This window comes from Salipaludibacillus neizhouensis (assembly GCF_002886185.1).
In the GTDB taxonomy this organism is placed as follows: Bacteria; Bacillota; Bacilli; order Bacillales; family Salisediminibacteriaceae; genus Salipaludibacillus; species Salipaludibacillus neizhouensis.
The window spans coordinates 17426-75096 of sequence record NZ_KZ614147.1 but is presented as its reverse complement, the minus strand read 5'-3'; the positions used below and the strand labels follow the sequence as shown (position 1 = coordinate 75096).

Annotated in this window: 49 protein-coding genes, 6 pseudogenes and 2 riboswitches (1 of these 57 cut by a window edge); of the genes and pseudogenes, 37 read left to right on the top strand and 18 right to left on the bottom strand. The window is 36.2% G+C overall.

From position 1 onward, the window contains the following. Nucleotides 1-451, bottom strand: partial view of a LysE/ArgO family amino acid transporter gene (locus CEF18_RS17175; protein ID WP_110937787.1) — the 5' portion only. Its footprint begins 158 nt before the window's first position; the window shows 451 of its 609 coding nt (coding positions 1-451); its start codon is at nucleotides 449-451; its stop codon lies beyond the left edge, outside the window. Between the two features lie 249 nt (nucleotides 452-700). On the opposite strand from CEF18_RS17175, the gene CEF18_RS17170 reads away from it, so the two are divergent. The 3 genes from CEF18_RS17170 (at nucleotide 701) to CEF18_RS17160 (ending at nucleotide 4450) form a co-directional block, all read left to right on the top strand. After that, the gene (locus tag CEF18_RS17170; RefSeq protein WP_110937786.1) at nucleotides 701-2149 is read left to right on the top strand and encodes an aminotransferase-like domain-containing protein; all 1449 of its coding nucleotides are present in this window, start codon (nucleotides 701-703) and stop codon (nucleotides 2147-2149) included. Nucleotides 2150-2310: 161 nt separating this feature from the next. Next, on the top strand, nucleotides 2311-2985 hold the full coding sequence (locus CEF18_RS17165) for a cyclase family protein (RefSeq protein WP_223292392.1): 675 nt from the start codon (nucleotides 2311-2313) through the stop codon (nucleotides 2983-2985). 340 nt (nucleotides 2986-3325) lie between these two features. Further along, nucleotides 3326-4450, top strand: coding sequence for an RNA-guided endonuclease InsQ/TnpB family protein (locus CEF18_RS17160; protein ID WP_110937784.1), 1125 nt, complete (start codon nucleotides 3326-3328; stop codon nucleotides 4448-4450). A gap of 95 nt (nucleotides 4451-4545) precedes the next feature. Here CEF18_RS17160 and CEF18_RS17155 read toward each other — a convergent pair whose 3' ends face one another. Continuing rightward, entirely contained in the window at nucleotides 4546-4887 is a 342-nt protein-coding gene (locus tag CEF18_RS17155) for a hypothetical protein (RefSeq protein ID WP_110937783.1), read from the bottom strand. 283 nt (nucleotides 4888-5170) lie between these two features. On the opposite strand from CEF18_RS17155, the gene CEF18_RS17150 reads away from it, so the two are divergent. Both CEF18_RS17150 and CEF18_RS17145 read left to right on the top strand, forming a co-directional pair. Next, nucleotides 5171-6364, top strand: coding sequence for a DUF418 domain-containing protein (locus CEF18_RS17150; RefSeq protein ID WP_223292391.1), 1194 nt, complete (start codon nucleotides 5171-5173; stop codon nucleotides 6362-6364). A 33-nt stretch (nucleotides 6365-6397) separates the two neighbouring features. After that, entirely contained in the window at nucleotides 6398-7165 is a 768-nt protein-coding gene (locus CEF18_RS17145) for a class I SAM-dependent methyltransferase (RefSeq protein WP_110937782.1), read from the top strand. Nucleotides 7166-7293: 128 nt separating this feature from the next. On the opposite strand, the gene CEF18_RS17140 is transcribed toward CEF18_RS17145, so the two are convergent. The 8 genes from CEF18_RS17140 to CEF18_RS17105 all read right to left on the bottom strand — a co-directional run bounded on the left by CEF18_RS17140 (nucleotide 7294) and on the right by CEF18_RS17105 (nucleotide 16570). Further along, the gene (locus CEF18_RS17140; protein WP_223292390.1) at nucleotides 7294-8478 is read right to left on the bottom strand and encodes a Gfo/Idh/MocA family protein; all 1185 of its coding nucleotides are present in this window, start codon (nucleotides 8476-8478) and stop codon (nucleotides 7294-7296) included. Further along, nucleotides 8466-9434, bottom strand: a complete 969-nt coding sequence (locus CEF18_RS17135; protein WP_110937781.1) for a sugar phosphate isomerase/epimerase family protein — start codon at nucleotides 9432-9434, stop codon at nucleotides 8466-8468. Before CEF18_RS17135 ends, CEF18_RS17140 begins: the two co-directional genes overlap by 13 nt. 41 nt (nucleotides 9435-9475) lie before the next feature. Then, nucleotides 9476-10306, bottom strand: a complete 831-nt coding sequence (locus CEF18_RS17130) for a carbohydrate ABC transporter permease (protein WP_223292389.1) — start codon at nucleotides 10304-10306, stop codon at nucleotides 9476-9478. Continuing rightward, nucleotides 10303-11244, bottom strand: coding sequence for a carbohydrate ABC transporter permease (locus CEF18_RS17125; RefSeq protein WP_223292388.1), 942 nt, complete (start codon nucleotides 11242-11244; stop codon nucleotides 10303-10305). The genes CEF18_RS17130 and CEF18_RS17125 overlap by 4 nt, the downstream gene beginning before the upstream one ends. A 53-nt stretch (nucleotides 11245-11297) precedes the next feature. Continuing rightward, nucleotides 11298-12593: an ABC transporter substrate-binding protein gene (locus CEF18_RS17120; protein WP_110937780.1), complete on the bottom strand. Its 1296-nt coding sequence runs from the start codon at nucleotides 12591-12593 to the stop codon at nucleotides 11298-11300. A 15-nt stretch (nucleotides 12594-12608) separates the two neighbouring features. Further along, nucleotides 12609-13619, bottom strand: a complete 1011-nt coding sequence (locus CEF18_RS17115; RefSeq protein WP_183041176.1) for a Gfo/Idh/MocA family protein — start codon at nucleotides 13617-13619, stop codon at nucleotides 12609-12611. 273 nt (nucleotides 13620-13892) lie between these two features. After that, nucleotides 13893-15005, bottom strand: coding sequence for a LacI family DNA-binding transcriptional regulator (locus tag CEF18_RS17110; protein WP_110937778.1), 1113 nt, complete (start codon nucleotides 15003-15005; stop codon nucleotides 13893-13895). Between the two features lie 359 nt (nucleotides 15006-15364). Further along, on the bottom strand, nucleotides 15365-16570 hold the full coding sequence (locus tag CEF18_RS17105; protein WP_110937777.1) for a Bcr/CflA family efflux MFS transporter: 1206 nt from the start codon (nucleotides 16568-16570) through the stop codon (nucleotides 15365-15367). Nucleotides 16571-16727: 157 nt separating this feature from the next. Here CEF18_RS17105 and CEF18_RS17100 point away from each other — a divergent pair, with 157 nt between their 5' ends. Next, nucleotides 16728-17633, top strand: a complete 906-nt coding sequence (locus CEF18_RS17100) for a PhzF family phenazine biosynthesis isomerase (protein WP_110938785.1) — start codon at nucleotides 16728-16730, stop codon at nucleotides 17631-17633. On the opposite strand, the pseudogene CEF18_RS17095 reads toward CEF18_RS17100, so the two are convergent. Further along, nucleotides 17609-17896, bottom strand: a pseudogene (locus CEF18_RS17095) (Tn3 family transposase); the annotation flags it as partial. The gene CEF18_RS17100 and the pseudogene CEF18_RS17095 overlap by 25 nt on opposite strands. Nucleotides 17897-18502: 606 nt before the next feature. Between CEF18_RS17095 and CEF18_RS27260 the strand changes: the two are divergent. The 16 genes and pseudogenes from CEF18_RS27260 to CEF18_RS17025 all read left to right on the top strand — a co-directional run bounded on the left by CEF18_RS27260 (nucleotide 18503) and on the right by CEF18_RS17025 (nucleotide 32028). Further along, nucleotides 18503-18712 (top strand): FCD domain-containing protein, encoded by a 210-nt coding sequence (locus tag CEF18_RS27260; protein ID WP_407690432.1) that lies wholly within the window; start codon nucleotides 18503-18505, stop codon nucleotides 18710-18712. 88 nt (nucleotides 18713-18800) lie between these two features. Beyond that, nucleotides 18801-18938 (top strand): hypothetical protein, encoded by a 138-nt coding sequence (locus CEF18_RS26050; protein WP_183041175.1) that lies wholly within the window; start codon nucleotides 18801-18803, stop codon nucleotides 18936-18938. A 155-nt stretch (nucleotides 18939-19093) separates the two neighbouring features. Beyond that, the gene (locus tag CEF18_RS17085) at nucleotides 19094-19312 is read left to right on the top strand and encodes an aspartyl-phosphate phosphatase Spo0E family protein (protein WP_110937775.1); all 219 of its coding nucleotides are present in this window, start codon (nucleotides 19094-19096) and stop codon (nucleotides 19310-19312) included. A 406-nt stretch (nucleotides 19313-19718) separates the two neighbouring features. Further along, complete coding sequence (locus CEF18_RS17080; protein ID WP_110937774.1) at nucleotides 19719-20657, top strand: AraC family transcriptional regulator; 939 nt, start codon at nucleotides 19719-19721, stop codon at nucleotides 20655-20657. A gap of 249 nt (nucleotides 20658-20906) precedes the next feature. Then, a complete protein-coding gene (locus CEF18_RS17075) occupies nucleotides 20907-22061 on the top strand; it encodes a Gfo/Idh/MocA family protein (RefSeq protein WP_110937773.1) in 1155 nt (384 codons plus the stop codon). A 305-nt stretch (nucleotides 22062-22366) separates the two neighbouring features. Further along, nucleotides 22367-23342 (top strand): annotated as a pseudogene (locus CEF18_RS17070) (glucuronate isomerase). Between the two features lie 50 nt (nucleotides 23343-23392). Further along, nucleotides 23393-23560 (top strand): hypothetical protein, encoded by a 168-nt coding sequence (locus CEF18_RS26045; RefSeq protein WP_183041174.1) that lies wholly within the window; start codon nucleotides 23393-23395, stop codon nucleotides 23558-23560. 189 nt (nucleotides 23561-23749) lie between these two features. After that, on the top strand, nucleotides 23750-24634 hold the full coding sequence (locus tag CEF18_RS17065) for an ABC transporter permease (RefSeq protein WP_110938784.1): 885 nt from the start codon (nucleotides 23750-23752) through the stop codon (nucleotides 24632-24634). Nucleotides 24635-24655: 21 nt separating this feature from the next. Next, on the top strand, nucleotides 24656-25513 hold the full coding sequence (locus tag CEF18_RS17060) for a carbohydrate ABC transporter permease (protein WP_110937772.1): 858 nt from the start codon (nucleotides 24656-24658) through the stop codon (nucleotides 25511-25513). A gap of 70 nt (nucleotides 25514-25583) precedes the next feature. Next, on the top strand, nucleotides 25584-27080 hold the full coding sequence (locus CEF18_RS17055; RefSeq protein WP_110937771.1) for an extracellular solute-binding protein: 1497 nt from the start codon (nucleotides 25584-25586) through the stop codon (nucleotides 27078-27080). A gap of 120 nt (nucleotides 27081-27200) precedes the next feature. Next, nucleotides 27201-27443: pseudogene (locus tag CEF18_RS17050) on the top strand (Gfo/Idh/MocA family protein); the annotation flags it as partial. Between the two features lie 116 nt (nucleotides 27444-27559). Further along, nucleotides 27560-28357, top strand: a complete 798-nt coding sequence (locus CEF18_RS17045; protein ID WP_190238703.1) for a hypothetical protein — start codon at nucleotides 27560-27562, stop codon at nucleotides 28355-28357. Nucleotides 28358-28390: 33 nt separating this feature from the next. Further along, nucleotides 28391-28597 carry a hypothetical protein gene (locus CEF18_RS17040; RefSeq protein ID WP_110937769.1) on the top strand — a complete coding sequence of 69 codons (207 nt, stop codon included), beginning with the start codon at nucleotides 28391-28393 and terminating at the stop codon, nucleotides 28595-28597. Between the two features lie 375 nt (nucleotides 28598-28972). Then, a complete protein-coding gene (locus CEF18_RS17035; protein ID WP_110937768.1) occupies nucleotides 28973-30028 on the top strand; it encodes an NAD(P)/FAD-dependent oxidoreductase in 1056 nt (351 codons plus the stop codon). Nucleotides 30029-30060: 32 nt separating this feature from the next. After that, nucleotides 30061-31071 (top strand): ABC transporter substrate-binding protein, encoded by a 1011-nt coding sequence (locus CEF18_RS17030; protein WP_110937767.1) that lies wholly within the window; start codon nucleotides 30061-30063, stop codon nucleotides 31069-31071. Nucleotides 31072-31368: 297 nt separating this feature from the next. Next, entirely contained in the window at nucleotides 31369-32028 is a 660-nt protein-coding gene (locus tag CEF18_RS17025) for an SIMPL domain-containing protein (RefSeq protein ID WP_183041171.1), read from the top strand. Nucleotides 32029-32065: 37 nt separating this feature from the next. Here CEF18_RS17025 and CEF18_RS17020 read toward each other — a convergent pair whose 3' ends face one another. The 7 genes from CEF18_RS17020 to CEF18_RS16990 form a co-directional block, all read right to left on the bottom strand. After that, a complete protein-coding gene (locus tag CEF18_RS17020) occupies nucleotides 32066-32257 on the bottom strand; it encodes a hypothetical protein (protein ID WP_110937765.1) in 192 nt (63 codons plus the stop codon). A gap of 12 nt (nucleotides 32258-32269) precedes the next feature. Beyond that, a complete protein-coding gene (locus CEF18_RS17015; RefSeq protein ID WP_110937764.1) occupies nucleotides 32270-33655 on the bottom strand; it encodes an SLC13 family permease in 1386 nt (461 codons plus the stop codon). A 16-nt stretch (nucleotides 33656-33671) separates the two neighbouring features. Then, nucleotides 33672-35171: a tripartite tricarboxylate transporter permease gene (locus tag CEF18_RS17010; RefSeq protein WP_110937763.1), complete on the bottom strand. Its 1500-nt coding sequence runs from the start codon at nucleotides 35169-35171 to the stop codon at nucleotides 33672-33674. Nucleotides 35172-35187: 16 nt separating this feature from the next. Then, complete coding sequence (locus tag CEF18_RS17005; RefSeq protein ID WP_110937762.1) at nucleotides 35188-35646, bottom strand: tripartite tricarboxylate transporter TctB family protein; 459 nt, start codon at nucleotides 35644-35646, stop codon at nucleotides 35188-35190. Between the two features lie 69 nt (nucleotides 35647-35715). Beyond that, nucleotides 35716-36765, bottom strand: coding sequence for a Bug family tripartite tricarboxylate transporter substrate binding protein (locus CEF18_RS17000; RefSeq protein ID WP_110937761.1), 1050 nt, complete (start codon nucleotides 36763-36765; stop codon nucleotides 35716-35718). Nucleotides 36766-36933: 168 nt separating this feature from the next. Next, nucleotides 36934-37605 (bottom strand): response regulator, encoded by a 672-nt coding sequence (locus CEF18_RS16995; protein ID WP_110937760.1) that lies wholly within the window; start codon nucleotides 37603-37605, stop codon nucleotides 36934-36936. 21 nt (nucleotides 37606-37626) lie between these two features. Continuing rightward, nucleotides 37627-39213 carry an ATP-binding protein gene (locus CEF18_RS16990; RefSeq protein ID WP_110937759.1) on the bottom strand — a complete coding sequence of 529 codons (1587 nt, stop codon included), beginning with the start codon at nucleotides 39211-39213 and terminating at the stop codon, nucleotides 37627-37629. Between the two features lie 483 nt (nucleotides 39214-39696). On the opposite strand from CEF18_RS16990, the gene CEF18_RS16985 reads away from it, so the two are divergent. The 15 genes and pseudogenes from CEF18_RS16985 to CEF18_RS26575 all read left to right on the top strand — a co-directional run. After that, nucleotides 39697-41472, top strand: a complete 1776-nt coding sequence (locus tag CEF18_RS16985; RefSeq protein WP_110937758.1) for an SLC13 family permease — start codon at nucleotides 39697-39699, stop codon at nucleotides 41470-41472. 259 nt (nucleotides 41473-41731) lie between these two features. Further along, nucleotides 41732-43411: a methyl-accepting chemotaxis protein gene (locus tag CEF18_RS16980; protein ID WP_110937757.1), complete on the top strand. Its 1680-nt coding sequence runs from the start codon at nucleotides 41732-41734 to the stop codon at nucleotides 43409-43411. Nucleotides 43412-43536: 125 nt separating this feature from the next. Beyond that, nucleotides 43537-43656: a YfhE family protein gene (locus CEF18_RS16975; protein ID WP_110937756.1), complete on the top strand. Its 120-nt coding sequence runs from the start codon at nucleotides 43537-43539 to the stop codon at nucleotides 43654-43656. A gap of 275 nt (nucleotides 43657-43931) precedes the next feature. Then, nucleotides 43932-44046, top strand: a riboswitch (TPP riboswitch). Between the two features lie 142 nt (nucleotides 44047-44188). Next, nucleotides 44189-45973: a phosphomethylpyrimidine synthase ThiC gene (thiC, locus tag CEF18_RS16970; protein WP_110937755.1), complete on the top strand. Its 1785-nt coding sequence runs from the start codon at nucleotides 44189-44191 to the stop codon at nucleotides 45971-45973. Between the two features lie 17 nt (nucleotides 45974-45990). After that, the gene (locus CEF18_RS16965; RefSeq protein ID WP_110937754.1) at nucleotides 45991-46164 is read left to right on the top strand and encodes a serine protease; all 174 of its coding nucleotides are present in this window, start codon (nucleotides 45991-45993) and stop codon (nucleotides 46162-46164) included. Between the two features lie 888 nt (nucleotides 46165-47052). Beyond that, nucleotides 47053-48862, top strand: a pseudogene (gene ltrA / locus CEF18_RS16960) (group II intron reverse transcriptase/maturase). A gap of 697 nt (nucleotides 48863-49559) precedes the next feature. Then, nucleotides 49560-50213, top strand: a complete 654-nt coding sequence (locus tag CEF18_RS16955; protein WP_110937753.1) for an adenine nucleotide alpha hydrolase family protein — start codon at nucleotides 49560-49562, stop codon at nucleotides 50211-50213. A 231-nt stretch (nucleotides 50214-50444) separates the two neighbouring features. Then, nucleotides 50445-50599: riboswitch (cyclic di-AMP (ydaO/yuaA leader) on the top strand. A gap of 63 nt (nucleotides 50600-50662) precedes the next feature. Next, a complete protein-coding gene (locus CEF18_RS16950) occupies nucleotides 50663-51328 on the top strand; it encodes a potassium channel family protein (protein ID WP_110938783.1) in 666 nt (221 codons plus the stop codon). Nucleotides 51329-51377: 49 nt separating this feature from the next. After that, the gene (locus tag CEF18_RS16945) at nucleotides 51378-52733 is read left to right on the top strand and encodes a TrkH family potassium uptake protein (RefSeq protein WP_110937752.1); all 1356 of its coding nucleotides are present in this window, start codon (nucleotides 51378-51380) and stop codon (nucleotides 52731-52733) included. Nucleotides 52734-53177: 444 nt separating this feature from the next. Continuing rightward, a pseudogene (locus CEF18_RS16940) lies at nucleotides 53178-53381 on the top strand (CueP family metal-binding protein); the annotation flags it as partial. A 124-nt stretch (nucleotides 53382-53505) separates the two neighbouring features. Further along, nucleotides 53506-54144 (top strand): YdhK family protein, encoded by a 639-nt coding sequence (locus tag CEF18_RS16935; RefSeq protein WP_110938782.1) that lies wholly within the window; start codon nucleotides 53506-53508, stop codon nucleotides 54142-54144. Between the two features lie 710 nt (nucleotides 54145-54854). Beyond that, nucleotides 54855-55307 carry a DinB family protein gene (locus CEF18_RS16925; RefSeq protein ID WP_110937750.1) on the top strand — a complete coding sequence of 151 codons (453 nt, stop codon included), beginning with the start codon at nucleotides 54855-54857 and terminating at the stop codon, nucleotides 55305-55307. A gap of 392 nt (nucleotides 55308-55699) precedes the next feature. Next, on the top strand, nucleotides 55700-56473 hold the full coding sequence (locus CEF18_RS16920) for a TerC family protein (RefSeq protein WP_110937749.1): 774 nt from the start codon (nucleotides 55700-55702) through the stop codon (nucleotides 56471-56473). A gap of 143 nt (nucleotides 56474-56616) precedes the next feature. Continuing rightward, nucleotides 56617-57048 carry a hypothetical protein gene (locus tag CEF18_RS16915; RefSeq protein WP_110937748.1) on the top strand — a complete coding sequence of 144 codons (432 nt, stop codon included), beginning with the start codon at nucleotides 56617-56619 and terminating at the stop codon, nucleotides 57046-57048. A gap of 272 nt (nucleotides 57049-57320) precedes the next feature. Further along, a pseudogene (locus CEF18_RS26575) lies at nucleotides 57321-57671 on the top strand (IS110 family transposase); the annotation flags it as partial.

Below are 57671 nucleotides of genomic sequence, written 5' to 3'. Positions count from 1 at the left end.
TTGCCACCATAAACAACCACTTATCTATGCTATCATTAGCATAAAGTAGCGAATTCGTTCCAATCACACCGATAGTATCAAGCAGTGCGTGGGGATTCAGTAAAGAAACAGATATTGCAAAAATAATTTGTTTCCTTGCTGTCGCAGGGGAGGAATTCTCAGTATTCTTCACTGGTGTTTTCCAAATCGACCAACCTATAAAAAGCAAAAAGAAGAACCCACCAAAAATAAAGATGCTTTTAACCGTCTCAAAAAGTTCCGCTACTGCACTTAATGATAGAACGGCTATTAAAATTAGCAGAGTATCACACAATGATGCAGTGATGACTGCTGGCAGAGCTTTATAAAAACTAGGTTGATTGATTCCTTGATTGAAGATAAATAAGTTCTGGACTCCCATAGGTAATATGAGACCTAGAGCAAGTGTAAAACCATGAATAAATGCTTCCATATCATTACTCCTTTTAGTTGTTGTTTCTAATTAGAAAAGGGCGTTGCTTGAATCCGCTCTTGGCAAACACTTTCCGCTTTTTCGAGATGCTTTTCCAAATAGAATAAAGTTACGAAAATAGCCTACTAAAATTCAATTAGCAGTTTTGCAACATTAGTACAAAGTATAAGGGATATCGTTGTATTGTCACCATCCAACTGGTTGGTTACTATCCCAACCAGTTGACGTAATTATGGGGAGGAGATAATCATGAGGAAACAGGATTGGCAGCCGAACAGAAAAAGCGATATTCCAATTTACATACAAATAAAAGAGTATATAAAAGAGAAAATTGCCATTGGCGAATGGCCGATAGGTACGCGATTACCTTCTCAAAGAAAGCTGGCATTGCTTTTTACAGTCAATAGAAGCACTGTTGTAGAAGCTTACGAAGAGTTAATAGCAGAAGGATTAGTAGAAGGAATTGAAGGTAAGGAGACGAAAGTCATCAATAATACCTGGAATATTGTTGCTTCTGCTACTCCAGACTGGGAAAGCTATGTGAAGGGGAGTACTTATAAACCCAATAAAGTATTTATTCAGCGGATAAATGAGGCGGAGTTTTTAGGAGAAACGATCAGAATGGGAACAGGTGAACTATCTCCATCGCTATTACCAATCAAAAAAACTAATCAAATTCTTTCATCGTTGACTCTAAGCTCTGAACACTTAGGATATGAAGAGGCAAAAGGTTCTTATCCATTGCGGGTTGCTATTTGTAAATACATAAGGAAGTCCGGTGTAAATGCTTCACCAGACAGTGTGCTTATCGTTTCGGGGGCGTTGCAAGCCTTTCAACTGATTGCAAACGGACTTTTAAAAGAAAAGTCTTCGATACTCGTAGAATCACCATCTTACTTATTTTCGCTGAATGTCTTTCAATCGGCCAAAATGAACCTAATTGATGTTCCTATAAGTAAAATAAAGAATCAAGTCTCGATTTTGAAAACACTAAAAGCTCAACACCAGGCCAATTTGTTGTATACGATTCCAACCTTTCATAATCCTACGGGAATGACCTACTCTACAGAGGAAAGAAAAGGAATAGTAGATATTTGCCGATCTAATCAGTTACCAATAATAGAAGATGATGTGTATCGAGAACTTTGGATAGATTCACCGCCCCCGCAAGCTATGAAATCAATGGACCAGACCGGGAATATATTGTATTTAGGGAGTGCTTCAAAAATCCTAAGTCCAGGTTTAAGAATTGGTTGGATTGTGGGACCTGAAGTCGTTGTTAACCAGCTTGCTGATTTAAAAATGCAAATCGACTATGGCGCTAGTTCTTTCTCTCAAGCGGTTTTAGAGAAGTGGTTCACCAATGAAGATATGTACGAGGAGCACGTTTATCATATTCGCTCTGAACTTAAACAGAGAAGAGATTTCATGATGGAGTTGCTTGAAAAATATTTTTCTCGATTTGCCTCCTGGGAGGTACCAACTGGATCTTTTTATGTGTGGGTAAAGTTTAATAAAAGCATCTCCTTGTCACAGTTATTTGATCTTGCTCTGAAGCAGCATATTCTTATTAATCCCGGAACGGTCTATCGAGAGAATGGTCCTTCCTATATTCGACTCTCGTATTCCTACGAAAGCCTTGAAAAAATGGAACACGGGATCAAAACATTGGCGAAAATAGTGAAGGGGATAAGATAGAAAAAACGAAGTAGGTCTTTACTTTAAGTCTGCTTTCGTAAACGTTGTTGTGTTAATAGGACTGCAATACAGTTTTTCAAATAATAAAACAACAATCTACAAGATATGAATTAAAAATGTTAAAATATTCCTATAAGTAGATGCAAAAAGGGGATGGGAGAGTGCAAAGCTTGAAAAAAACATACATTGATTTAAGTCATACTATAGAAGATGGGCTTATCACGTATAAGGGTCTTCCAGCACCAATCATATGCGATTATTTAAGCAGGGAAGAATCCCGAAACCATTACGAAGAAGGAACAGAGTTTCAGATTGGAAAAATAGAAATGGTATCCAATACAGGTACGTATGTGGATGTTCCATTTCATAGATATGCCAGCGGTAAAGACTTGTCTGAGATTACAATTAATAAAATGGCAGGCTTAGAAGGCATTATGATTAATATTGATCAAAGTATAAAGGAAATTGGTGAGAAGTTTTTTTACGACCTTGATGTGGAGGGAAAAGCAATACTCATTCATACGGGTTGGGACAGGCACTGGAATACGGATCAGTATTTTGAGAGTCATCCCTATTTAACCAAAAATGCAGCGAAATACTTAGTAGATAAAAAAGCAGCTTTAGTTGGAATTGATTCTGTTAATATCGATGATACAGAGGGGAAATCCAGACCTGTGCATACGACACTATTAGGTGCAGAAATACTCATAGTCGAGCACTTATGCCATTTAGAAGAACTTTTAAACAAACGATTTATATTTAATGCTGTTGCACCAAAAATTAAAGGCTTTGGAACCTTTCCAGTGCGGGCGTTTGCTGAAATACAACAAGATTAAGCTATTTTTAGAGGATGATCAAAAAGGTAGTTTCTTTCCTTTTTGATCATCCTCTTTTAGTACTAATTTCCGGACACAACCTTGAAAAACGATTCCATATCGTTTCTAAAACTTCGGGTTTGCTCATAATTCTTATCTAGATTTACTTTATATAGCGCTTGGTAGTTTAACGAACTATAGCCAGAAGTCTCCTTCCTCAAAAATTCGGTAGAATTTTAGGTGGGAGATGAATGGCTCTTTTTTTCTTTTTTTCAGAAAATAAAAAAGAAAAAACAAAGACAAATAGACAGGGATTTGGTAAAATAAAAATGCAAACATATGTTTGGGTGGGTGACTTGATATGACCAAAAAGAACAAAGCATTCAAATTTCGTTTATACCCATCAATCGAACAACTTCACTTAATGAAGAAAACATTTGGTTGTGTACGATTTACGTACAACAAAATGCTGAAAGATAGAATGGATACGTATGAGAGATTCAAGGATAACAAAGAGATGTTGTTGAAACAAAAGCACCCGACTCCAGCAAAATACAAAACGGATTATTCGTTTCTGAAAGAAGTGGATAGTCTTTCTTTAGCGAATGCTCAAATGAACTTAGATAAAGCGTATAAATCTTTCTTCAAAAAGATTGCCAAGTTTCCAACATTCAAGAGCAAGAAACATAAGCAATCCTATACGACCAATCTTGTGAATGGTAATATAGAAATTTTGGATGGTCATATCAAGTTACCTAAATTAAAATGGGTAAAGGTAAAGCAACATAGAGATATTCCAGAAAAACATCGATTGAAGTCTGTTACTATTTCGATGACTGGTTCTGGGAAAATCTACGCTTCGATTCTAACGGAATTTGAAGAAGCAACGAAACCCATTGACCCTCATAACGTTGTTGGACTTGATTTTTCTATGAGGGAATTGTACGTGACAAGCGATGGTGAGAAAGCCAATTACCCTCGATTTTATCGTCAATCTCTTGAAAAACTAGCGAAAGAACAGCGAGTTTTGTCACGCCGTAAAAAGGGGTCCAATCGTTGGGACAAACAGAAACGGAAAGTGGCAAAGTTACAAGAAAAAACGGCTCATCAACGTCGTGATTTCCTTCATAAAAAGAGTTATGCGTTGGCAAATAAGTACGATGCCGTCGCTATCGAAGACCTTGATATGAAAGGCATGTCTAAGTCTCTGACATTCGGGAAAAGCGTATCTGATAACGGTTGGGGAAGGTTTACAACTTTCTTACAATACAAGTTCGAAGACCGTGGGAAGTCATTTGTCAAAATTGACAAATGGTTCCCTTCTTCGAAGATGTGTTCCGAATGTGGGGAAGTGAAAGAAACGCTATTACTTTCAGAAAGGAAGTATACATGTTCATGTGGGAACGAATCTGACCGTGACGAAAATGCGGCAAAGAATATTAAAAACGAAGGAAAAAGACTCCTTTCTGAAACAAAAATAGCCTAAATAATAGATGGAACCGCTGGTACAGCGGAGATAGCTCGGTCAATTTGGGTGGCTAATAAAAGCACCCATTATTCGAGAAGCCCCCACTTCAAAATTCATAAAAATTTAAGTGGTGGGTAGTTCACTGTTTCGTTTGAATAATCGTCTGTTTCTTCCTCCGTAAAATGAATTTTCAAGATTTCAGCCTCTGAATCTACACGGAAGTTCCGAAAATGAATGGCTTTTTCACCTTGAAATACGTTTTTCCCATTTAACATCACATAATAAGTTTTCTCTCCATCGGTGTAATGGTGTGTTCCATTTGTCTCCTCTACACTTTCAAAAAAGGTATGAACACTTTCTGGAGTGTCCTCAAGCTTAATTTCTGAATATGATAATTCCGAACTACAACCTACTAAAGATAGAAGAAAGAAGGAAATCAACAGTGTTTTTTTCATATTCATACTCCTCAAATTTTTCTCGAAGTAATATCCATTTATTGTAAAGGATACGCTAATTATAAGTTTATCACCTTCTTCAATAATGTGGGAAGAAGAAAATTAAAACTTTACTATAGAAGCACAAAATACGGGTGCTTTTTTTGCGTTTTCGGTTAAGTAAAAGGAGCAGAAAATTTTTAATAATACTTCGTAAATAATCGTTTTGTAATTGTCATATTATGCTAAAATAAGAGAAGATTGTAAGGTAGAATTTAAAACTAACGGAAAGAAGGAGTGACAGTTGAAAACGGAACGTATTCATTTGATCGATGCAATGAGAGGGTTAAGTCTTTTAGGAATACTAGTGGCTAATGTGCTTATTTTTCAATATGGTTTGTTTGGAAAAGATGAAATTAGTTATATATCGGAGGCTGACTCTTCTTTTCATACTTTTCTTAAAATAGCAGTTGAAGGAAGCTTCATGCCAATATTTGCTTTTTTATTTGGTTTTGGAATGGTTAAAATGCAGGAGAATTTACGTAGACGTAACTTAGCAGTTAAAAGAACACTTGCTTGGCGCTTTTTTCTTCTAATTGGAATAGGTTTTTTGCATGCGTTTTATTTATGGGAAGGTGATATTCTTTTATCTTATGGTTTAACTGGTCTGTTTCTACTTTTATTCTTGAACAGAAAAGCAAAAACACTCCTTATATGGGTGATTGTTCTTTTCGCCTTTACTTCATTAGTAAGCTATGGTGACTCTTCTACTTCTCTCATAGAGAATCCAGAACTTATGAATCAATATATTGAAAATACAAATACAATTAATAGCCAAGGTACCTACTTGGAGATCATGGATCACAGAAACAACGTAGATCCTTTTGCGGCAATGGGAATACCGGATGAACTTCTGATATTTATTATTGTCCTTGCCCCGCTTATTATAGCACCTGTATTTCTGTTTGGAATGTACGGTGCAAAAAAAGGGTGGTTTTCTGAGCCAATTAAGCAACGTAGTTTTTACTTGAAAGGAGCCTTTTTATTACCGATTGGCCTTGTGTTTAAAGCCCTGTACTACTTATTAGAAAACCAAGCCTGGACAGGTGTCCTGTTTGGTTCAGGTTCCATACTTTTATCCATCGGGTATATTTTCTTTTTTGCTTACCTTTATGTGACGGTGAAAAATTCATCAATATTTAATTTATTTGGGTACGTTGGAAAACTGTCCCTTACAAACTATTTAATGCAGACAATCATTTGTACCACTGTATTTTATGGCTATGGACTGGGCTTATTTGGAGAGTTGGGCGTCATGTATGGTTTTCTATTTAGTCTTGTTGTTTATTTCGCACAGGTTGTTTGCAGTAAATGGTACCTTTCTTATTTCAAAACGGGCCCGGTAGAACGTCTTATTCGTATGATCATATATCTTTCAATATCGGGAAGACCGAAAATGAAAGGTGTCACCCCGGAAAAAGATAATATAGGGGCATAACAACGGTAATTCTATATTAGAGGAGGACATGACATGAGTTCAACGAATGTATGGGATGCAAACTTGTATGACGAGAAGTTGAGTTTTGTATCCCAATTTGGCAAAGGTGTGGTAGATCTCCTGGAACCAAAAGAGGGAGAGAAGATCCTTGATTTAGGATGTGGAACCGGTGATTTGACTCATGCCATTTCCAAGTCAGGTGCGATGGTTAGAGGAATCGATTTTTCAGCAGAGATGATTGAAAAGGCACGTGAAAAGTTTCCGGAAATTTCATTCGATGTTGAAAATGCCGAAAATTATAGAACTGAGGTAAAATTTGATGCTGTTTTTTCCAATGCTGCACTTCATTGGATGAAACAGGCAGGCAAAGTTATTGAATCGATTAATCTCGCATTAAGGCCTGGCGGTAGATTTATTGCTGAGTTTGGTGGGGAAGGTAATGTCGATTTTATTATTAAAGGGATCGGAGAGGTGCTCTATCAAGATTATGGAATAGATGTTGCGGAAAGAAATCCATGGTATTTCCCGAGCATCGGGGAGTATAGTACGTTGTTGGAAGCGCATGGATTTCAGGTTACATGTGCTCTTCATTTTGATAGTCCCACTCCTCTAGCAGATGGAGAAAAAGGCTTAAACCATTGGTTAGATAGTTTTGCGGATGACTTTTTTCCCGAGTTTTCAGCAAAAGAGAAAAAAGGAATTTATGAGAAAATCAGAAATTCTGCTCAATCAGCCCTTTACAAAGAAGGGGAATGGGTTGCTGATTATAAACGGATTAGGATTATTGCGATTAAAAAATAACCCCCTTTTATACGTTTCCAGAAATCAAATATAAAGAAAATATCTGGTATAGCCGTTGTATGGCTTTACCAGATATTTTTACGTGACTTATAAATTTTTATCGAACGGTTGCAATTACTAAAAGATCTTTATCTTTCTTCTAGCAGGCTCGAAATGGATATCCATTCTTTTGTGGTAGAAGATGTTTCAATTGCAGCTAAAACAGCCTGATTCCTCACTCCGTCATGAAAGTTTGGTGAGGGACTAATTCCTTTACTGATGCCATGTAACAATTCAGCAATAAGGTTAATAAATGTATGCTCATAGCCGATAATATGTCCTGCTGGCCAATAAGCACCGGCAAAGGGGTGTATGTCCTCTGTGCACGTAATGTTTCTAAACCCTTGGAGGCCAGGTTCATCGTCGTGGAAATAAACTTCCAAGTTGTTCATCTTTTCTGCATCCCATCGAATGGAACCTTTTTCGCCATTAATCTCAAATCTATTTCCATTTCGATTCCCACCTGCAAATCGAGTTGCTTCAAAAGTACCTAAGGCACCGTTTTCAAATCTTGCAATAAAAAGGCTAGCGTCGTCGACCTTTACTTCTCCCGTCATATCCTCGGATGCTTTCCCACTTAAACCAGAACTATCTTCGACGAGAGGTCGCTCTTTAATAAATGTCTCAAGAACTCCAGTTACTTCTTTGAATTCACCAACTAAAAAACGAGCCAAATCAATGCTATGTGCTGCTAAATCTCCTAGAGTGCCAGAGCCGCAGATCTCTTTGTCTAAGCGCCAAACGAGAGGGAACTTAGGATCCATGATGAAGTCTTGTAAATATGATGCTCTAATATGATAGATTTTTCCTATACGTCCAGTTTCAATTAACTTCTTTGCATATTGAACAGCAGGGGAAAACCGATAATTATGATTAATCATATGAATAACCCCATTTTTCTCCACTGCTTCAAGTATGCGCCTCGCTTGTTCAAGTGTCATTGCCAATGGCTTTTCACAAAAGACGTGTTTACCAGCCTCGGCTGCTGCAATTGCCATCTCAGCATGTGCATTGTTTGGAGTAACAATATCGATGAGGTCAATATCGTCACGTGCAATGAGTTTACGCCAATCCGTTTCATAGCTTAGCCATCCCATTTTTTCGGCTGCTTCCTTAACTCCTTCATCGTTACGACCGCAAACAGCTTGTAGAACGGGTTCTACTTCCGAATCAAAATAAAATGAAACATCCCGATAAGCATGGGAATGAGCTTTTCCCATAAATTTATAACCTATCATTCCTATTCTAATTTGCCTCTTATTTACGCCCACCATAAGTTAGTTGCTCCTTTCTGAATCAATTTGTCCTGTAAGAAATCAATCGCCTTTGAAAATCCTTCATCTACACTCATAAGTCCGTCTTCGTGTTCAATACTAATCGCACCATCGTATCCAACTAGTTGCAAAGCACTTATGATGTCTTTCCAAGTTTCTTCGCCATGACCATAGCCTACTGTTCTAAAAATCCAGGAACGTTTAGACATTTGACTGTAACTTTTAGTGTCCAATACCCCATTAAGCCCGCTGTTTTGAGGGTCTATTTTTGTATCCTTCGCATGGAAATGATAAAGGGCATTTGCTTCTCCTAACTCTTTAATACATGCAACGGGGTCCATTCCTTGCCAGAAATAATGACTTGGATCAAAATTACCTCCAATGTGGTCCCCACACTCAGCTCTTAGACGAAGTAATGTTTCGTTGTTGTAAACGACAAACCCTGGGTGAGGTTCGATAGCTACTCGTACATTATGCTCCTTTAAGAACTCATTCTGTCCCTTCCAGTAAGGGATAACTTTTTCACTCCATTGCCAATTTACTATTTCTGAAAAATCATCTGGCCATGGACAAGTAATCCATACTGGGCGTAAAGAATGTTCCGACTCACCCGGACACCCGGAGAAATTAACAACATACTCAACCCCTAGCTTTGATGCAAGGCGAACTGCATCTTGAAAGACATGATGATGTTCCGCTGCTGTTTCCTTATTTGGGTGCAGTGGGTTACCATGGCTGCTTAATGCACTGATCTTTATTCCTCTTGAATCAAAAGCCTCTTTAAAAGCTTTTAATTTATCTTCATCAGCTAATAACTCAGCAGGCTTACAATGTGCATCACCGATGTACCCTCCAGCTCCGATTTCTACTGTACTAAGACCCGAGGCCTTAATGTGATCCAATGCTTCTTCTAGAGATTTTTCTGAGAACAAAACAGCAAATACACCTAACTTCATAATTAATCTCTCCTTCATTTTTATATATTAAATAGTCGTAATTATTTTTCGGCTCCTGCCGTTATACCGCTAACAATATATTTTTGTAATGCAATAAATATAATGATAATTGGTAATGCAGCTATAGTAGATACTGCCATTAGACTATCCCATTGCGTGCCATATTGTCCTACAAATGTAGTAAGCCCCATTGTTAAAGGACGAATGGATTCATCTGTAGCAAGAGTTAATGCAAAAATTAAATCCCCCCAAGCGAATAAAAAGGCAAACGTTCCAACTGTTAATAAGGTAGGTTTTGTAAGAGGTAAAACGATTCTTACAAAAGCTGTAAAACGGTTGCAGCCATCAATAACTGCAGCATCCTCTAAGCCTTTTGGAATCGATAAAAAGAAGGGTCTCATGATCAAGACAGCAAAAGGTAAAGCAAGGGTAGTGTTACCAATTATTAAAGCCAAATAACTGTTTAAAAGATTAAAAGTACTAAACATAATAAACAAGGGCATTGCCATCATGATTCCTGGGACCATTTGTGTTACCAATAAAATGAGGAGAAAAACCCCTCCACCTTTTAAACGAAAACGCGCAAGTGCATAAGCAGCTGGTAAAGCTAAAATTAACGTTAATAGAGAAGTACCTGTGGCAATAATGAAAGAGTTTCTTATATATTTGAAAATACTTCGATCTTCTATGAGGTTTTTAATATACGCATCAAACTGAATGTTTTCAGGAAAGATCAAAGGTGGTGTAGCAAATACATCCTGAATTGGTTTGATGGAAGTCGTGATCATCCAGTAGATCGGAAATAAAAATACAATGGAAATCAACAGAGCGATGAAAAACAGACCGTATTGCTTTTTCGAATACTTCTTCACATCGACTCCTCCTTCCTAACCAAATACAAATAGATAAGGGATACAAGTGTTAGCATTAACAAAATAATAGTTGCTACTGCCCCACCATGCCCAAAATTAAAATTAACAAATGCTAATTCGTATCCATAAAAAGGTAAAACCTGTGTGGCATTAACAGGTCCACCGCCTGTCATTATTAAAATAATGTCGAATACCTTAAAGGTGTAGATAATCCCAAGCACTAACACTACTAAAATTGCAGGTTTCATTAATGGTAGCGTAATTTTATAGAAAATTTGTAATTTTGACGCTCCATCTATACGTGCAGCCTCATATACGTCTTTTGGTAGGGCTTGTAATGCTGCTAGAATCAAAATCATATTAAAGGGTATCCCAATCCAAATATTTGTAAATATGACTGCGACTAAAGCTGTGCCTTGTTGACCTAACCAATTGATGGATTCACTAATGATACCTAATTGCATGAATAAATAATTGATGACGCCGTAATCAACATCGAACAACCATTTAAAAAGTGTTCCTGTAATAACGAGAGGTGTCATCCATGCCAACAGTAGGATTGAACGGAAGAAGTTTCTAAATGGGAAAACTTGATTGAAGAACAGTGCTAAAAGAAAGCCAATAGAAATTTGGAAAAAGATAGACGAAGATGTGTAAATTAAAGTGTTTTTTAAAGCAATTTTAAAGGTAGGATCATTCAAAATATAAGCATAGTTCGCCAAACCTACAAACGATTTATCAGATGATAAATTTAATATTGTCGCATCTTGAAAACTAACAAAAATATTATAAACTATCGGATATAACATAAAAATAACTACAAAAAGAAATGCCGGAAGTACAAACAAATACTTGTATAAACTTTTCATAATAATATGAGAAAATTTAGAAGGAGAAGTTACATTCTTTTCCATATGGACCATTGTGTTCGCTTCCATTTTGATGCCTCCTTTAAATTATGAAGGGGGAGATTCCCCCCTCATACAAGTAATTACGGTAACAAAGGATTAATTCTCTCAGCAGAATCTTTCATAATTGTTTCTACATCTTCTCCAGTAATAGCTCTTTGGATAGCTTCTTGCACAATATTTGAGATTTCGGGGTATTTCGTGCCATAAGCTCGTGGTTTTGAAGTCTGAATTTGTTCCACGAATACCTGTAATTGAGGATCCTCGTTCCACTCATATTGCTCGTCAGAAGCAACATCGTCACGGTTAGGCAATCGTCCGCCTAATTCATGCATAGGTCCTAGAATCTCTTCTTGTTGTGTCCATTTAAGAAATTCCCATGCCTCTTCTTTGTGTTCAGATGTAGAAGTAATCGCCCAATTTTCGCCTCCTAGAATAGAAGCAGGATGATTTCCTTCGGGCATAAGAACAACATCCCAATTTATATCTTCTGATTCTTCTCGCAGAGTAGGTAGTTGCCAAGGGCCATTGACCATCATAGCTGCCTTTCCATTCTGGAATTGGACTAATACATCTTGTTGGTCCCAATTGATAACATTTGAGGACATAGATCCTGCATTAATCATATCCTGAATGAGTTGCATCGCAGAAATCGCTTCTGGACTGTCAAATGAATCTAAATCTGCACCAGATTGCCATAAGTAAGGCAAGAATTGAAAGGTTCCTTCTTCGCTGCTGGTTGCCGAAATGGCTAAACCTTTTCTGTCATCAGTAGTTAATTGCATCGCAATTTCCTTTAGCTCCTCCCAAGTAGTAGGTGGATCAGATATTCCTGCCTCCTCAAAAATGTCTTTATTATAGAAGAGGGCTAATGCATTACTGTTGTTAGGGACACCGTAATATTTTCCATCTAACATAACGGATTCAACGGGACCGTCGTAGTAAAGGTCCATTTCTCCCCATTCTTCAACTTCATCTGTTATATCAGCAAATACACCAGCTTCTGAAAATGATTGATGGTCAGGGTTGTCAATGATTACGATGTCGGGTAATTCGTTGCCTGCAACCCCTTGCAGGAGCCTTGTTTTTAAATCAGCAAATGGGAAGTAGGTTCTTTCAATCTCAATATTAGGATTAAGCTCCGTATACTTTTCTAGGTATTCTATTTGCGCATCTGATGGAGGAGTATCTGGGTTTAAGTAATCCCAGACCTCCAAAGTAATCACATTATCTTTAGAATTATTAGAATCAGAAGTAGCTTCATTTTCATTTAGACTCTGCCCGTTATCCGAACTGGTTTCTTCATTCGAGCTACAGCCGACTAAGGAAACTACTAGTAAAATCCACACAAAAGAAAATAATTTAAAGTATTCATTCATTGTCGAATCCCCCTATTATTTAATTATTAAATAACTGTTATTAGAGATATCTATTTCTTTTTCTTTACTAATAGATTCTAATGCTCCACCTACTAATGCAAAACTTTTGATGTTATCTTCAATATGAGTTACTGGTTTTCGATTTTCCTTTATGGCCTGAACTAGTTCGAACAGAGAATACTCTTGATCTGTATACGGCATATTAGGTAATGGTATTTTTTGAGTTTTTCCATCTTCAAGAGTCATGGAAGGGACATCGTCGATTAATTCAACCATTCCTTTTTCTCCAATAAGGCGTAAGTCTCCATTCCAAGAGGTTTCTTTCCCTCGGGTGACCCAACTTCCAAAATAATTCACCATAATATTGTCAAAGGAAATGATAGCAGAAGCGACGGCATTACCACCAAACCAACTCCAAGATGGTTTCATGCTCTTGGCAAAAATCGAGGTTGCATCTTTTCCTAAAATATGTCTCAGTAGATCAAAATGGTGAATACTCATATCCTCTATTAAAATTTCATTATATTTATCGCGCCACCCCCCAAATTTTGTCGCCCTTCTAAAGTTCCATTCTCCATATTCTACTGTTCCAATCTGACCTTCTTGAATACAGAGTCTGATCGCTTCTATTGCCGGTCGCCATCTATAATTTTGACTAATCATAATGAATTTCCCATATTTTTGAGATTCGGTAAATAATTCCAAGGCTTCTTCAAAAGTATGAGCAATAGGTTTTTCCATGAAGACATACATATCTGCTTTTAAAGCGTCCATTGCCAACGTTTTATGAGTTTGAGGAGGTGTTGCAATAATAGCTGCATCTGCCTTAATATTTGCAAAAGCTTCTAAGTGATCTTGGTACATAGGTATATGGGGGCTGTTCAATATTTCTTTCCCATTCGTCAAGTTGTGATCATCTACATCTACAACAGCTACAATTTCTATGTTTTCAAAATCTCGTAATATTTGTAACCATTTTTGCCCAAAACCACCTACACCAATTTGAATTACTCTGAGTTTTCCCATTTTTACCACCTTCATTTTTTATACTAGCCATGAGTACTGTTATAGAGCGCTTTCATTTTTAGGCGTTGATATCTAAAAACTTCTAATGAAAGAGCATGAATACAACTATTTCATCGCGATATACAATTATGATTAACGTACCTCATAAGAGGACAAAAAAACATATATTTAAACGCCTAGATAAAACGGCTAAATTAACATTTTAATGAAGTACGTTACTTTCACCTCCTGTTTCATTTCAAATATGATTAACGTACCTCATCATGATCAAACCTATTTATGGATATAATATTTCACATTACCTTTTGTCACAATTTCCAATTTTACAATATCTCTCGATTGTTCTATTGGAATGTCGAGCATGAGGTGATTAAATACTTTTCGAACCGATAAGTAGCCTTGATGGACAGGATCCTGACAGATTGAAGCTGTAACTATTCCTCTTATAAAAAATTGATGAATTTCTTCACTCATATCATGACCTAGTAAGACTGGCATATTATTAAAGTTCATTTGTTCAAGACAGGTTGCTACTTCTACTAAAACGCCGCTCGCCACATAAATACCATCCATATCACTTAGTTCATCTTTTAAGGACATGATCGAGGGAATTAAGTTATTACTCTCAATTTCAAACGAATAGATTTGCTTTTTATCATTACATTTCCTCATATACTCTTTAAATCCATGGACTTTCTGTTTGATTTGTAAAGAATGTCTACTTCTCAATCTGGAGCTTTGTTTTAAGGAGTCTTTAGCGTCAGTAACTTCCTGTTTTTTTACTTCTAAGGTATTAATTTGGTCTGTAATTAATGCTATTTTCTTTGAGTTAGGAGTAAATTTGTCTAAGAGATCCCCAGCTAATTTACCTGAGTCTTCATAGTCAGCTCCAACATAGGAAATTCGCTTACTTAATGGAGAATCAGTATTTAATGTATAAATTGGGATCCCTCTTTCAATTCCTTTATTAATTATGTCTATAAAAGGAAAGTCATCAATTGGCGAAAGTACTAAACCATCGTATTTTTCTGAATTTATTATCTCCTGAACAGTTTCTAGTTGTTCTTCTATATCAAATTTCTTTGTTCTTATCGTCTCGATATAAAAGCCGTAGTCTTGAAAATCTGCAACAGCGCTTTTTATGCCTAGCTCAATTTCGTTCCAAAAGTATTCAGGAAATTCAGGGAATACAAAGGCTATTAAAACTTGTTTTTTTCGAGATAGAAAACTAGCAGATTTATTCGGTATATAATTTAGTTCCTCTGCTTTTTCTAATATCTTCTTACTTGTTTTAGGACTCACTCCCTTTCTGTTATTTAATGCACGATCTACTGTTGCAATAGAAATACCTAGTTGTTCTGAAATCGTCTTCGCAGTTACCTTCATCAGCCATCACCATATCCCTAGTAAAATGTTTACAAAAAATGATAAATCGAATTTCTTACCTAATTTATACCTTACGAGTGATACGGTTGTCAATACATTTTAATTGAATTTTCTGATATATGAGTTACGTACCTCGTATTATTGCTGATTAAGACAAAAATTGCAAGATAGTGGGTTACTTTAACGAAGAGAACTTAAAAGGTGTACTCTGATAATTTCTGGCATTGGGGATTCCTTCGCTTATTACTATTAAAGTTGTCTCAAAAGGTCTATTGAGGCCTTTTGGGACAACGCCTTTGTTCCAAATAAATGATTTATATGCTATTTTTTACTTTAAGAAATTAGAAATAACCTCAAGCTTATTCTGTTTCTATTTTCTTTTTTGTAAGTTTAAAGAACGCAATCGATCCAATAAAAGATGTTATAAATAATGTCGCGCCCATCGGAATAGCGGTTGTCTCATTAATACCAACAAGGGGAGCCACCATGCTGCCAAGTAATAAAGGAAGCATTCCTAAAACGGCGCTAGCACTACCTGCACGATGTCCTTGTTTTTCCATCGCTAGTGTAAATGAACTTGTTAGGATCATGCCCATACAAGTCATGTAAATAAATATCGGTATGACAAGTGTGGCTAGTGGACCTTCTATGATTGTCATAATAAGAAGGATAGAGGTTGCACTTACCGCTATGACTACAGCTGCTCGAAGCAAGCTTCGTTCATGAACAATTCCTCCAAAACGACCGATGATAAAACTCCCCATAATAATACCAAGTCCGTTAATGCCAAATAAAATACTAAAGACTTGAGGAGAAACACCGTAAATGCCTTGATAAACGAAAGGAGTTCCTGCTACATAAGCAAAACTTCCCCCGTGAATAAATCCAACGGTTAAGGCGTAACCGATAAAGGAACGATCTTTTAATAAATTTCCCATCGTGCGAATGGAATGGCCGATGGTACTCGGAATCCGCTTCTCTGGCGGTAACGATTCCTTTAAACGTATCGCAGCAATCGCGACAATGATAAACCCAAGCAAGCTCAAAAAATAGAAAATCGTGTGCCAACTGGCAAATGGTAAGAGTAGAATGGCTCCTCCGGCAATCGGTGCTGCCATTGGTGCTACTGCATTTATAACCATTAAAAGTGCAAAAAACTTAGTAAGCTCTCTTCCACTGAAAACATCACGCACTACTGCACGGGAAAGAACAATTCCTGCCGAAGCAGTTAATCCTTGTAACAATCGACCAATTACTAAGGTCGTAATATTTGGTGCAAGTGCACAGAGCATAGATGCTACTGCAAAGAGGAAAATAGATATTAACAAAGGTTTTTTTCGTCCCTGTGCATCACTGATTGGTCCAATAATTATCTGGCCAATGGCAAGTCCAATTAAACATGTTGTTAAACTAAGCTGTACGAGTGAGGCACTTGCCCCTATGTCATCCGCAATATCGGGAAAACTCGGTAAATACATGTCAATATTAAGCGGACCTAATATGGCAAGCATTCCGAGGAGAAAAGCCAATTTCAAACGTTCTTTTCCTGTTGGATTATGAAGCATACATCATAAACACCTTTCCTACCTAGCTAAAGATAATCGTTGTTGTTTTTCAGACCTATTTTATTATAAGGGATAACTCCAACTTAGTTAAGTGATATCCTAAAGGAAGACTACTAAGTAACTTATCAAACACCAATTTTATGGAGGGAGAATAATGATGAAGATTGCAAACGTGTACCATTATGATGCGTTTAGTAACGAAGCCGGTAAAGGTAATCCAGCCGGGGTAGTTTTAAACGGTGATGATTTTACCGAAAAGGAAATGCAGGAAATCGCTTTTAAAGTGGGATTTAATGAGACTTCTTTTAAAATTTCATCTGGGGTAAATGATCTGGGAATACGTTTTTTTACACCAGGACATGAAATGGATCTATGTGGTCATGCCACAATGGCAACGATATATGCGTTGAAAACAAAAGGATTATTAAAGCAAACAGATCAAGTAACGATAAAAACTAGAGCGGGGAGTTTACCCATTTGGATTGATTCGACCGGACCCGAAAGGATTCAAATAACGATGCAACAAGCCCCCCCACAATTCGATAAATTCAAAGGTTCTCTCAAAGAATTAGCAAATACGATTGGACTACAGGTAGATGATATTGATGACAGTTTACCGATACTGTACGGAAGTACAGGGGTTTGGACATTATTGATCCCTATAAAAACACTAAAAGATTTTAAAAGAATGAATCCTAATAATAAATTGTTTCCTTCTGTGTTAAAAGAGATGCCTAAAGCATCGATTCACCCTTTTTGCTTGGAAACCTATGATACCAATGCGGATATGCACGCCCGGCATTTTTCATCTCCTCATTCCGGAACTATTGAAGATGCAGTTACCGGTACGGCTTCAGGGGTGATGGGTGCGTATTATGCTCAGTTTATCAAGAGGAGTTTTCAAGGTACCTTAGATCTAATCGTGGAGCAGGGACATGAAATAGGGAAAGATGGTCGAGTTCTAGTTAGAGTTTCCAAAAATGACGAAAAGTATGGTGTGGAGATTACCGGTAACGCGGTATTTGTGAAAGAGTTAGGGGCTAAGCTGTTTTGTCTTGAATAAGAACCTAGTTTCCCCATAATAAGAGATGCTGAAACTGTTCCTTCCCTTATAGAATGAGCTAATCGCAAAACATCCTCATAATTTTCTTTAATGACCTTTGTATTTATTTGTCCACGTAAAATGGCTTCTAATTTTGGATATTCCCTTGCTTTACCTATTGTAAATAATTTTGAGTCTGATAAATCTCTTATTCTTGGAGCAAATTTAAATCCTAATAGATGAATCAGTCCAAATATTTGGTCTGTGTAACCGGCCTTAATTGTACTTTACCATCAACGATATACTTTCATTCAAGCCTTGAAACAAGGAGCCAGCGAATTTAAGGAAGGTGAACAATATTCATTTTGGGAATATGAACACTGGACACGGAAATGTTTTGTACTAGAAAATCTTATTCGTGAACGAATCGGTTATTATCCACCTAAAATAACAGATTCATATATCGAAAACCTTGCAGCTAAGATTGAATAATCAACAAAAAAGGATATGGTCATCCAGCAACCGAAGCCCATTAAAAATTAATTGAGTTTAGTCCAACACTAATAATAATTAACTGTTATTGATCCTTTTTTCATTTCTTATTGAACGTTATTCCAGTTTGTCTATATTTTCAATTAAAGCTTTTTGAACTACCTCAACCATGGTCATATCATTCATTGCAGCAAATGTACGTAATTAGACTAAATAGAAAGAGCAAGATTTGTTAAATAACCAACAAGAATAGACAAGAAAGAAAGATAATTTATGTGTATAATGAATAAAGAGAAAGCTTACAAATTAACTCATTATTTAAATATTGGTTAAATTAAACCTTATGAAAAAGGTTCGAAACTTTAACTATTATTAAGGTGCTTTTATTATGAGATTTAATAAATATTGTTATAAGGGCTGATTTTAGAATGCTAAGTTTAGCAGCGAATTATAATTGGGGCTTAATACTAGATCAACATGAAAGAATACTAATGGCTATTAAAGATAGAAATTCTGTCCTTGCAGAGAAGGTTATGGAGGAGCACCTTAAGAAACTAACCTTTGAGCAAGATACACTAAAAAATGAATATATAAGTTATTTTAGATAAAAATTTTTAAACTGAATTGAAAGCGCTTTATAATTTAGAATTACAGCTATGCTGTGTTATATAAATAGTTAATTAGGGGGACTTGGAGATGAAATTGAGCAGAAGACTTCTTTCTATGTTTGTTGTTTTAACAATAGTACTGCTTACGGCTTGTAGTGGTGATCAAACCTCTGGTGAAGTGAAGGTGGTACTTCTGATGCAGGACGCGGGGAAGCATAATTATTAAATCGACAAAGAACTCTTTAAGCGATTCGCCCTACGGATTGAATAAATTTGTTGTTAAACGCTGCCTAACTTTATTTGATGTCAGGCCCTTGTTGATCCGTTTCAGAATTGAAAGTTTAGAACTTGTTCCTAGGATAAGGAGATGAATAAGGAAGGATGTTAAGTGAATTAGAAGCTAGAATAAATCAATTGAGAAATGAATTAACCCAAATTGTTGAAGTAACGGGTCTAAATAGCCCTGACACCATTTATTTTAGTCAAAAATTGGACGAGTTCATCTTAATTTATCAAAAAGTTAATGCAAATAGTAGATTGTCAGAGTATTCATTATCAGAACCTATATTATTTGGTTGTAACAAAATATGTAAAAAGTAAACTTTGGAAAACGAATTTGGATAATAGTAAAGCGATTATTAAAGGATCGAACTGAATATTTAGTACAAATCTTTCTAGAAAAATATTAATCTAAAAAATGATATTTAACTTCTACGTTCTACACCTATAGAAGAAATACTCTCTTTAAAAGAGTCAAGATCAAGTAAAAATTTCATCTTAGAACTTCCTACATTGACTCAGATCACCTCAATACCGTTATGTTAATGTTAAATAGAAAGAGCAAGATTTGTTAAATAATCAACAAGAATAGACAAGAAAGAAAGATAATTTATGTGTATAATAAATAAAAAGAAAGCGTACAAATCAACTCATTATTTAAATATTGGTTAAATTAAACCTTATGAAAAAGGTTCGAAACTGTAACTATTATTAAGGTGCTTTTATTATGAGATTTAATAAATATATTGTTATAAGGGCTGATTTAATGGAAGAATTAACTTGTATAGAAACGAACCAAGAGTTAGATAAGCAATTTTTATATATGCGTAACCGATGGAGGGGAAATTATCGTAATTCCTTGCATTCACATAATGGTTTTGAGATTTTTTATTTTCATCAGGGTACAGCAAGCTATATTGTAGGTGATGGGGTTTACCAATTAAAACCAGGCGATATGCTTATATTCAATGGTAGGGTTCCTCATCAAGTATTTCCTTCAGATGATGAGCCTTATGTGAGAAGTTTTATAAACTTTATACCTTCTCTTTGTGAAAAATGTTTACCCGAAGATATTTTAAATACTTTAATTGGATTGTTTAACAGCACCCATGGTCTATTAATTCATTGGGAGGGGAGTGAAAAAATAAGAATCGAACAACTTATTGAAGAAATGGTTCATGAATTCGATGAAGAATCTTGTGGCTTTTTTCCCTTAACAAAGGCTTATTTGTCACAACTTCTAATTAAAATTTATCGGAAATCTAAAGATGCGATTAAGACTAGTATTGAAGCACAATCTTCACAGAAAGAAAAGCATGTGTTAAGTACGCTAAGATATTTAAGTGATCACTTTAGAGAAAATGTTACACTTGACCAGTTAGCTAATGAACTGCATGTTAATAAACATTATTTGTGTCACATTTTCAAAGAAGTAACAGGTTTTACTATAAACAAATATTTAACAAGTAGGAAGATTGAAGAGGCCAAGAGCTTATTGGTTACGACAAATGATCCAATTGGGATAATTTCGGAAAATCTAGGCTTTAATAGTGCGGTTCATTTCAGTCGATTATTCAAGCAATACATCGACATTTCGCCACAAATGTATAGAAAAAAATTTAATTATAGCTATTATCAGCTTGATTATTTTCTCAGTCAGATATAAGCTTTGGAAAATCTAGTAAATAGGGATAGAATCCAGATGGAACCATTAATGGTATTAAATATAAATCTAATACCACACTATTATGACTTCAATATTCAGAAAATTCAGAAAGTCTTCCTATAAAATCTCATAAAAGCGACTAAAAGAGATTTTGTTTACTAGTAATATAAGGTTAAATTATTAAGGGTAAAACTGTTTTTAGAATCTAAGATTATTGCAAAATAAGAAGAATTGAAAGGGGTTTCTTGAATGATTAAAGTAGCGATCGTTGGTGCTGGTTCCATTTCGGGTGCACATATTCAGGGATATCAACAATTTTCGGAAAGATGTGAGATTGTAGCTTTATGTGAAATTTATTCAGAGAAAGCTAAGAAACTGAACGAAAAGTTTCATTTAAAAGCGGATGTTTATAGCGATTACAAGGAAATGCTAAATCGCTCAGATATTGACTTAGTTTCTGTTTGTACTCCTCCGTATACACATGCAGAAATTTCAATTGCCTTTCTAAACGCTGGTAAGCATGTGCTGATAGAAAAACCTATGGCGTCGTCATTAGAAGAATGTGATGCGATTAACCGTGCTCAGGAGAAAAGTGGCAAAATTTTATCAATTATTTCCCAGAATCGCTTTACAAACCCAATGATGAAGGTAAAGGCTGTTCTCGATACGAGATTAATGGGACCAATTGTCCATACCCAGGTGGATTCATTTTGGTGGAGAGGACACAGTTATTACGATCTCTGGTGGAGAGGAACATGGGAAAAGGAAGGCGGAGGCTGCACATTAAATCACGCTGTCCATCATATAGACATTTTTCACTGGATGAATGGTATGCCTTCTGAAGTAACAGCGATCACAAGTAATACATCCCATGATAATGCAGAGGTTGAAGACCTATCGATAGCGATTTGTCGTTATCCGAATGGTAGCTTGGCTCAGATTACAAGCTCGGTCGTCCATCACGGAGAAGAACAGCAATTGATTTTTCAGGGTGAAAAAGCGCGTGTATCTGTACCATGGAAGGTTAATGCATCAAAATCAAAATTGAATGGCTTTCCTGAAAAGGACGAAGAGTTAGAAACAAAATTGCAAACAGCCTATGAACAATTACCTGACCTTGAATACATTGGACATACTGCACAAATAGAAGATGTCTTATCAGCAATTGAAGGGAAGAAAGATGTCCTTGTGGATGGAAAACAAGGAAAACAAACCGTTGAGTTAATTACAGCGATTTACCAATCAGCTAGCACAGGCCAAACAGTAAAGCTTCCACTAAATGAAAATAGTCCATTCTATACTAGAGAGGGTGTAATTAAAAATGCTACCCACTTTTATGAAAAGACAGGCCATGTTGAAAATTTCATAGAAAATGTGATTACAACAGGCGGTAAATACGAATAGCTTTAGCTGTGATAGAAACATTTTTACTCTTAATCTTACTATAAAGGATCAAACGGTGTGTGATGGAATGAACTTATGCTTCAGTAATAAATTCACATTTTCTTATATATTCTCATGGAGTAGCTTAATGACTATTTGGAAACCCCTTGTAAATTAGTACTGTCAATATTATAAGAATTTTATAACTACCATATTAATATAGTATTGTGCTAATATAACAAAATGCTAATTAATAGAATTAACTCATGTTTTCCATGGAATTTCAGGGTTCAAAGATATTAAAGTAGACAGGTGGGATTATTCAAATGAAATCTTTTATGGATAAAGATTTTTTACTTCAGACCGAAACAGCTAAAAAATTGTACCAAGACTATGCAGCGATCATGCCAATCTATGATTATCATTGCCATTTAAGCCCACAGGAAATCTATGAAAATAGAGCATATAATAATATGACTGAATTGTGGCTTAAAGGAGATCATTACAAGTGGCGGGCAATGCGGGCCAATGGGATAGATGAATATTATATTACCGGTGAAGTCGATGACTATGAGAAGTTTGAAAAATGGGCGGAAACGGTTGAAAAATTGATAGGAAACCCACTTTATCATTGGACGCACATGGAATTACGACAATACTTTGGTGTGGAAACAGTCTTAAAAAAAGATACTGCAAGAATAATTTGGGATCAATGCAATGAAAAACTGCAGATCACAATAGAGGTTGGGTAATGCAGTACCATATTGGTGCATTAAGAAGTGCCAATTCCCGATTGTTCCGTAAGATTGGAATTAATATCGGCTGCGACTCTTTACAGGATGAACCAATTGCCATTCCACTAGTAAAATTACTTGATGAGTTAGATCTGGCGAGCTTCCCAAAACGATCTTATATGGACTAAATCCAAATTATAATGAAACACTGGCAACAATCGCGGGGGACTTCCAAGAAGGAGGAACTCCGGCAAAAGTTCAGTTTGGATCGGCATGGTGGTTCAATGATCATATCGACGGCATGGTTGAACAAATGAAAACGCTTGGTAATTTAGGACTACTATCGAGATTTGTCGGAATGTTAACCGATTCCCGCAACTTCTTATCATACAGCCGACATGAGTATTTCCGCCGAATTTTATGTGATATTATTGGAAATTGGGTTAAAAATGGGGAATACCCAAATGACCTTGAATGGTTAGGCAATATTATACAAGATATCTCATTTAACAATGCTTTACAGTATTTTGATTTTCAATTAAAGAAAAAGATTTACTCCTTAGCTTAAAGCAGCTATTAAAATCATTATAATCCTTTAATGTACAAAGGGGGAGAATTTTGCTAAAGCTAGGCATAGATGAACTCAAACAATTTTCCGTAATGGGCATTAAAACACCAGAATATGATGTGAAAAAAATTTGGGAAAATACTAAAAAGAACCGATATATTACACTTCGACTACAGTGGGTAACTCCCAAAGTAGTAGTAAACAATAGTATTAATTAGTAGGAGTGGTAAAAATGAAAGCGCTTCACAATAGGGCTTGGAATGAGTTTTACACATTTTTTCTGTCATTTTAATTAAGGCACTTAAGGGGTGATTTTAATGGCTCAACCACAGTTAGAGGTTCAAGAGTCTTCACATTCAAAGCTTCAACACAAAACTCAAGTAAATAAAAAGTCGTTATTAACAAGAATGTGGAAAGAACGTTGGTTATATGTCTTTCTAGTTCCTGGAATTATTTACTTTATCGTGTACAAATACCTCCCAATGTGGGGAATATTAATGGCATTTATGGACTATAAACCATATCTTGGATTTTGGGATAGTCCATGGGTAGGGTTGAAACATTTCGAAAGATTTTTTTCAGAGCCTGAATTTTGGACGTTATTACGGAATACTCTTTGGATTGCGACACTAGATTTGATAGTTTTCTTCCCGTTTACGATTGTTATTGCATTATTGCTGAATGAAGTAAGAAAAGAAATGTTTAAACGGACTATTCAGACGTTTGTTTATGTACCCCACTTTCTATCTTGGGTTGTTGTGGTGGGTATTAGTTATATTCTTTTTACAACTGAAGGTGGAGTCATCAATGAAATCCTTGCAAAATTGGGTTTTGACAAAATCAATTTCTTAATGAATGAAGACCTGTTTAGGCCGATGCTCATTTTACAAATGGTTTGGAAGGATGCTGGTTGGGGAACGATTATCTTTCTTGCTGCTTTAGCGGGGGTCAATCCAGGGTTGTATGAAGCAGCAAAAATGGACGGAGCTAATCGATGGCGACTCTTGTGGCATATTACATTACCCTCGATACGAAGTGTGATTGTCATTCTATTAATTCTTCGCCTTGGAAATTTTATGGACTTAGGATTTGAGCAAATCTTTTTAATGACAAATGCAATGAACCGTGAGGTAGCAGAAGTGTTTGATACGTATGTTTATAGAGTAGGACTTCAACAAGGACAATTTAGTTACAGCGCAGCTGTTGGTTTGTTTAAATCAATTGTTGGTTTAATTTTAGTTCTAGGGTCCAATTATCTGGCAAAGAAAGCTGGCGAAGAAGGAATTTACTAAACTTGTAAGGAGGGAGTTTACATGCAGGACAAAACCATTGGAAGTAGATTGTTCGACTATACGAACTATTTTTTATTAACTCTAGTAGGTTTAACAACCATTATGCCGTTTATCTATGTAGTGATTACTTCTTTTTCTGCAACTCCAGGATTAATACCGAAAGAATTTACATTGGATGCTTATCGATATATTTTTTCTACTGATACGTTTACCAATAGTTTGATGGTCTCCATTTATATTACAGTGTTAGGTACATTGATTAATCTTGTGTTGACATGTTTGATGGCTTATTCGTTATCTTATAAACACCTTCCTGGACGAAACATCATTTTATTATGTGTATTGATTACGATGTTATTTAGTGGTGGAATGATTCCTACTTACTTTGTTGTAAAAGCAACTGGGTTGATTAACACACTATGGGCATTAATGATTCCAAACGCGATTAGTGCTTTTTATTTAATCATCTTAAAAAATTTCTTCCAACAAATTCCTAGAGAGTTAATAGAGGCTGCCAAAATAGATGGATGTCATGAAATAGGTTTATTATTCCGAATAGTTTTACCTTTATCTTTACCTGCCATTGCTGCATTTGGCTTATTCTACGCAGTTGGGCTTTGGAATCAATATTTTAATTCAATTATGTATATTTCCGATTCGGATAAATGGCCGGTTCAAGTTATTTTAAGGCAAGTGGTGATATTAGCTTCTGGAGGAATTGGGGAATCATCATCAATGGACTCAGACTCGACTGTAACATATTCGGAATCCATTAAAATGGCGACAATCGTCATAGCTACCATTCCCATTATTATTGTGTATCCATTTTTACAAAAGCATTTTGCTAAAGGGGTATTAATAGGTTCGGTTAAAGAGTAAGTTACTTAAGTCATTATTGTTTAAGTAAATAGCTTTTTAATAAATATTTGTCAATATAGGGGGAGAGAAGATGGTAAATAAGTATGGGGTAAAGAAGAAGTTATCCGTAATTTGCTCGTCAGTAATGCTAATTGGAATATTAGGTGCATGCAGTAATAATGATGAAAATACGACAACTGCTGGGGGAAATAAAGGGCCTCAAGAAATTGGCATTACCTTTAATTTTGATGGAGTAGAATTTCCTGCTGAGGAAAATGATGTTGAGAAAAAAATAGAAGAAATAACCAATACAAAATTGAATATCCAGGCATTACCATCATCAACATATGGTGAAAAGTTTCCGGTGGCATTAGCTTCAGGAGAATTACCTGAGGTCGTAAGTGTAGGGAAAGACCCTGTAACTTTAGATGCGATTAGCGGTGGCGTTTTTTGGGAAATCGGCCCATATTTAGAGCAGTTTCCTAATCTAGCGAAAATTAACCCGATCATCTATGACAATATTTCAGTAGAAGGAAAAATATATGGCCTTCCGAAAATACGCCCTTTTGCTCGTAATGCATTTGCTTATCGACAAGATTGGTTGAAAAACTTAGGATTAGATGAACCAAAAACGATTGAGGAATATTACGAGGTATTGAAGGCGTTTACCCATAATGACCCTGATAAAAATGGCAAAAATGATACGATTGGATTATCAGCCACTGGAGTAGGTGCACTTTGTGTCTTTTTTGGAGCGCCAAACAAATGGGATGAAAAAGACGGAATATTTATACGTGATGTGTTAACAGATGAATATTTAGAAGCTTTAAAATTTGAGAGAAAGCTATTTGAAGAAGGGTTAATGAATAAAGATTTTGCAGCAATTGACCGCCCTGAATGGGAAGGAAATCTTACAGAAGGGAAAGCGGGTTTCATTATTAACACAACAAATGCTGTCATCGCCTATGAAGATCGCTTAAAACAGCATACACCTGATGCAACATTGCACTTTTTCAGTATTTTAGAAGAATCAAAAGGAAAAAGGGTTGCTTCAGGAGGAGGAAATAACGGTTTTATTGCATTCCCAAAATTTAGTGTTGAATCAGAAGAAGAACTATTAGGGATCATGAAATTTTTTGATACCCTAGCAGCAGCAGAAGGGGCAACAGTCTTACAATGGGGCCTTGAAGGGGTACACCATGAAATTATGGATGGAAAGGTAAAAATGATTGATTCAGATAAATACCAAAACGAAGTTGCCTTCCCTTATAGATGGCCGTTAGGGGTTGTTCCACCAGAAGAAAATGCTACTGAGGGAGAAATGCACCGTTTAGCAAAGCTTGAAATTGAGGTAACAACAGATAACGAGAATTATATTGTTAATGATCCAACACTTTCTCTAATTTCACAAACATCTAATCAAATGGGTTCACAATTGGAAACCATTATTACAGATGCCAACATTAAATTCGTGATGGGAGAAATCGACGAAAAAGGCTGGAAAGCTGAGATAGAAATGTGGCGTGAACGAGGCGGAGATAAAATTGCTAAAGAATACGCTGAAGCTTTTGCAAAGCTAAATAAATAAAAGAAAAAATGAATGTGTAAGTTTAAAAACGACCATATTTCTCTTATTATCTCTACAGATCTCACTTTATCAAATATGGTCGTTCCGTTTTAATTTTACTTATTAACACGGAGGGTAAATATGGAAAGAAAAGAAGGAATGAACTATGCACCGAAAGGAAAACCAAATCCAGTAGTTGAGAAAGGACAATTTAAATTTGCTGCGATAGGTCTCGATCATGGTCATATTTATGGAATGTGTAATGGATTGATTGAAGCTGGAGCAGAGCTTGTACAAGTGTATGATCCTGATCCTAAAAAGGTTGAACGATTTTGTAGTGTATTTCCACAAGTAAGGAAAGCAAATTCAGAAGATGAAATATTAGGATGTAATGTTCAATGAAGAATTAGAAGGATATGCAGTAACAGTGCAGGCAACCCTTGAAAATAAACGTGAGAATGATGTTTATTATAATAGTAGTAACAGTATAGGAATGAAACTTGCAGATAGTTTTGATTATTCATACCGACCAGAATTATTATGTCCCTGAAGAGAATCAATTAACTACAGACGAGGGATCATATAATATGCATGGGGCTGGAACAAAAAAGGACTTTTGGATTGTTTATAAAATGAGATTTGCGCAATATGAGGAAGCGATAAAAAACGGTGCAAAATTTGTCATTGAAGGAAGAGCCTCAGAGGATGAGGAATTTAGCGAACATTTTGGAGAAAAAGAAACCTTTGACTTTGCTGTGAGCGAAGAACAAGGAAAGAGTATCGAGAGTTCGGAAAACTTTTATAAAGATAGCCTTATCATTGATAATATGGGAACAAAGGAAATGATTAAAGAATTCACGGATATCAATGACACAAAGGAAATTGATGGAGTCAGCATAACCATGGAAGGGTTACAGTATACAGAATTTACTCCAAATGATTTATATGAAGAAAGTTTTGAAAGCTTCGGAGATAATGAGATAGTTGCACTAACAATGAAATTTCAAATAGAAAACAAGTCAAAAGAAACAATTGATGTATATAGTTTGAGGACGATATTGGATGTAAATGGTGGGGAAACTCGTATTCAATCCCACGGAATGCTTGAAGATATCAATAGAACTGAAGTAGAGGTAGAACCAGGATCTTCAAGTGAAAGGCTGTTAGTTTTCTTGTTTGATAAAAAGTATTTTGAAATATATGAAAACATGGTTCTAGAATTCGGACCGCTTACTGGAATGGAAGTCGGTGAACTTTTCGGAGGAGAATCGGTTGAATTTGAAATACCTAAGGAATAACTTTTAAAACAGCTGAAAATGGAGGTCTTTATTATGGATCAATTAGATAAGAAGACAGCTAGCATGTCGTCAGAACAAAAGCGAAAAAGAATGGAAGAGTTAAAAGGTATTGATCGAAAGCAAAGTCATATCTTAGAAAAGCAAACAGGTGTTGGTTTATATCCTAAAGTTGAAATGAAAGACGGCACGATCATTATATATGACAATGATAAAACGAAACGTCAACTTTTTAATATTTGATAGGGTAAGATGAAGCGGAATGGATAGTATGGGAGGGGTGGGGAGACGAATTCGTTTCTCGGCTCTTTTTGTTGTATCTAAATGGATGGGTACATATTTTATGGCTGTAAAATCCTAATAGTTGCACATAATCTATTCAACGCATTAATTGAACAGTCGGCATCATTAAAAGTGGCTCTATTTTTATTCATGGATTGGAAAGCGGTCATTTTCGCGTAATGCATCTGCCTAGAGCAACAGGAAGCGGGTTCATATCTTATTTAATAAATAATTTCATTCAGAATTGAGAGAATCATTTGTAAAATTTAAGGTAATAACTTATACTTAATTGATAATGATAATCAATCGCATTGCTGGTTGGAGGAGTGGATAGTAATGGAGAAAGAGGAACTTTTTGATGTAACGATAATTGGCGGAGGTCCTGCGGGGTTATTTTCAGCATTTTACAGCGGTCTTCGAGAGATGAAGACAAAAGTTATTGAGTATCAACCACACTTGGGCGGAAAAATTCATGTTTATCCCGAAAAAATGATTTGGGACATTGGTGGACTAACACCGACTCTAGGAGAAAATTTAATTGACCAATTAGTTGAGCAAGGTTTGACGTTTCATCCAACTGTTCAATTAAACGAGAAAATAGAGTCTATTGAGCGGGACGGGGAATCCGGTAACTTTATGTTACACGCTTCTTCCGGCAGAAAACACTATACTAAAACAGTAATTGTTGCAGTTGGTGGAGGAATATTGAAGCCTCAAAAAATAGATTTAGAGGGCGCAGAGAAATTTGAGGTTTCTAATCTGGCTTATACGGTGAAATCTTTAATGCGCTATAAAGATAAAACGGTTATTATTTCCGGTGGTGGCAACTCTGCCATAGACTGGGCAAATGAATTAGAGCCAATTGCAAAAAAAGTTTATCTGACATATCGAAAAGAATCTTTATCAGGGCATGAGGCACAAATTAATCAACTGGTTAACAGCAGTGCAACTTGTTTCTATAATACATCGATCACTAAATTAGTTGCCTGCGAAAATCAGGAAGCGATCGAGTATGTCGAAATGACAAATCATGTAAGCGGAGAAATAGAATCTTTATCTATTGATGAAGTAATTATTAATCATGGGTATGAGCGAGATAAAGCGCTCTTGGAGAATAGTGAGGTATCGATTGAACTAGTGGATGAGTATTTCATTTCCGGGAATGCGGCAAGTGCTTCATCCGTAGAAGGTATCTATGCGGCAGGAGATATCCTTAAGCATGAAGGGAAATTACATTTAATAGCAGGGGCATTTCAAGATGCGGCAAATGCAGTAAATCAGGCCAAACAATATATTGAACCTGATTCAAGAAAAGGTGGAATGGTGTCCTCACATAACGATATCTTTAAAAAGCGAAATCGTGAAATCATTAAGCAAATAATGACAAAGTAAGAAGAAACAAACATAAGATGGGAGAAAACAAAATGACTATGAAAAAAATACCGCTCCTTAGTTTGACTGTAGTTTTAGTATCTATATTGGGTGCATGCGGATCAGAAAGTGACGGAGCAGCGGTGGATGCAGAGAACTCAGATGTTATGGAAGAAACTATAGATGAACCCGAGGTGGAAGTTTCAGAGACTAGAGTCTATGAAAGTGTGAAAGGAGATATAGAATTACCAGCAAATCCGGAAAGAGTGGTTGTTGCTGTCCAAGACTATGTTGGTGATGTGTTGGCATTAGGCGTTACACCTGTTGGAGCTGCAGGGTGGGTATTTGAAACGCCATATTACGAGGAACAGCTTAAAGATGTTGAAAGTGTCGGGGATAACACGATGGTGTCGGTTGAAAAAATAACGGCCCTTAAACCAGATATCATTTTTACATATTCCGAAGAACAGTATGAGGAGCTCTCAAAAATTGCTCCAACTGTTTTACTTCCGTATGGTGAACTAGATTATCGAGAGCGCTTAAAAGAGTTTGGGAAGATCTTAAATAAAGAAAAGGAAGCGGAAGAATGGTTAACCAATCTCGATCAAAAACTGAAAAAAAAGAAAGATGAATTATTTCAGCATGTTGATCAAGGTGATAAAGTAGCAATAGTTGAGCTGGCGCAAAAGGAGATCTATTTAATGGGTATTTCCTATGGACGTGGTGGGGAAATTCTGTACAACGAACTTGATTTTAGTGCGCCACCGAAAGTAGAGGAGGCTGTGTCTGAAGAAGGATGGGCGTCTATTTCACTTGAATCTTTACCAGAGTTTCTTGGTGAAGCAGATCATATATTTTTAGGAGTTAGAGATTCAGAAGTAGGAATAGAAGGTGGAGAGGATAGAAAAGATGATGTTACCTCGCTTAGTTTGTGGGAGGAGCTCCCAGCAGTAGAGGCAGGTAATATTTATGAATATGAAGTACAAACGATGTATTTTCAAGACCCAATTGCTTTAGATAATCAATTAGATTTTATCGTCGAAGAAATGATATCGAGTGATTGAATGTTTGAAGTAAGATACATTCTTATAGGTAGTCCAGTTTCCAGGTGGAAAATAAACGGAGTCCTTTCTTGAAGCACTAAAAAAGTTACTTTGTACTTTTATAGTGCTTTTTATTTATTTTATTTTTAGCTATATTCTAAGTGGATTAGACTTTAATTAAGAATAGAGAGGTACGCGAATTTACTCTAAATCAACACTTTGCTACAGCTGATCATATATAAATTCACCACGAAAGTGTCAGTAATACTTCGCCTAGCATATATATGAAAGAAATTCGGTATGGAAGGTGGAACAAATTTGGTTTATAACCCGTATAGTGAAAAAGTTGAACAAGATTTTTCTCGTAGGATGATTGTCACCGGAATGTCGAGTCTTTCCGTAGCACCAAACACAGCGAGTATAAAATTAGAGGTAATTACTGAAAACGAATTACTTACTCAGGCACAAGAGGAAAATGCCTATGTAATGAACAGAGTCATCCAATCCCTCTTGGAAGTGGGCGTCTCCCGTGAAAACATTCAAACAACAGCTTATCATATACACCCTATGTACGATTATGTGGATGGCCAACAAGTGTTTAGAGCTTATCAGGTGAGAAATGGCGTGACTGTTATGATTCTAAACGTTGGTCAAGCCGGCACAATTATTGATATTGCAGTTAAAAATGGAGTGAATAGTGTTTCTGACATTCAATTTTCAGTTGCCAATTCACAACAATATTATCAAAAAGCCCTTAGCAATGCGTTACAAGCGGCAGTGGCAAAAGCACAAACAATGGCTGCAACGTTACAGGTAACGTTAGATCCTATCCCAATTAAAATAACAGAAAATTTCAAGGAAGAACCACAGACATTTAGTACATTCGCTGCCTTGGAAATAAGCCAAACGCCGATTGAACCCGGGAAAATTGTTATTGAAGCTAGAGTTGAGGCACAGTTTCGTTATTTAGAAGCTTGAAACTTATTAGTGATTCGTTTAGAACAAAATAGAAGCTTTAATTTTCCATACTATCAAAGGTGCTGGTTGTAGATTTACAAGAGACACCAGTCCCTTTGATTAATGTTATTATCCTTGTATCCATCAAAATATATCTAGCAGTCTCTAAAGCATTAGCACTGTATTCTTCATAATTCACAACATAATCAGCAAGTTCTTCTATGATATCATCTGTTTTATACAACGCCATTATAAACTCCTATTACCAAATGAAATATGTCCAGATAATTGCTACATTTATAACGACTATACTTGTAATAATTCCAATCGTGTATTGTTCTTTTTTAGTAAAGACCCCAGTTTCAAATGCATAAAACGTTGTAGGCGAATGGATGGGGAGAATCATGACACCCCCAATAATCATGACGACTAAAAATGCCAAAGCAGTTACAGATAATCCTAAAGTTTCAGCATAGTTAATAATAACGGGAAAAATGACAATCATTGATGTTGAAGGAACCACAAACATGAATCGTAATACAAAAACAAAAACTGCTATAAAAACAATTTTGGTAAAATCACTAGCCCCAAGAGGTAATAACCTTAATAGTTGTTCAGAAAGTACTTGTGCTGTTCCATTGGAATCAATGATCATGCCCAGTGAGAACGAAGCCCCAAGTAGTAAAAAATTCTCCCAATCGTATTCTCGTATCAAGTCATTGGTTACCCAGCCGATTTTTGGTAACGCGAAATATGCAACTAAGATCATTGGAGGAAGTATTAGAGGAACATAATCTTGACTAAGCGTTATCCAACATAAAATCATAAAAATAAATGGAATCATTGTCAGCCAAAATTTATTAGGTAAAACATGGTCGGGATCTATTTCTTTTGATAAAATCTTAGTTGCAGTTGCCATATCATCTGTTTGATTTTTAAAGTAAAACCATACTATAACACTAATAATAATCATGGAGAGCCAAAGGGGAGGTGCAATGCGTAAAAACCAGGCTAACCAACTTAAGTCGACGCGTGCATAGTCTTTTAATAGCTGGGCAGCTAGAATTGGAAATCCTCCACCAGTAAAAACTACCATGGTTGCTTTTTGATTCATCATACCGATCACATATAAACTAAACTTTCTAAAAAAACTATCTGCTCCAAATTCGTAATGAAGATTCAATTTTTCAACAAGTGGAAGCATAATTTTAAAACGCGCGACTGCTGAAGGTAGAATAATAGGCATAAATAGAATTAAAAGTGGTAAACCTATTAAAACACCTTTAGCTCCACCCTTACTAAATTTCAAAAGTATTTGTACAAATACTTTGTCTACGCCAGACTTTACTAAAGCTTGACTTACTATAGATAACATTAAAATAAAGTATAAAGCAGGTGATAAAAAGCCAACAAAAGCTTCCTCAGGGCGCTCTACTAGTTGAAATGCTAAAATGCATGCTAACAATAGAATACTAGATGCACCAGTAGGCATTGGAGCTGCAGTCCATAAATAGATGGCTAATGCTAGAAGTACCAATGTCCATTTTTGTTCATTCGAAAAATCATTCACCAATTCAGATTGCCAAGAAACGATAATAGCTGTAGCAAAGAGAAAGAAAAGAAGTAAAAGTACTTTATTTCGAACCATTTACCTCAAATCCTTTCTAGACTTTAGCATTCTTTCTATTTCTTCTCCAATTCAAGATTCCCGGAACAGAGAATGATAGGAATGCAATGATAAGCAACGTCAGCGGTAAAGGACTGCAGACAAAAATATTAAAGTTACCATTTGAAATTGTCATTGACTGTCTAAACGATTGCTCCATCATTCCTCCTAAAATAAATGCTAATATAAATGGAGGAGCAGGGAACGAGTATATCCTCATCAGGAATCCGATGATACCAAATACTAACAACATATATAAATCAAATACGTTAAAACTAATAGAATACACACCGACTAAACTAAACGTAATCACGAGTGAGATTAACAAAGGTCGTGGAATGCTTAAGATTTTGGCCAGATAAGGAATAAGTGGTAAGTTTAAAACTAATAAAAAAACATTACCTATATACATACTTGCAATAATGCCCCAGAAAATTTCTGGTCGGTCGGCCATAAGCAGTGGACCGGGTTGTACACCAAGAACTAAGAATGCTCCTAACATAACTGCAGTTGTACCAGATCCTGGTATTCCTAAACTCAGCAATGGGACAAAGGCACCACTCGTCGCTGCATTGTTCGAACTTTCTGGAGCAGCTAAACCTTTAATTGAGCCCTTGCCAAATTCCTCTGGATTTTTCGAAAGCTTTTTTTCAAAAATATAACTAATAAAGGAAGCGATCGTTGCACCTGCCCCTGGTAATACGCCAAGAATAAATCCTACAAAAGACTGTCTAGAGACTGGTCCGCTCATTTCTTTAAAATCTGCCTTCGATAATTTTAAACTCCCAAGCTTCTGACTATCACTTAGCGAGCGATTTTTTCGGTTTAAAACCAACATACAAACCTCTGCAATGGCAAATAAACCTAACGCAATGATGAGAAAATCGAACCCATCTAATAAATTAACATTGCCGAACGTAAATCGTTGCGTTCCTGTTTGTGGATCAATCCCAATTGTCACAACCATAAAACCTGTAACTGCAGAGATTAGTGCTTTTGTTGTTGATCCTTCTGACAAACTTGAAATCGCAGTTAATCCCATTAGCATTAGTGCAAAGTAAGCTGGAGGGCCAAATGAAATGGCAACACTTGATAAAGCTGGTGCAAGAAGCATTAATAATAGGACACTGACAGTACCACCTATAAAGGAAGATATTGCAGCAATTGCAAGTGCTTTACCTGCTTGACCCTTCTGAGCCATAGGGTAGCCATCAAAAGATGATGCAACAGTACCTGAAATGCCTGGTGCATTTAATAAAATGGATGATGTGGACCCACCAAATACAGCACCATAGTAGACACCTGCCATCATGACAAGTGCTGGAGCAGGATTCATCCCATAAGTTAGAGGAATCATGATGGCGATAGCACTGATCGGTCCAAGACCTGGCATCATTCCAATCAGTGTTCCGACAACAACGCCAATTAACACAAACATGATGCCTTCAAAACTTAAAGCGACCTGAAATCCGGATAGTAGACCTTGAAACGAATCCATGATATTTCTCCTCTCTCTATATAGGTAAGATTCCTTTTGGTAATACAATTCCTAAAGCGAAAACAAAAATGCAGTATAATATGACCGGGAATAATATGGACACAGCCAAGTTGGTTTTCCATTTCTCGTATCCTAAAAACCATGAACTAAAGAAAATAAATATAGCAGTCATGATAACAAAACCAATGAGTTCAAAAAATAAAATGTAAACAAATATCATTCCAAATACCGAAGCTAAAACAAGTACTTCTTTTTTTGGAATTGCTCTTTTGGCTTTCTCGGCGTCAGTTTCAATTGCTTTCGAGAAATACAAAAAAAACGATAATACGAGTAGGAACCAACCCAGTCCTTTCGGAATGACATCTGCATCAACAGCTGTATAAGGATACGAAGGTAATTGATAACTTAATATCAAATAAACAGCTGCCAATAAAAATAATATCAAACCAATTCGTTGATTCATCGTTTTTATCATGAATAACCCTCCCATCAATAGAGAAGATAAAACTATTCGAGTAACCAAATAGTTCTATCTCAAGATATATTAATTTCCAAGTCCTACTTCATCTAACAATGTTTGAATCTCTTCTTTTTCTTCATCCAAAAACTGTGTATATTCTTCATGATTCAAATACATTTCATTCCATCCATACTTTTTTCGAATTTCTGCAAATTCTTCCGAATCGCTAAGTTCTTGAAATTTTTCTTCGTAGTATTCAATTGCAGCCTGATCCATATTCGGTGGACCAAAAAATCCACGCCAGTTGACAAATGTCTCATCTATCCCTTGCTCAATAGCAGTTGGGAAGTCTGATAAAACGTCTCCTTCTAATCTTTCTTCCGCAGTAATACCTAGTACTTTTATGTTCCCAGCACGCACTTGTTCTACGGTTTCAGCTACACCCGTTGAGTAAACATCAACACTACCGTTCAATAATGACGTTAATGCACCACCATCTTGATCTGACACGTACTTCACCTTTTTTACATCTACTCCAGCAGCTTTGGCTATACGGATAAACTGGATGTGATCCATACTACCAGGTGCTGATGCACCAATCACGGTTACACTTTCTGGATCCTCTTTCATCGCAGCAAATAACTCATTTAAGTCGTTGTATTCACTGTCAGCATTCACGGCAAATGCTGCATAATCTGCAATCATATTTGATAGTGGAGTAAAGTCTTCATGGCCATAATCAGATTGTCCATTTAATGGAACAAACATAATTGGTGGTGAAGATACAAATAAATTGTAAGGGCTATCATCTTTTTTATGAATATAAGCCCATGCAATAGCACCACCGCCACCTTCTTTGTTGATCACAGCCATATTGGAATCAATAATTCCGGTTTCACCAAATGTTTTTACAACTTCACGTGCGGTAGTATCCCATCCACCACCTGCACCACCCGGAGCAACAACTTCGATTGATTGCGTTGGTTCAAATTTACCTCCGTCTTCACTATTAACGTTATCTTCACTGTTACTGTTGTTTGCGCTTTCATTACTGTCAACCGCATTATTCGAATTGCACGCAACTAATATGAATGCAGTGAAACAAATAAATAGTAATGTTCCTAATTGTTTCATAAAAAGACCCCCTGTTTGTGAAATTTGAGTGACAATGCCATCTCTTAAATGAAGTATAAAGTCTATCTTTCGTTATGTAACCGTTTACAATCTAAGTTCCATAAAGTTCTTTATTTTCTTTTTGTTCATAAAAACCACAAAAAATAACCTATATGAATATAGGTTATTTCATTTACGGTAATAATGACGCTCTGGACGGCCGACAATACCATAATCTAATTTTGCGTAACAGTAATCTACTGAAACTAAGTATTCCAAATAACGTCTAGCTGTGGTTCTGGATGCTCCCATTTGTTCACCCATTTTTTCAACAGATGTCCCTTTAGGAGTAATAACAAGTATGTCTTTCACTTTGTTGAGTGTTAAAGGATCAATGCCTTTTGCATATGTTTTATTTTCTACTTGAGCACTTTCGATGCCGAAATAGCGATCAATAAAGGATTGATCTATTTCATCTACTTCATCAAAAGATGCCTTTGCTTCTTGATATTGCAAAATTGTTGCCTGAAATCTTTCAAAAGTTGCTGGCTTTATAATAATTCCCCTTATTCCCATGCGAATTGCTTTTTCCATAAATTCTTTTTCAGTTGCAGCAGTAACAAGAATAATATCAATATTATTTTTGTGAAGCCGGATCTTTTCAATTAAATCAACACCCATTCCGTCCGGCATATAATTATCAAGTAAGATCAAATCAACATCATTGTTTTGAATAAATTTAACAGTATCCTCACAGCTTGTTACTTTGCCTACTAAAGTTGTGTCGGATACTTTTGCTATAAATTGTTCATGTATACCGGCTACCCGAAAATCATCTTCTGCAATTAAAATACGGAGCATTTAACAATATCCCCCCCTCTATTAACTAACAATTTTTGGTAAGTATACCGTAAAAATTGCACCGCCATTTTTGTCTTGGTTAATTTCAATGGAACCCTGCAATGAATCAACAGCGTTTTTTACAATAGGTAATCCATAACCCCTATTCTTTTTATCCTTTGTCGAGAAACCTTGCTCAAATAGCCTCTCCAATATATTATTATCAATGCCTTTACCACTATCTGCAACCTCTATTATAATATCCTGCCCAATATCTGTAATAAAAAAATTCACTTCTTTAACAGGCAATAGCGCAACTTCTTCAATGGCATTATCAAGTATGTTCCCAAGGATATGAATCACTTTGGAAATATCCATATGCTGAGGTAACTCAGACAAAGAACTGTTGTCATCAATACTTAATTTCACCTTTAATTCAGAGGCCTTACCTAATTTACCTAATAATATCGCTTGAACTTTCTTATCTTGAATTTGATCAAACATGTAACGTATTTGATGTTCATGATATCTATTCTCTGCTTGAATTAAATCAATTACTTCGTCATATTGACCTAACTGTAGTAAACCGGATATAGTGTATAACTTATTGTTATATTCGTGTGTCTGAGCTCTCAAACCCTCTGAATACTGCTGAATTTCTGAGAGCGTATTTAACATTTCCTCGAATTCAGTTTTATCTCTGAAACTTGAAACCACTCCAACAATTTTTTCGTCGTCTTTAATCAATGTCCTATTAACAAGTAAGACTTTATCCCCAATTAGTATCTGCTCATCTTTTGGAGCTTCACTTCCCAATGTAAGCATTTCCTTCATTTGTGAATTTGGAATTACTTCTTCAATGTGCTTATTTACACTTTTTTCGTCCAACTTTAATAGTTTTTGAGCTGAGTAATTCATGGAAGTGATTCTACCATCACTATCAATGGATACTATTCCTTCAACAATGGAAGATAAAATTGCTTCTCGGTCTCTATATAAAGCTGCTATTTCTCTTGGCTCAAGTCCCATAGTATCTTTTCGAATATTTCGAGCTAGAAATACACTGCCTATGATTCCTAGAACTAATATAATTAGTGAAAACCCTATTACTTCAAATATGTTACGAATAATCATTAATTGAATATCATCAATCATATAGCCTACAGAAACAATCCCTATAACCTCTCCTACCTCATTAAATATCGGTGCCTTTCCACGCAAACTTGGCCCAAGTGATCCTGCTGCTTCGGAGATATAGTATTCATTATTTATTAATGCTCGTTTGTTGTCTCCTCCCACCATTCTCTTTCCTATTTTATTTTCATCTGGATGGGAATACCGAATGCTCTCTTGGTTTCCAACTACTACAAATTCCGCATCTACTAGTGTGCGAAGGTTTTCCGCAATGGGCTGAACGACTAACGCAGGGTTTTCATTATCCATTGCCTCAATTACACTAGGCATAATGGAGACTGTTGTTGCTACCTCAAGTGCACGGACTCCAATGTTTTCTTTTGTATCCTGCATTTCCTTATAGCCCAGTATAAAGCTAATGGTAATGGTGATTCCTAATATAATTGTAATATTAAGTAGTATAATTTTTGTCTGAAGAGAGAGAGTTTGAAACATTGTATTCTCCTAAGTTTATTTTTCAGTGTAGCATAAAAAATTATTCAAATATATATGGACATTTTAAACCCTTCGCCGACATTAGTTTATTCGAAATTAAAATGTTGAGTGATGAGCAGTGTCTGTTGTAGTTCGATTCGAATTATTTGTAATCATTAGGATGTTAAATTGCTTTGTTACCCGGGGGTTTAGACGGTTATTCAATGAAGGCATGTTGAACTGTGGCACACTTATTAAATTTCTGGTGTATTTAATTAAATACCGATCGTCATGAATGAATGTATCAGAAAGACTCCACCTAGCATATATAGAAAAGAATTCGTTATGGAAGGTGGACTTTTTTTGATGTATAGCCTTTTAAAATGTACTTCCATTTAACTTTTCACAATAAATAACCAAAATATATATGGACATTTTAAGCCAAACCCTAATATAATAAAACAAATGAGTTTACTCGGAATTAGAATGTGGAGTGGGTGAATAATGTCTTTTGAAATAGGATTCGTATTAGTAGTCATCATTGGGATGTTAGTTTGCCTTGTGAAAGAAATAGCGAGGCCGGATTTTGTTGTCTTTTGTGCATTGGCAGTTTTATTGTTGAGTGGGGTATTGTCTCCAACTGATGCATTAAGAGGATTTTCCAATGAAGGCATGCTGACAGTGGCACTTCTGTTTATTGTTGCTGGAGCAGTAAAACAAAGTGGTGTATTAAATAGTCTTGTAACTAAATCGTTAGGTTCCGGTAAAAATCAGCGAACCTCGCTTATACAAATGATGGTTCCTATGTCAGCTCTGTCAGCCTTTTTAAATAACACACCAATCGTGGTAATGTTTACACCGGTCGTTCGAAAATGGTGTAAAGAGCGAAACATTTCACCATCAAAATTTTTAATCCCACTCTCCTATGCAACAATTTTCGGTGGAACATTGACGTTAATTGGTACATCAACGAATCTGGTTATTCACGGGTTCATGTTAGAACACGGGATGGAAGGTTTCTCCATGTTTCAACTCGCAATTGTTAGTCTGCCAGCGGGTTTGATCGGGATTATATATATGTCTACGATAGGATATAAGCTTTTACCTGATAGAAAAACTTCGGAAGAGTCTTTTGATGAAAGTTCCCGTGAATATTTATCTGAAGCATCAGTCGAAACAGACTCCCCGCTAAGTGGAAAGACAATCGAAGAAGCGGGATTAAAGAATTTAGAAGGACTATATCTGATTGAAGTAATTAGAAACGGAGACCGCATTGTTCCCGTTCCGTCATTTATGAAACTAAAAGCGAATGACCGATTAATTTTTACAGGGTTGTTATCAACAATTGTTGAATTGCAAAATATAAAAGGCTTAAGAGTAGAGACCGGAACAAGTTTGAAGTTAGAAAACCTGCAAAATGGAAGTGCTAAGTTAGTAGAAGCAGTCGTTTCCCATCAGTCATCTTTAATCCAACAGACCGCGATTGAAAGTAAATTCCGCAGTAACTATGATGCCGGTATTGTGGCTGTCCACAGGAACGACGAAAGAATAAATAACAAAGTGGGAGAAATTAAATTAAAAGCGGGAGATACACTGCTTTTATTAGCTAACAAGGATTTTAGCAATAGGTGGTCTAACTCAGGAGACTTTTATTTAGTTTCACCAATAGAAGACCCAGAAATAGTGAATCCTAAGAAATCTATTATTACCGTTATAACATTGCTTTTAATGATATCTCTTGCAGCATTTAGTATTTTACCAATGTTAAATGCTGCGGTCTTGGCTGTGACGATCCTCTTTTTAACGAAGACTGTCACTTTTGAAGGCGCTCGAAAATATATTCAGTTTGATGTCTTGCTGTTAATCGCGTGTGCGATAGGAATAGGAATTGCGCTAGAGGAAACAGGAGCAGCTACTTTACTTGCTAATCATTTTGTCCAGATTACGGAAGGGGCAGGAGTTTTAGGGGCGATTATCGCTGTTTACTTTCTAACGACTGTGTTTACTGAGATTATAACGAATAATGCTGCCGCAGTATTAATGTTTCCAATATCGCTTGCCATTGCAGACCAGCTGGCAGTGGATCCTATGGCATTTTTCGTGGCTATAGCCATAGCAGCATCAGCAAGCTTTTCGACGCCTATCGGCTATCAAACGAACTTGATTGTGTATGGACCTGGAGGCTATCGTTTTTCTGATTATCTGAAAGTAGGTATTCCCCTTAATATCATCTATTTAATTGTGACAGTAGTTATTATTAATTTTGTCTGGATTATATAGATCTGATATGAATGATTAATATTTTCCTAGAGTCCGAATCGTTGAGTAACTCTATAAAAGTGATAAGTTTATGAAAATAACTTTAATTAAAAAACTAGGTGATGGCTTTGTAAAAGCCGTTATCTAGTTTTTTGTAATTGAGTGAAGTTAAAATCAAATAGGACTGTAAAAAATAAAAACTTTTATTACAAAAGCTTTATCATCTGTCGTATCCTGTCGATATATAGAGTATAGACTGATAATTAATGGGGGATGCACGATGAAGAAGATTGGGACAAAATTGTTTTTAGGTTTTTTTGCGGTAATATTGCTATTTTACATTGGTATGGTGGTTATTAGTTATTTTCAAACGAGTATTCAAGGAACGACGGAGGAAGTAAGTGAGGCGTATACAGAACAATACCTTTCCTCTGAAATAAGAAGCATCTCCAGAGATAAATCTCGATACTTGTTACTGTATACTTTTCTCGGGGGCGAAGAATTCATTGGTATTTATGAACAATTAATGAGTGATCAAGAAGGATACTTCGATGAGTTGGAAAAATTTATGAATACGGAAGAGAAACAACAGCTTTTTGATAATATCCTCACTCAATTTACTGTAGTAGACGAGGCTTTTTCTAATGATGTCATCCCAACCGTGCAAGCAGGTGAAGAAGTAAATCTAGATACTTTAGGAGCGGCTGAAGAAGAGATTGTAACAAGTACTGCACGTATCATTGAAATTGCAGCAGAAGATGTTCAAGCGGCACAACAAAAACAAGCCAATCAATTTTCTGTCTCTCTATGGGTTTCGGTTATTGTATCACTTGTTTCTGTGATCGTTGGTATACTGATTGCTCTTTATATTGGTAGAAAAATTACCCGACCAATAAAAGAGATTCAAGCCTTTAGTACACAAATCGCTAACGGGGATTTAACAACCGAGCCTCTTGAAGTTAAATCGAAAGATGAAATTGGCCAATTGACGAACGATATGAATGTTATGAGAGAAAGTATCCGAAACCTCATTATTCAGACTTCAAAGATTTCTGAAAGTGTTTCTGCTTCTAGTGAAGAATTGTCTGCATCTTCAAAGGAAATGTTACAAGGAAGTGAGCAAGTTTCTGCGACATCTCAAGAAATAGCGTCGGGAGCAAGTGCTCAAGCAACGAATACTGCAGAAACATTAGATATTGTTCAACAAGTATCCGCGGATATGGCTAGCATGAATGAAGAATTAAAGGTCATGGAAAAAGCATCCAAAGATACGGAATTATCCTCTAAGAAGGGAGAAGAAAGAGTGAAAGACTCTATTTCTCAGATGAAGCGTATCAGAGAAAAAGTAATTGCTACAGCAGGAACAATCGAAGGCTTAGGTGCAAAATCAGATAGTATTACCGAGATTGTTCAAGCGATCGAGAATCTTTCTTCACAAACAAATTTATTGGCGCTTAATGCAGCAATAGAAGCAGCACGAGCAGGTGAACACGGAAAAGGTTTTGCGGTGGTGGCAGATGAGGTTAGAAAACTGGCGGAAGACACTACCAATTCAACGCAAGAAATTAAAGAAATTATTCAAGCCGTTCAAAATGAATCAAAGCAAGCAACGATAGATATGAAAGAAGTTGTTACGGAAGTAAAGCAAGGGGAGACTGTCATTGAGGGAAGCGGTCAATCATTTACTGATATTGCGGACAATATTAAACAATTAACAGAAAGAATAGTTGCGATTTCATCCTCTACAAATAGTATCAATGAAAGAAGTAACCGTGCTTTGGAATATGTAGAGAACATTGCCAGTGTAACGGAACAATCTTCAGCTGGTACAGAAGAATTGTCTGCTACGATGGAACAACAAAGTGCAGCGATGCAAGAAATGAATAATATGGCTACTGATCTTTCTAAAATGGCAGAACAATTAACAGCACAAATCTCAGCATTTAAATATGAGAAATAATTGTTCGGTGGTTTATAAGTGTGGCCGACGCGAATAGTTCTATTTCTAGTGAAGTCTGATGTTTATCTGTTTTTCAGAGTGGGAAAAGAATTACTATCTCACTATTTGAAAGGGGTTATGGAATCATGGAACTGCATCATACGTTAACGAAAAGAAATAATGGACTAAGTTCCGCCCAGGAAGTTCATTATAGTAGAGATTTTAAAAAGGCAGAGAAAGCTGCCCGATCCGGAAACAGTAAATAATCGGTTAACTAGATTGAAAGATACATGAATGATGAAGGGTACTGGAAAAGTGAAGGTTTATTTTTCCAGTGCCCTTTTTATCAAGTTAATTTATAAAACTATCGGTTTTCAAGGCTGAGCGGTAAGTCCTCCAAACAACCTCCCATACTAATAAAACAACAAAGTACATATAAAAGAGGCCATGTATTTTCAATTAATGACTGGATGAAACAGGGAATAAACCTAAATTATGTTTGACTTTTCTGAACAATTCTATATACTGAGGGTAATCGAATAGAAATAACTAGGGGAGCCCAATAAGTTGGGCTGAGAAGGAAACACGATAAAGTTTCCTGACTCTTTGGACCTGATCTGGATCATACCAGCGTAGGGAAGTTAGAATTACTATCATTGCGAATTAACTTCTGCATGCATATTAGCCGGGTCCACCATTTTATAATGGGCCCGGCTTTTTCATGTATATTTATAAACTTTTCCGCATGGTGTGGTCTGTGTCTGGTCCTCTATTTTTTTAAAAAAGGGAGAGATTTAGATGTCGACTGCATCATTCAACGAAGAAAATATTTCTATTATGTCTAATTTTTCAAACAGTAAAAAGGTTTATGTGACTGGTTCTAAATCCGATTTGAAGGTTCCGATGCGTGAGATTGAATTAAGTCCAACGACAGGGACTTTTGGGGAAGAAGAAAATGCACCAGTACGTGTTTATGACACAAGTGGTCCTTATACGGATCCGAGTCATACTGTAGACATAACGAAAGGCATACCTGCCGTTCGAAGTTCTTGGATTAAAGAGCGTGGTGATGTGGAGGAGTATGAAATTCGTAAAATTAAACCTGAAGATAATGGCTATAAAGATGTTAATGATCCAAGGGCCACGCAAAAAGTATTCCCTGGTTTAAAAAGAAACGTATTACGTGCAAAACAAGGAGAAAATGTCTCGCAGCTTCACTACGCGAGACAAGGAATTATCACTTCCGAAATGGAATTTATCGCGATAAGAGAAAATGTAAATGCAGAGTTTGTCCGCGAGGAAGTTGCTTTAGGGCGTGCAATTATTCCTGCTAACATCAATCATCCGGAAATTGAACCAATGATTATTGGTCGTAATTTTCACGTCAAAATTAATGCCAATATTGGAAATTCAGCTGTTTCCTCCTCTATAGAAAAAGAAGTAGAAAAGATGACGTGGGCCACTCGTTGGGGCGCTGATAATATAATGGATTTATCAACTGGAAAAGACATTCATACAACGAGAGAATGGATTATTCGCAATTCAGCGGTTCCTGTTGGAACAGTACCTATTTATCAGGCGTTAGAAAAAGTAGATGGGGTCGCCGAGGACCTTACTTGGGAAGTGTATCGCGATACATTGATTGAGCAAGCTGAGCAAGGAGTCGATTATTTCACGATCCATGCAGGTGTTCTATTACGCTACATTCCTCTGACCGTCAAACGATTGACCGGAATTGTCTCTCGTGGTGGCTCGATTATGGCCCAATGGTGTTTGCACCATCATCAAGAAAGTTTTTTATACACTCATTTTGAAGAGATCTGTGAAATTATGAAAGCTTATGATATCTCCTTTTCATTAGGTGATGGCTTACGACCGGGGTCAATTGCGGACGCAAACGATGAAGCGCAATTCGCAGAGTTAGATACGCTTGGTGAATTGACAAAGGTGGCTTGGAAACACGATGTCCAGGTGATGGTGGAAGGACCAGGCCATGTGCCAATGCATCTGATTAAAGAAAATATGGAGAAGCAATTGGAAGTTTGTGAAGAAGCTCCCTTTTATACACTTGGACCGTTAACAACAGATATTGCACCAGGTTATGATCACATTACCTCTGCGATCGGAGCGGCAATGATTGGCTGGTATGGGACAGCAATGCTTTGTTATGTCACCCCAAAAGAGCACTTAGGTTTACCGAATAAGGATGATGTTCGCGAAGGGGTCATTACGTACAAAATTGCCGCACATGCTGCTGATTTAGCCAAAGGACATCCGGGAGCACAAAAAAGAGATGATGCTTTGTCAAAAGCTCGTTTTGAGTTCCGTTGGAAAGATCAATTTAATCTTGCTTTAGACCCTGAAAGAGCGATTGAGTACCATGATGAAACGCTACCTGCTGAAGGGGCAAAAATCGCTCATTTTTGTTCGATGTGCGGACCAAAGTTTTGCAGCATGAGAATTTCTCAAGACATTCGTAATTATGCGAAAGAGAATGAATTGTTTACAAAAGAAGACATTGAAAAAGGCATGAAAGACAAAGCAGAGGAATTTAAAAAATCCGGTGGTAGGGTTTACCAGTAAGACGAAGGAGGTTCGTTATGCAGGCGAAAGTCGAAAAGATTGAAGAAGAAATTAAACAATCGAAAACGCAACTGGCCTTTTTAGAGTCAAGCTTAAAAGATATTCAAGAAAACTGTAACCATGAGTATAAGAATGGACCGTTATATAAAGAATGTGTTCAGTGTAACAAAGTGGAAGTTTTATATTACTAGACGTAAAAGAACTGACCTGAGTACAGGTCAGTTTTTTCTATTCATTGCCCGATTGTTTCGGCTTTGAAATAAAGTTCGATAATTCATTAAAATTTTGATAAAAAGTTGATATGTAGGATTTTTCTTGTTCAGCAAACGGGCCAGATTGTTGTGCGAAATGTTTCTAGTTTAAATGGATGATGGTAACATCAATTCGGTAAAGGCTAGGCAATTCCTTATGGAATTGAAGGATTATATCGAAGAATCAAATGATGGGGTAACGCCCGGAAGGGTTCTCTCTAAGTCGAGTAGCACTTGAATTAGTAAGACTGATAGTGTTATAAGCTCGGTGAAAAGGCATAAGAATTTACCGTAACAGTTCCGGCTGACGAAAACCTACTCGCGGGAGTGGTGTAAATCATGATGCTTGAGTTGAATGAATACGGTGAGAATGCAAAGAAACCTATAAGTAAAGGTTAAGCTGACGAACTTCTGAATATACGGGTCTAGACTGGCAATACACAGAAATGTGTATATCACTAAGGGTGAAGTTAGCAGTGGATGAGTAAGACTAGCAATTATGAAAATCCATGATATGTTACAGGCATATAAACGCTAACAGGCTTACAGGAAGCACCTAAGTTCATTCCATAATAGATATAATTCGTGGAGGACTTACTTCTTAAGAAGCGTTGAAAGGGAAAATAATAGTGAAAATAGCTATTATATAACTTTTCTTTATATCAGTGAAAGTGGTGGTACAGTACCAATGAAATGTCTAATCAACATGGAGGGATAGCCACTAGACTAATGAAGAATCATTCAACCATGTAAGGCAGTTCTTTATCGATTAATAAGGTTCTCGTAAGACTAAAAGAGGTTCAACTCCCAAGGGAGTTTACCGACTTGTTGAAACGTAAGAAACTGAGACACACGGAGTATTATAATATGCAACACTGTTTAGATAATCTTTACTCTCAAAGTGTCGATGGTCACAATTTCTATGACTTAATGAACGTGATTCGTTCGAATGAAAATATACGTCTTGCCTATCGAAATATCAAGAGAAACACTGGAAGTAAAACCGCAGGTTCAAATAAAATGACGATTGAGGATATCAAACATTTGTCGGTAGAAGAAGTCATTGGTAAAGTTCAGAACATGCTTCAATCGTACAAGCCAGAAAAAGTCAGACGGGTTTTCATTCCTAAAGCGAATGGAAAAACCAGACCTTTAGGAATCCCAACGATTTGGGATAGAATTCTTCAACAGTGTATGTTACAAGTTTTAGAGCCCATTTGTGAAGCGAGATTCTATAAACACAGTTATGGTTTTAGACCGAATCGAAGCACCCATCACGCCAAAGCGAGATTGGAATCACTCATAAATTTAAGTGGACTCTATCACTGTATAGATGTAGATATTAAAGGTTTCTTTGATAATGTTAACCACAGTAAATTACTTAAACAAATGTGGTCGTTAGGCATAAAAGATAAGACCGTGCTCTCGATTACATCAAAACTCTTGAAGGCTGAGATTGAAGGAGAAGGAGTTCCAACGAAGGGAACTCCGCAAGGTGGCATCTTATCTCCTCTCTTATCCAATATTGTGCTCAACGAATTAGATTGGTGGGTGAGTAATCAGTGGGAATCATTTAAAAGCCATTATCCATACAAATATACAGGAGGTAAAACACAAGCATTGAAGAAATCAAACCTAAAAGAATGTTATATCGTCCGCTATGCGGATGATTTCAAGGTCTTATGTCGTACACGTTCTCAAGCTGTTCGAATGAATTACGCCATAAAGGACTTTCTCTATACAAGATTAAATCTTGAGACAAGTGAAGAAAAGTCTAGGGTTATAAACTTAAAGAAAAATTCGTCAGAATTTCTTGGATTTACATTCCGAGTTGTAAGGAAAGGTAAAACAAGAAAGGGCTATATAGCTCATTCCAATATGTCGAAAAAAGCAAAAACGAATGCCAAAACCAAAATAAAGGACTGTATAAAGTCCATTCACAAGAATCCTTGTGCTGAAACGGTCTGGCATTTCAATACCGTGGTAATGGGTATACAAAATTATTACGCTGCGGCGACCCAAATCACAAATAATCTGAACGAGTTGAACTTCCATCTTCGCAAGACATTATATAATCGGTTAAAAGACCTTAGAAAAGAAGCCAAGTTTAAGGATATGACCAGTACGTTACAGAAACGCTATAAAGGATATGGACCACAATTCTATAAGATACAGGACATGGTATTTGTCCCCATCTATGCCCAACGGCATAAAATGAATTTGTGTTTTTCGCAAGATACCTGTAACTTTACTGCCGTTGGCAGAACAAAGATACACCAAAACCTAAAAATGATTCAGAAAAACGTACTTCATCATGTAATGACAAACTTTATTCCAAATCGAACGATTGAATACAATGATAATCGCATTAGTAAGTTTATTGCCCAAAATGGCAGATGTGCGGTAACAGGGTGGAGCTTGGTGTTTCGGATTGGCATTGTCATCATAAAGAACCTTATCATCTCACAAAAGATGATCGGTTTTCGAATCTAATCGTGCTATATCAACCTATTCACCGACTTGTCCATTTAAAGGATAAGCTTAAAATTAAAGCTACACTTCAGTTGTTACACCTGAACCATAAACAAAAGAAATGATTAACGAACTTCGTAGACAATGCAAACTTCAAGCAATCTAAGATTGGAACCACAAAAAGCTTCATTAAACATAGGAAAGAATGAATTGGATTAGTTGGCGCCCCGTACGCAATGAAAGTTGCACATACGGTGCAAACAGGGGGAAAAGGGAGCGATAACTTCAAACCCTTACCTATCTGTATGAAGAACGGGGTAGCTTTTTTCAATAAGGCTTTGCAATGACCTTTAACAATCAGGTGCTATTCTGTAAGAAGAATTGCGCCTTTTTTTTGTGTGTAAGGCAATTATGAATACTATCGTTAATTTCCTGACCTTACTGCGATCTACATTAATTCAAATATTAGTAACACGTCAAAAATCCCCCCTTTTATAAAGGGTATTACCACTACTATCCCAAAATATCAAAGCGAAACAATGAATGTCTCCTTCGACTATTAGAGATAGTGTAGTAAGATGTAATCTATTTTCTTTTTCTATTATGAATACTGTAAAATTTTGGGTAATATTGTGATTGGCGTTTTGCAGATTTGTTTTATTAGTCATATTGTCAAGGATTATGGGGGAAAATATTAAGTGTACATACGAGTTATAATCGGGAGTATAGCTGCCGAATTAACATTAAGAACAGAACTAAATGGGCGTGAAAAATAGACAGTTATGTCGTATCACTTTCGCCTTAGCTTAGTGATAATAGGTATCACAACCAAAAAATATCTTCTAAATAAAGGTGTGTGGATGATGATGAATAAGGATGTATTAGTGTGTCTACGCTATTATAAAAATGCAGAGAATCTAATTAAAAAGGGAACCTTACTTGCTAAAGCTTATGGTGGTACTTGTTATTTATTAACTTTCTATGATGAAACCGATAATCAAAGAACATTTGAACGTACTTCTCAAGAGGAAATTATCAAAGATTGGGAACGTACGTGCGGAGTAAAAAGAATAGAAGAACCGTTAAAAGGAAGAAAATTAAGTACGATTATATCCTTAATAGCCGAAGAGTATCAGTGTAATCATGTCATGATTAGACAGCCAATACAAAGTAAATGGGATATGTTTATACACGGATCAGTCGTAAATGAATTATTAGAGAAACTCACGAATGTAGATGTGACAATCATTGAAGTAAATCGTAAAAATATGGTTGAAGAGTCAGAGTACCAAAGTGGAATTCATGCTTTCCTATCACAAAACGAAGAAGGGTATTATTTAACGTATCAAAATTCATCTGAGTCTGTGATGGAAGGGATTTTCTTTCCTAACCAAAAAACTGATTTTGAAACTGGAATATTTAAATCCATTGACAAAGATAACATCCATCTTATTAACATTTGTGAAGGAAAGGTCGATGATGTTCAGAGTAATGCAATAAAGAAAATAGTGAAATAATGACTTGAAATACTTCTGTAAGGTGCTAATTCGTTGCATTCTCTTCATCATTTTTCTTGGATGACATTATACGAAGAATTATTCCCGTAATGCAGTATCGATAGTGGAAATCTTTCACTTCCCTGGAAACTTTGAAGGAGTTTCACACAAGAAGAAAGTGCTATAGAATATACATTGACAAAATTAATGTATAAGAGTAAATTACGCTTAGTAGTATCATAAAAAATAAATACCTTTTAATCGCTGAATTTGTGTAAAAACAAAGCGGAGGAACCAATTTATTGATAAATAGCAATACTATTTATCTTGGGGTGAATCTTAAAAGATGGGGTACTCTCAGCCCCTAACCCGACAGCTAACTTCGTAAGCGTTTTATAAGAGGGAAAGGTCTATTTCGAAGACCCTTCTTTAAGAATGGTCTTTTTTCATGTGGTTAAAAGGAGATGAACATCGTGGCAAAGAGAAAACAGTTTGCTGTCATCGGGCTTGGACGGTTTGGAGGCAGTGTATGTGAAGAACTTGTAAAGCAAGGTAATGAAGTGCTTGGAATCGATAAGGATGAACACAGAGTAAATGAATATTCAAATATTGCGACACACACTTTGGTTGCCGATTCAACGGATGAAGCAACACTCCGATCTTTAGGTATTGGAAATTTTGAAACCGTCTTTGTTTCGATCGGAGATGACATTCAAGCGAGTATTCTGACCACTCTATTGTTAAAGGAGTTAGGAATTAAAAATATCTGTGTCAAGGCAAAAAATATTTACCATCATAAGGTGCTCGAAAAAATTGGGGCAGATGATATTGTTCACCCAGAAAAAGATATGGGGAAAAGAGTGGCGCAAAAATATTCCGATAAGAATGTTATCGATTTTATCGAATTATCGGATGATTATAGCATCATGGAATTAGTTGCTACCTCAAAACTTGATGGAAAGACACTCGTTGAGTTAGATATTAGAGCAAGGTATGGTATTACCATATTAGCCATAAAAAAAGCCGAAGAAATTAATGTTTCACCTGAGCCTGGTTACCGAATAACAAAGGGCGAATTGCTCATTGTTATCGGTCATAATAGAGAAATTAAAAAATTTGAAGAGAAGGCGATGTAGTTTTGAAAATAGTAGCGAATAAAGTCTAATTGCAAATGAGAGGGAAAATATGTTTAAATCCAATAAATTTAATTTAATTAAATTATCATCTGTCCAGATGATCGTGATTTTTTATTTTTCGGCTGTTTTATTATCTACTATTCTAATCAGTTTACCAATTGCTCGAAAACCAGATGTAGAATGGACGTTTATTGATGCTCTATTTACCGCGGTCAGTGCAGTTAGTGTCACGGGACTAACGGTTGTTTCCACAGCAGACACTTTTAGTGTTCTAGGAGTTTTTATTTTAGCTTTTATTCTTCAATTTGGTGGAATTGGGATCATGACGCTAGGAACGTTTATTTGGGTGCTTTTTAAACGAAAAATTGGTGTTCGCGAACGACAATTGATTATGACGGATCAAAACAGAGATACTTTCTCAGGGTTAGTAAAACTGATGTTACAAATTTTAAAGTTATTTTTAATTATTGAGGCAATTGGTACGGTTCTTCTTGGAGTTTATTTTTTGAATTACTTTCCAACTTGGCAAGAGGCATTCTTACAAGGTTTTTTTGGGTCGATAAGTGCAGCAACCAATGCAGGATTTGATATAACAGGAGAATCATTGGTTCCTTTTGCAAAAGACTACTATGTACAAACGATAAATATAGTCCTATTAATTTTTGGGGCTATCGGTTTCCCTGTATTACTTGAAGTGAAAGAAATGTTTTCTCATAAAAAGGAGAATGGAAGGTTTCGTTTTTCATTATTTACTAAAATCACAACGATCACCTTCTTCATATTGATGATTATTGGTACCCTTTTAATTTATTATTTTGATAAAGATCATTTCTTTGCTGGTAAACCCTGGCATGAAACGTTTTTTTATGCCTTATTTCAGTCAGTCACAACGAGAAATGGCGGATTAGCCACTATGGACGTGAGTGAATTTACCGTTTCAACACAAATGGTGCAAAGTGCATTAATGTTTATCGGTGCTTCTCCGAGTAGTGTAGGTGGAGGAATTCGAACAACAACCTTTGCGATTGCGATTTTAGCGATATTTTCCTTCGCTAGAGGGAAACAATCAGTAAAAGTATTTAAAAGAGAATTAGACGTTGATGATATTACAAAGTCCTTTGTTGTTATCTCAGTGGCGGTTATGCTTTGGGGCTCAGCTATTATTTTATTAGCGAGTATTGAACCGTTTCCATTGATCGATATAATCTATGAAGTAAGTTCTGCTTTTGGAACTACAGGTTTATCTATGGGGATTACACCTGAACTCAGTACCCCAGGTAAAGTAATCATTATTTTTCTAATGTTTATTGGAAGGATAGGGATTTTCTCTTTCTTGTTTATTATTCGAGGGAAGACCTATGTTGATCCATATCATTATCCAAAAGAGAAAGTTATTATTGGCTAATTCGTATGTATTCCTTGATTGGTTGAAGCTAAGTGGCAAGAGGATTAGTAGTTGAATAAGGCTTGAATTTTCTTGACTAACTTCTGCAAGAGCTAGAATTACATTACTTAAATTATAGTTATTTCAGGAGGTTGCAAGGGGTTTTTACTTTATTGTCTTCCTAAAGCTGTGATTATATTATAAAGACATAAAAAGAAATATAATATTCTTCTTCTGCAATCAGGCGCAAATCTTTTATAAGAATTGCGCCCTTTCTTTGTGTATAGGGCCAGATGGTTGCAGAGTAGTTCCTAAGATTTTGAAAATGAATTAAGAAATTTATGTTAAAGTGTTAATAGAATATGTAACCTATTGTGAAACACTTCGCTTAAACTAACTCTAACCCGTTAGTTGTACAAGCCTTCAACCCCATTATAATTGCTATTGGGGGGGGAGTTTGAAGAGTTTGATGTTTATATTGAAGACATGGAAGGCAATGTGATAATTGACGAAACATTTAAATCTCCATCTAACGGATTTATCGATTTATGGTTGGCAAGCGATAAAACATATCGAGCTAAAATTAAGCATGAAGGAAAAATATCTGAATTAGAATTATCTACTTTGGAGGGCGAAAACACTTGCATTACAACTATGCAGTTGATGTAGAAACAATAAGAAAGATTTGAAAGTCGATTATATATCGTTTTTTTTGTTCAACATTGATTTAAAATACTCAATGGGGGGTATACCAGGAGAGAAGTTAATGAGGAAAATGGGAGGAAATGTAGCAATGAAAAAAAATAAATTAATAATAGGGATGCTTGCTTTAATTACAGCTCTGGTTTTAACGGCTTGTGGTGGAAATGAAGAAACTACTCCAAATGATGATGCCAATACTGGTACTGAAAATGCTAATGAAGAAGGAACAGAATCAAAGGGAAATATGGATGAAGAAGATTCTAATTCTATGGAAGAAATGGATCATACAGGAATGGATCATTCCAGTTCGGGTGAAGTTCCAGAAGGATTGGTGGAGGCTGGAAATCCTACATATCCAGTTGGTAGTGAAGCAACGATAAATGCGGACCATATGGAAGGTATGGATGGTGCAGTAGCAACTATAACTGGTGCATTTGATACTACTGTATATATGGTTTCATATACACCGACAACAGGCGGTGATCCAGTGGAAGATCACAAATGGGTAATTCACGAAGAACTTGAAGACGCTGGTGAAGAACCTTTTAAATCAGGAGATGAAGTTGTATTAAATGCGGACCATATGGAAGGAATGGATGGAGCAACGGCTACTATTGATTCAGCTGAACAAACAACAGTATATATGGTGAGTTATACGGATACGGAAACTGATCAAGAAGTAACAGATCATAAATGGGTAACAGAAAGCGAACTTTCACCAGTCGAATAAATTATTAGAAACAATTTAACTTAGTAAATAAAAAGATCCCTTCACTAATGGTGTGAAGGGATTTCTTATTGTTATTCGTGGCTAGCTATTAATTCGAAAAGTTATTCTTCCTTTTTCTAATGGGAAAAATTTTGGAGTAATAGATTTGAGATTGGATTATGTTTTAAAGTGTAGTTGAGATTGTGAAGATTTTCACTTAAACTATGTGGCGCGTTAGTGCAAGAAGCTAGTTAATTCCTATCGATTATATCTGCAACAATCAGGCGCAAATCTGTAATATGAGTTGCGGCATTTCTTGTGTATAGGGGCAGATGATTGAAGAGCTTCCTAATATTTTGAAAATGAATTACTAACACAACATTGAAACTTTTATTAGAAATTATAAGAACCAAGCAAGGAATAAAACAGGTTTCGGCGAAGACAACAACTAATAATATAGCCTCTGAAAATAGTCTTAGAGAAAAACGGCTTTAAGTACATAAAAGCAAGTGATGAAGAATTTATAATGAATGGACAAAAGGTAAAATTTGTTTATTACCTGCTGACTAATTAAAATCTTCTTCTACAAAAAGGTGCAAGAGTTTAAAAATGAGGTTGCTGCGGCTATATTCTTTATTTAGAGATGGGAGATAAAGAAATGAATTTATTTAGTCAGACATTCAAAATAGAAGAAATTCGGATATTCACCACAAATAGGACAATTAGTATCTATGATGAATTATGCAAGATTAACGACATTAAATGCGGTTACAGGATTAAACGTTGAACAGTTGGATTATTTGCCTAATAAGGAAGGTAATTCAATCGGTGCATTACTGTTACATATGGCAGCTGTTGAATTTGGATTTCAAATCGAGCTGTTCGATAAGAGAAAGCCCAATAAACAAGAAAGTGAAGAATGGGGGGCTGCCTATCAACTTGGTGATTTAGGCAGAAACCAGATTAAAGGTAAACCTCTTGAGTTCTATATTGAGAAATTAGAAAAGGTTCGCAATAGAACTTTAGGAGAGTTCAAAAAAAGAAATGATGAATGGTTATATGAAGAAGCGATTTGGGATAATAATTTATCCAATAATTATTTTATATGGTTCCATACCTTTGAAGATGAAATTAACCACCGAGGTCAGATGAAAATTATACGAAAAATGTTACCCGATAAATAAAAATTCTTCTTCAACAAACCGGTACCGTTAGTTCAACAAGCAAGCTGCTTTTAGTACCTAATTCCTTTCGATTCTATCTGCAACAATCAGGCGCAATTCTGTAATAAGGATTGCGCCCTTTCTTTGTTAATAGGGCCAGATTGTATAAGAAGTAGGTTCTTTAAAATTTGAAATTATATTGGAGAATTTTGTTAATATGATATTGGGAAACCTTGGATTTTTTTCACGTAAACTAACTGGCAGGGTAGGAAAAAGGAAAATTTAGAGTACCGAGAAGTAACTGAATAAATAATTTTAGTATTATTCTCTAGGATTACCTGTTGGTTAATAGGAGAATCTATAGTTAGCGAAACTTTCACATGAAATTTTAGTTATAGATAGGGGAGAAGTAGATGGAGTCAATATGGATAGAATATGCTTGGGCATTGTTAATTCTAATTGGATTGGAAGGATTGTTATCGGCTGACAATGCCCTTGTAATAGCAGTTATAGCCAAGCATCTACCCGAAGAACAGAAAAAAAGAGCTATAAATTACGGAATCATTATGGCCTTTGCTTTCAGGTTTGCTGCACTTTTTGCAATTTCTTTTATTGCGGACGTCTGGCAGATACAGGCGATAGGAGCTGCTTACCTTCTTTACCTAGGATTAAAGCATGTCATTCAGGCACGGTTGGGGAAAAAAAACAAGAAGATTCATATTGACGTCGAAAAGGAATCCGCCGGTAAAGGTTTCTGGCCCACAGTAGGGAAGATTGCATTAGCTGACCTCGCTTTTGCAATTGATTCTATTCTAGCTGCGGTTGCTCTTGCCCTTGGTCTTCCAGAATCACCGCTAGAGGATTTCGGTGGTATGGATGGAGGGCAGTTTATTATTGTTCTTCTTGGAGGTATTGCTGGCCTTGTCTTGATTAAGTTTGCAGCAACCTGGTTTGTGCAGCTTCTTAAAAAACGTCCAGCATTGGATACAACAGCATATGCAATTGTTGCCTGGGTCGGTGTCAAACTGGCTGTAATTACCCTTGCCCATGAGGATATTGGTGTCTTAGATCATCATTTTCCTCACAGTACCGCTTGGACACTGATCTTCTATGGAGTATTAGTCGGTATTGTCCTATTCGGTTGGTTTGCACCTGGCAATAAGTCTTTACAAAAAGATAAATCCTAAAAGTTAACATACTCATTTAACGGAGAGCGATTGCAGAACAAGCAGCAGTCGCTTTTTTACTATTGGGCAGTTATGTTGAAGAAGGATTTAATATTAGTTTTGAAGAATTTTCAATGTATGAGGATTAAATGGAGGATGAATTTATGAGAAAAAGCAAACCAGTTGATGAATTAACCATTGAGGACTTAAAAGAAAACCCTATATGGGAATGGGCATTCGATGAAGAAGAAAATGAAGAACAAGACGAGACGTGGGTAAGACCATCTGAAACAAAGAACTTTACAGAAGAGTTAAACGGTTCAATTGTATTAGGAGAATTAACCACAAATAATGGTGATAAATTTCCAATGATGTGTAGTCTTGATATTGAAGACGACGAGGTATCAATTAGTTCAGTTGTTTTTTATAGCGATAAACAAGACGAATATTATGCCTTAGAAGATATGGTTAAAAAAATTGATTTGCCTTTATCTATTAACATTAGTCTTACAATCAATGGAAAGTCACAATCTTTGAGATTTTCTGCGAACAAAGTGGACATTTATAAAAATGATATAAAAACAAATCTGAATTAATTTCTTATTCAGCTAACGGGTGCGTTCGTATTATAAGGTTAACCAGATTTTACTGGTTGATCTTTTTTTGATAGGACCTATTATATCAGTAGCCAGGGTAGGACGAACGGGTGCGTGGGACAATTGATCCCGTCAACTAAACTGTCCACCCCCTACTCATAGAAACATGTTTGAGGCTGGTTGGGACAATGATCCCGAATAACAAGCGAAGCTATGATACTAGGAGATGGTTATAGGGGTACTGGTAAGTAAACAGGAGAGGAAGAGATAGAATGAATCCAGTAATTGGTCTGGATGTTTCAAAAGGAGAAAGTGAAGTACAAGCCTTTTTAGATAATAGAAAACCTTATAAAAAAAGCTTTAGTGTATTGCACAACAATAATGGTTTAGAGAATTTACTTCGTTTTTTGATAGAAGTGGAGGGTGAAACTGGGGTTAGACCCACAGTAATATTTGAATCCACAGGTCATTATCACACATCACTTGTTCAGTTCTTAGAGGAGAATGATTACCTCTACATTATGGTCAATCCGTTACTATCTTATCAAGCAAAAAAATCAAGTTTACGGAAGGTAAAGACCGATGCGATAGATGCTTATAATTTATGTGAGCTTTTCGTATAA

Bases quoted from the DNA above. Each gene is read 5' to 3' on its own strand.
- CEF18_RS17105 (WP_110937777.1), bottom strand. From the start codon at position 16,570: ATGCTTCATAATCCAACAGGAAAAGAACGTTTGAAATTGGCTTTTCTC.
- CEF18_RS16945 (WP_110937752.1), top strand. From the start codon at position 51,378: ATGTTTAAATCCAATAAATTTAATTTAATTAAATTATCATCTGTCCAG.
- CEF18_RS17065 (WP_110938784.1), top strand. From the start codon at position 23,750: ATGTGGAAAGAACGTTGGTTATATGTCTTTCTAGTTCCTGGAATTATT.
- CEF18_RS16935 (WP_110938782.1), top strand. From the start codon at position 53,506: ATGAAAAAAAATAAATTAATAATAGGGATGCTTGCTTTAATTACAGCT.
- CEF18_RS17005 (WP_110937762.1), bottom strand. From the start codon at position 35,646: ATGATAAAAACGATGAATCAACGAATTGGTTTGATATTATTTTTATTG.
- CEF18_RS17075 (WP_110937773.1), top strand. From the start codon at position 20,907: ATGATTAAAGTAGCGATCGTTGGTGCTGGTTCCATTTCGGGTGCACAT.
- CEF18_RS17170 (WP_110937786.1), top strand. From the start codon at position 701: ATGAGGAAACAGGATTGGCAGCCGAACAGAAAAAGCGATATTCCAATT.
- CEF18_RS17020 (WP_110937765.1), bottom strand. From the start codon at position 32,257: ATGGCGTTGTATAAAACAGATGATATCATAGAAGAACTTGCTGATTAT.
- CEF18_RS17055 (WP_110937771.1), top strand. From the start codon at position 25,584: ATGGTAAATAAGTATGGGGTAAAGAAGAAGTTATCCGTAATTTGCTCG.
- CEF18_RS16985 (WP_110937758.1), top strand. From the start codon at position 39,697: ATGTCTTTTGAAATAGGATTCGTATTAGTAGTCATCATTGGGATGTTA.
- CEF18_RS17030 (WP_110937767.1), top strand. From the start codon at position 30,061: ATGACTATGAAAAAAATACCGCTCCTTAGTTTGACTGTAGTTTTAGTA.
- CEF18_RS17115 (WP_183041176.1), bottom strand. From the start codon at position 13,619: ATGGGAAAACTCAGAGTAATTCAAATTGGTGTAGGTGGTTTTGGGCAA.
- CEF18_RS16990 (WP_110937759.1), bottom strand. From the start codon at position 39,213: ATGTTTCAAACTCTCTCTCTTCAGACAAAAATTATACTACTTAATATT.
- CEF18_RS17010 (WP_110937763.1), bottom strand. From the start codon at position 35,171: ATGGATTCGTTTCAAGGTCTACTATCCGGATTTCAGGTCGCTTTAAGT.
- CEF18_RS16925 (WP_110937750.1), top strand. From the start codon at position 54,855: ATGATGAATTATGCAAGATTAACGACATTAAATGCGGTTACAGGATTA.
- CEF18_RS16980 (WP_110937757.1), top strand. From the start codon at position 41,732: ATGAAGAAGATTGGGACAAAATTGTTTTTAGGTTTTTTTGCGGTAATA.
- CEF18_RS17100 (WP_110938785.1), top strand. From the start codon at position 16,728: ATGAAGATTGCAAACGTGTACCATTATGATGCGTTTAGTAACGAAGCC.
- CEF18_RS16975 (WP_110937756.1), top strand. From the start codon at position 43,537: ATGGAACTGCATCATACGTTAACGAAAAGAAATAATGGACTAAGTTCC.
- CEF18_RS17120 (WP_110937780.1), bottom strand. From the start codon at position 12,593: ATGAATGAATACTTTAAATTATTTTCTTTTGTGTGGATTTTACTAGTA.
- CEF18_RS17145 (WP_110937782.1), top strand. From the start codon at position 6,398: ATGAGTTCAACGAATGTATGGGATGCAAACTTGTATGACGAGAAGTTG.
- CEF18_RS17135 (WP_110937781.1), bottom strand. From the start codon at position 9,434: ATGAAGTTAGGTGTATTTGCTGTTTTGTTCTCAGAAAAATCTCTAGAA.
- CEF18_RS17060 (WP_110937772.1), top strand. From the start codon at position 24,656: ATGCAGGACAAAACCATTGGAAGTAGATTGTTCGACTATACGAACTAT.
- CEF18_RS16920 (WP_110937749.1), top strand. From the start codon at position 55,700: ATGGAGTCAATATGGATAGAATATGCTTGGGCATTGTTAATTCTAATT.
- CEF18_RS16995 (WP_110937760.1), bottom strand. From the start codon at position 37,605: ATGCTCCGTATTTTAATTGCAGAAGATGATTTTCGGGTAGCCGGTATA.
- CEF18_RS17140 (WP_223292390.1), bottom strand. From the start codon at position 8,478: ATGGTGGGCGTAAATAAGAGGCAAATTAGAATAGGAATGATAGGTTAT.
- CEF18_RS17085 (WP_110937775.1), top strand. From the start codon at position 19,094: ATGTTAAGTGAATTAGAAGCTAGAATAAATCAATTGAGAAATGAATTA.
- CEF18_RS16965 (WP_110937754.1), top strand. From the start codon at position 45,991: ATGCAGGCGAAAGTCGAAAAGATTGAAGAAGAAATTAAACAATCGAAA.
- CEF18_RS16915 (WP_110937748.1), top strand. From the start codon at position 56,617: ATGAGAAAAAGCAAACCAGTTGATGAATTAACCATTGAGGACTTAAAA.
- CEF18_RS16955 (WP_110937753.1), top strand. From the start codon at position 49,560: ATGATGAATAAGGATGTATTAGTGTGTCTACGCTATTATAAAAATGCA.
- CEF18_RS17125 (WP_223292388.1), bottom strand. From the start codon at position 11,244: ATGGAAGCGAACACAATGGTCCATATGGAAAAGAATGTAACTTCTCCT.
- CEF18_RS17015 (WP_110937764.1), bottom strand. From the start codon at position 33,655: ATGGTTCGAAATAAAGTACTTTTACTTCTTTTCTTTCTCTTTGCTACA.
- CEF18_RS17155 (WP_110937783.1), bottom strand. From the start codon at position 4,887: ATGAAAAAAACACTGTTGATTTCCTTCTTTCTTCTATCTTTAGTAGGT.
- CEF18_RS17160 (WP_110937784.1), top strand. From the start codon at position 3,326: ATGACCAAAAAGAACAAAGCATTCAAATTTCGTTTATACCCATCAATC.
- CEF18_RS17080 (WP_110937774.1), top strand. From the start codon at position 19,719: ATGAGATTTAATAAATATATTGTTATAAGGGCTGATTTAATGGAAGAA.
- CEF18_RS26050 (WP_183041175.1), top strand. From the start codon at position 18,801: ATGAAATTGAGCAGAAGACTTCTTTCTATGTTTGTTGTTTTAACAATA.
- CEF18_RS17110 (WP_110937778.1), bottom strand. From the start codon at position 15,005: ATGAAGGTAACTGCGAAGACGATTTCAGAACAACTAGGTATTTCTATT.
- CEF18_RS17035 (WP_110937768.1), top strand. From the start codon at position 28,973: ATGGAGAAAGAGGAACTTTTTGATGTAACGATAATTGGCGGAGGTCCT.
- thiC (WP_110937755.1), top strand. From the start codon at position 44,189: ATGTCGACTGCATCATTCAACGAAGAAAATATTTCTATTATGTCTAAT.
- CEF18_RS17040 (WP_110937769.1), top strand. From the start codon at position 28,391: ATGGATCAATTAGATAAGAAGACAGCTAGCATGTCGTCAGAACAAAAG.
- CEF18_RS17000 (WP_110937761.1), bottom strand. From the start codon at position 36,765: ATGAAACAATTAGGAACATTACTATTTATTTGTTTCACTGCATTCATA.